51 protein-coding genes and 4 pseudogenes (1 of these 55 only partly in view) are annotated in these 57671 nt (G+C 43.2%); 29 read left to right on the plus strand and 26 right to left on the minus strand.

What is annotated here, in order from left to right; all coding sequences use genetic code 11:
* Window positions 1-139, minus strand: the start of a protein-coding gene (locus XPG1_RS08485) for a hypothetical protein (protein WP_045958702.1). Its footprint begins 1031 nt before the window's first position; 139 of the gene's 1170 nt are visible here — the first part of the coding sequence; it begins with the start codon at window positions 137-139; its stop codon lies beyond the left edge, outside the window.
* A 211-nt stretch (window positions 140-350) separates the two neighbouring features.
* Between XPG1_RS08485 and XPG1_RS18945 the strand changes: the two are divergent.
* A pseudogene (locus XPG1_RS18945) lies at window positions 351-530 on the plus strand (transposase); the annotation flags it as partial.
* Window positions 531-536: 6 nt separating this feature from the next.
* On the opposite strand, the gene XPG1_RS08490 reads toward XPG1_RS18945, so the two are convergent.
* Window positions 537-2264 (minus strand): ABC-F family ATP-binding cassette domain-containing protein, encoded by a 1728-nt coding sequence (locus XPG1_RS08490; protein ID WP_045958703.1) that lies wholly within the window; start codon window positions 2262-2264, stop codon window positions 537-539.
* Window positions 2265-3302: 1038 nt separating this feature from the next.
* Here XPG1_RS08490 and dauA point away from each other — a divergent pair.
* Window positions 3303-5009 (plus strand): C4-dicarboxylic acid transporter DauA, encoded by a 1707-nt coding sequence (dauA, locus tag XPG1_RS08495; protein ID WP_045958704.1) that lies wholly within the window; start codon window positions 3303-3305, stop codon window positions 5007-5009.
* A gap of 89 nt (window positions 5010-5098) precedes the next feature.
* On the opposite strand, the gene kdsA is transcribed toward dauA, so the two are convergent.
* From kdsA to hemA, 5 genes are all read right to left on the minus strand, one after another.
* The gene (kdsA, locus tag XPG1_RS08500; protein ID WP_045958705.1) at window positions 5099-5953 is read right to left on the minus strand and encodes a 3-deoxy-8-phosphooctulonate synthase; all 855 of its coding nucleotides are present in this window, start codon (window positions 5951-5953) and stop codon (window positions 5099-5101) included.
* Window positions 5954-6044: 91 nt separating this feature from the next.
* Complete coding sequence (sirB1, locus tag XPG1_RS08505) at window positions 6045-6854, minus strand: invasion regulator SirB1 (RefSeq protein ID WP_045958706.1); 810 nt, start codon at window positions 6852-6854, stop codon at window positions 6045-6047.
* On the minus strand, window positions 6838-7713 hold the full coding sequence (gene prmC / locus XPG1_RS08510; RefSeq protein ID WP_045958707.1) for a peptide chain release factor N(5)-glutamine methyltransferase: 876 nt from the start codon (window positions 7711-7713) through the stop codon (window positions 6838-6840). The genes sirB1 and prmC overlap by 17 nt, the downstream gene beginning before the upstream one ends.
* Window positions 7713-8795 (minus strand): peptide chain release factor 1, encoded by a 1083-nt coding sequence (prfA, locus tag XPG1_RS08515; protein ID WP_045958708.1) that lies wholly within the window; start codon window positions 8793-8795, stop codon window positions 7713-7715. Before prfA ends, prmC begins: the two co-directional genes overlap by 1 nt.
* A 35-nt stretch (window positions 8796-8830) precedes the next feature.
* Window positions 8831-10093, minus strand: coding sequence for a glutamyl-tRNA reductase (gene hemA, locus XPG1_RS08520; protein ID WP_045958709.1), 1263 nt, complete (start codon window positions 10091-10093; stop codon window positions 8831-8833).
* A gap of 307 nt (window positions 10094-10400) precedes the next feature.
* Here hemA and lolB point away from each other — a divergent pair, with 307 nt between their 5' ends.
* The 4 genes from lolB (at window position 10401) to XPG1_RS08540 (ending at window position 15624) form a co-directional block, all read left to right on the plus strand.
* Window positions 10401-11018 (plus strand): lipoprotein insertase outer membrane protein LolB, encoded by a 618-nt coding sequence (lolB, locus tag XPG1_RS08525; RefSeq protein WP_045958710.1) that lies wholly within the window; start codon window positions 10401-10403, stop codon window positions 11016-11018.
* Complete coding sequence (ispE, locus tag XPG1_RS08530; RefSeq protein WP_045958711.1) at window positions 11018-11947, plus strand: 4-(cytidine 5'-diphospho)-2-C-methyl-D-erythritol kinase; 930 nt, start codon at window positions 11018-11020, stop codon at window positions 11945-11947. The genes lolB and ispE overlap by 1 nt, the downstream gene beginning before the upstream one ends.
* Before the next feature lie 65 nt (window positions 11948-12012).
* The gene (gene prs / locus XPG1_RS08535; RefSeq protein WP_045958712.1) at window positions 12013-12960 is read left to right on the plus strand and encodes a ribose-phosphate diphosphokinase; all 948 of its coding nucleotides are present in this window, start codon (window positions 12013-12015) and stop codon (window positions 12958-12960) included.
* A 663-nt stretch (window positions 12961-13623) separates the two neighbouring features.
* Complete coding sequence (locus XPG1_RS08540; RefSeq protein ID WP_045958713.1) at window positions 13624-15624, plus strand: autotransporter domain-containing esterase; 2001 nt, start codon at window positions 13624-13626, stop codon at window positions 15622-15624.
* A 7-nt stretch (window positions 15625-15631) separates the two neighbouring features.
* Here the strand turns inward: XPG1_RS08540 and XPG1_RS18410 are convergent, their stop codons facing one another.
* The gene (locus tag XPG1_RS18410; protein WP_157879465.1) at window positions 15632-15805 is read right to left on the minus strand and encodes a hypothetical protein; all 174 of its coding nucleotides are present in this window, start codon (window positions 15803-15805) and stop codon (window positions 15632-15634) included.
* A 62-nt stretch (window positions 15806-15867) separates the two neighbouring features.
* On the opposite strand from XPG1_RS18410, the gene XPG1_RS08545 reads away from it, so the two are divergent.
* Window positions 15868-17850: an autotransporter domain-containing esterase gene (locus XPG1_RS08545; RefSeq protein WP_045958714.1), complete on the plus strand. Its 1983-nt coding sequence runs from the start codon at window positions 15868-15870 to the stop codon at window positions 17848-17850.
* A gap of 90 nt (window positions 17851-17940) precedes the next feature.
* Here the strand turns inward: XPG1_RS08545 and ychH are convergent, their stop codons facing one another.
* Window positions 17941-18216: a stress-induced protein YchH gene (gene ychH, locus XPG1_RS08550; protein WP_045958715.1), complete on the minus strand. Its 276-nt coding sequence runs from the start codon at window positions 18214-18216 to the stop codon at window positions 17941-17943.
* A 324-nt stretch (window positions 18217-18540) separates the two neighbouring features.
* Here ychH and pth point away from each other — a divergent pair, with 324 nt between their 5' ends.
* From pth to XPG1_RS18415, 5 genes are all read left to right on the plus strand, one after another.
* Window positions 18541-19131, plus strand: coding sequence for an aminoacyl-tRNA hydrolase (pth, locus tag XPG1_RS08555; protein WP_045958716.1), 591 nt, complete (start codon window positions 18541-18543; stop codon window positions 19129-19131).
* A gap of 114 nt (window positions 19132-19245) precedes the next feature.
* Window positions 19246-20337 carry a redox-regulated ATPase YchF gene (ychF, locus tag XPG1_RS08560; protein WP_045958717.1) on the plus strand — a complete coding sequence of 364 codons (1092 nt, stop codon included), beginning with the start codon at window positions 19246-19248 and terminating at the stop codon, window positions 20335-20337.
* A gap of 695 nt (window positions 20338-21032) precedes the next feature.
* Window positions 21033-21221 carry a hypothetical protein gene (locus tag XPG1_RS08565; protein WP_045958718.1) on the plus strand — a complete coding sequence of 63 codons (189 nt, stop codon included), beginning with the start codon at window positions 21033-21035 and terminating at the stop codon, window positions 21219-21221.
* Between the two features lie 561 nt (window positions 21222-21782).
* Window positions 21783-21971 (plus strand): hypothetical protein, encoded by a 189-nt coding sequence (locus XPG1_RS08570; RefSeq protein WP_045958719.1) that lies wholly within the window; start codon window positions 21783-21785, stop codon window positions 21969-21971.
* Between the two features lie 159 nt (window positions 21972-22130).
* Window positions 22131-22337 (plus strand): hypothetical protein, encoded by a 207-nt coding sequence (locus tag XPG1_RS18415; RefSeq protein ID WP_157879466.1) that lies wholly within the window; start codon window positions 22131-22133, stop codon window positions 22335-22337.
* An 80-nt stretch (window positions 22338-22417) separates the two neighbouring features.
* Here the strand turns inward: XPG1_RS18415 and XPG1_RS08575 are convergent, their stop codons facing one another.
* On the minus strand, window positions 22418-23185 hold the full coding sequence (locus tag XPG1_RS08575) for an alpha/beta fold hydrolase (protein WP_231852985.1): 768 nt from the start codon (window positions 23183-23185) through the stop codon (window positions 22418-22420).
* Between the two features lie 250 nt (window positions 23186-23435).
* Between XPG1_RS08575 and XPG1_RS08580 the strand changes: the two genes are divergently transcribed.
* The 3 genes from XPG1_RS08580 (at window position 23436) to lhgO (ending at window position 27786) form a co-directional block, all read left to right on the plus strand.
* The gene (locus XPG1_RS08580) at window positions 23436-24464 is read left to right on the plus strand and encodes a TAXI family TRAP transporter solute-binding subunit (RefSeq protein ID WP_157879550.1); all 1029 of its coding nucleotides are present in this window, start codon (window positions 23436-23438) and stop codon (window positions 24462-24464) included.
* A gap of 77 nt (window positions 24465-24541) precedes the next feature.
* A complete protein-coding gene (locus XPG1_RS08585; RefSeq protein WP_045958721.1) occupies window positions 24542-26497 on the plus strand; it encodes a TRAP transporter permease in 1956 nt (651 codons plus the stop codon).
* 98 nt (window positions 26498-26595) lie between these two features.
* Window positions 26596-27786 carry an L-2-hydroxyglutarate oxidase gene (lhgO, locus tag XPG1_RS08590; RefSeq protein ID WP_045958722.1) on the plus strand — a complete coding sequence of 397 codons (1191 nt, stop codon included), beginning with the start codon at window positions 26596-26598 and terminating at the stop codon, window positions 27784-27786.
* An 84-nt stretch (window positions 27787-27870) separates the two neighbouring features.
* Here the strand turns inward: lhgO and XPG1_RS08595 are convergent, their stop codons facing one another.
* Together XPG1_RS08595 and XPG1_RS08600 are read right to left on the minus strand one after the other, a co-directional pair.
* Window positions 27871-28440: a HutD/Ves family protein gene (locus XPG1_RS08595; protein WP_045958723.1), complete on the minus strand. Its 570-nt coding sequence runs from the start codon at window positions 28438-28440 to the stop codon at window positions 27871-27873.
* Between the two features lie 48 nt (window positions 28441-28488).
* Window positions 28489-29904 carry an aminotransferase-like domain-containing protein gene (locus tag XPG1_RS08600; protein ID WP_045958724.1) on the minus strand — a complete coding sequence of 472 codons (1416 nt, stop codon included), beginning with the start codon at window positions 29902-29904 and terminating at the stop codon, window positions 28489-28491.
* A gap of 208 nt (window positions 29905-30112) precedes the next feature.
* Between XPG1_RS08600 and XPG1_RS08605 the strand changes: the two genes are divergently transcribed.
* The 3 genes from XPG1_RS08605 to XPG1_RS17550 are packed head-to-tail and all read left to right on the plus strand — an operon-like array spanning window position 30113 to window position 32612.
* Window positions 30113-31465, plus strand: a complete 1353-nt coding sequence (locus XPG1_RS08605) for a cytochrome ubiquinol oxidase subunit I (RefSeq protein WP_045958725.1) — start codon at window positions 30113-30115, stop codon at window positions 31463-31465.
* The gene (gene cydB / locus XPG1_RS08610) at window positions 31466-32473 is read left to right on the plus strand and encodes a cytochrome d ubiquinol oxidase subunit II (RefSeq protein WP_045958726.1); all 1008 of its coding nucleotides are present in this window, start codon (window positions 31466-31468) and stop codon (window positions 32471-32473) included.
* Window positions 32454-32612, plus strand: a complete 159-nt coding sequence (locus XPG1_RS17550; protein ID WP_071825356.1) for a DUF2474 domain-containing protein — start codon at window positions 32454-32456, stop codon at window positions 32610-32612. Before cydB ends, XPG1_RS17550 begins: the two co-directional genes overlap by 20 nt.
* Window positions 32613-32736: 124 nt before the next feature.
* Here the strand turns inward: XPG1_RS17550 and XPG1_RS08615 are convergent, their stop codons facing one another.
* From XPG1_RS08615 to XPG1_RS08630, 4 genes are all read right to left on the minus strand, one after another.
* Window positions 32737-33735 (minus strand): endonuclease, encoded by a 999-nt coding sequence (locus XPG1_RS08615; protein ID WP_045960597.1) that lies wholly within the window; start codon window positions 33733-33735, stop codon window positions 32737-32739.
* 293 nt (window positions 33736-34028) lie between these two features.
* Window positions 34029-34466: a universal stress protein gene (locus tag XPG1_RS08620; protein ID WP_045958727.1), complete on the minus strand. Its 438-nt coding sequence runs from the start codon at window positions 34464-34466 to the stop codon at window positions 34029-34031.
* 101 nt (window positions 34467-34567) lie between these two features.
* Window positions 34568-34996, minus strand: coding sequence for a universal stress protein (locus tag XPG1_RS08625; RefSeq protein ID WP_045958728.1), 429 nt, complete (start codon window positions 34994-34996; stop codon window positions 34568-34570).
* A 393-nt stretch (window positions 34997-35389) separates the two neighbouring features.
* Window positions 35390-36244: a LysR family transcriptional regulator gene (locus XPG1_RS08630; RefSeq protein ID WP_045958729.1), complete on the minus strand. Its 855-nt coding sequence runs from the start codon at window positions 36242-36244 to the stop codon at window positions 35390-35392.
* A 173-nt stretch (window positions 36245-36417) separates the two neighbouring features.
* Between XPG1_RS08630 and XPG1_RS08635 the strand changes: the two genes are divergently transcribed.
* The gene (locus tag XPG1_RS08635; RefSeq protein ID WP_045958730.1) at window positions 36418-37029 is read left to right on the plus strand and encodes a cysteine hydrolase family protein; all 612 of its coding nucleotides are present in this window, start codon (window positions 36418-36420) and stop codon (window positions 37027-37029) included.
* A 189-nt stretch (window positions 37030-37218) separates the two neighbouring features.
* Here the strand turns inward: XPG1_RS08635 and XPG1_RS08640 are convergent, their stop codons facing one another.
* The 3 genes from XPG1_RS08640 to XPG1_RS08655 all read right to left on the minus strand — a co-directional run bounded on the left by XPG1_RS08640 (window position 37219) and on the right by XPG1_RS08655 (window position 40912).
* Window positions 37219-38694, minus strand: a complete 1476-nt coding sequence (locus tag XPG1_RS08640; RefSeq protein WP_045958731.1) for a PhoPQ-activated pathogenicity-related family protein — start codon at window positions 38692-38694, stop codon at window positions 37219-37221.
* Between the two features lie 354 nt (window positions 38695-39048).
* Window positions 39049-40170, minus strand: a complete 1122-nt coding sequence (locus tag XPG1_RS08650) for an MFS transporter (protein WP_197541095.1) — start codon at window positions 40168-40170, stop codon at window positions 39049-39051.
* 160 nt (window positions 40171-40330) lie between these two features.
* Window positions 40331-40912 (minus strand): TetR/AcrR family transcriptional regulator, encoded by a 582-nt coding sequence (locus tag XPG1_RS08655; RefSeq protein WP_045958734.1) that lies wholly within the window; start codon window positions 40910-40912, stop codon window positions 40331-40333.
* A gap of 114 nt (window positions 40913-41026) precedes the next feature.
* On the opposite strand from XPG1_RS08655, the pseudogene XPG1_RS18420 reads away from it, so the two are divergent.
* Window positions 41027-41137 (plus strand): annotated as a pseudogene (locus XPG1_RS18420) (IS6 family transposase); the annotation flags it as partial.
* 163 nt (window positions 41138-41300) lie between these two features.
* Here XPG1_RS18420 and adiC read toward each other — a convergent pair.
* Both adiC and adiA read right to left on the minus strand, forming a co-directional pair.
* Window positions 41301-42647 (minus strand): arginine/agmatine antiporter, encoded by a 1347-nt coding sequence (adiC, locus tag XPG1_RS08660; RefSeq protein ID WP_045958735.1) that lies wholly within the window; start codon window positions 42645-42647, stop codon window positions 41301-41303.
* A gap of 17 nt (window positions 42648-42664) precedes the next feature.
* Window positions 42665-44938, minus strand: a complete 2274-nt coding sequence (adiA, locus tag XPG1_RS08665; RefSeq protein WP_045958736.1) for an arginine decarboxylase — start codon at window positions 44936-44938, stop codon at window positions 42665-42667.
* A 381-nt stretch (window positions 44939-45319) separates the two neighbouring features.
* Here adiA and XPG1_RS08670 point away from each other — a divergent pair, with 381 nt between their 5' ends.
* The 3 genes from XPG1_RS08670 to panP all read left to right on the plus strand — a co-directional run bounded on the left by XPG1_RS08670 (window position 45320) and on the right by panP (window position 47996).
* On the plus strand, window positions 45320-45637 hold the full coding sequence (locus XPG1_RS08670) for a phage holin, lambda family (RefSeq protein WP_045958737.1): 318 nt from the start codon (window positions 45320-45322) through the stop codon (window positions 45635-45637).
* 2 nt (window positions 45638-45639) lie between these two features.
* A complete protein-coding gene (locus XPG1_RS08675) occupies window positions 45640-46035 on the plus strand; it encodes a structural protein (protein ID WP_045958738.1) in 396 nt (131 codons plus the stop codon).
* A gap of 296 nt (window positions 46036-46331) precedes the next feature.
* Entirely contained in the window at window positions 46332-47996 is a 1665-nt protein-coding gene (panP, locus tag XPG1_RS08680; protein WP_045958739.1) for a pyridoxal-dependent aspartate 1-decarboxylase PanP, read from the plus strand.
* Window positions 47997-48144: 148 nt separating this feature from the next.
* Here the strand turns inward: panP and cuyB are convergent, their stop codons facing one another.
* Entirely contained in the window at window positions 48145-48840 is a 696-nt protein-coding gene (gene cuyB, locus XPG1_RS08685; protein WP_045958740.1) for a cysteate racemase, read from the minus strand.
* Between the two features lie 129 nt (window positions 48841-48969).
* On the opposite strand from cuyB, the gene XPG1_RS08690 reads away from it, so the two are divergent.
* On the plus strand, window positions 48970-49851 hold the full coding sequence (locus XPG1_RS08690) for a LysR substrate-binding domain-containing protein (protein ID WP_045958741.1): 882 nt from the start codon (window positions 48970-48972) through the stop codon (window positions 49849-49851).
* A 73-nt stretch (window positions 49852-49924) separates the two neighbouring features.
* Here XPG1_RS08690 and XPG1_RS08695 read toward each other — a convergent pair whose 3' ends face one another.
* The gene (locus XPG1_RS08695; RefSeq protein WP_045958742.1) at window positions 49925-51208 is read right to left on the minus strand and encodes a dicarboxylate/amino acid:cation symporter; all 1284 of its coding nucleotides are present in this window, start codon (window positions 51206-51208) and stop codon (window positions 49925-49927) included.
* Window positions 51209-51589: 381 nt separating this feature from the next.
* On the opposite strand from XPG1_RS08695, the gene XPG1_RS08700 reads away from it, so the two are divergent.
* The gene (locus XPG1_RS08700) at window positions 51590-52114 is read left to right on the plus strand and encodes a GNAT family N-acetyltransferase (RefSeq protein WP_045958743.1); all 525 of its coding nucleotides are present in this window, start codon (window positions 51590-51592) and stop codon (window positions 52112-52114) included.
* 15 nt (window positions 52115-52129) lie between these two features.
* On the opposite strand, the gene alaE is transcribed toward XPG1_RS08700, so the two are convergent.
* Window positions 52130-52588, minus strand: a complete 459-nt coding sequence (gene alaE, locus XPG1_RS08705) for an L-alanine exporter AlaE (RefSeq protein ID WP_045958744.1) — start codon at window positions 52586-52588, stop codon at window positions 52130-52132.
* A 344-nt stretch (window positions 52589-52932) separates the two neighbouring features.
* On the opposite strand from alaE, the gene XPG1_RS08710 reads away from it, so the two are divergent.
* The 3 genes from XPG1_RS08710 (at window position 52933) to XPG1_RS08720 (ending at window position 55720) form a co-directional block, all read left to right on the plus strand.
* Window positions 52933-53514, plus strand: a complete 582-nt coding sequence (locus XPG1_RS08710; protein ID WP_045958745.1) for a TetR/AcrR family transcriptional regulator — start codon at window positions 52933-52935, stop codon at window positions 53512-53514.
* A gap of 86 nt (window positions 53515-53600) precedes the next feature.
* Complete coding sequence (locus XPG1_RS08715; protein WP_045958746.1) at window positions 53601-54464, plus strand: NAD(P)-dependent oxidoreductase; 864 nt, start codon at window positions 53601-53603, stop codon at window positions 54462-54464.
* A gap of 20 nt (window positions 54465-54484) precedes the next feature.
* Complete coding sequence (locus tag XPG1_RS08720) at window positions 54485-55720, plus strand: MFS transporter (RefSeq protein WP_045958747.1); 1236 nt, start codon at window positions 54485-54487, stop codon at window positions 55718-55720.
* Window positions 55721-56040: 320 nt separating this feature from the next.
* On the opposite strand, the pseudogene XPG1_RS19100 reads toward XPG1_RS08720, so the two are convergent.
* Window positions 56041-56373: pseudogene (locus XPG1_RS19100) on the minus strand (ISAs1 family transposase); the annotation flags it as partial.
* 18 nt (window positions 56374-56391) lie between these two features.
* Window positions 56392-56602: pseudogene (locus XPG1_RS17555) on the minus strand (DDE-type integrase/transposase/recombinase); the annotation flags it as partial.
* Window positions 56603-57032: 430 nt separating this feature from the next.
* Here XPG1_RS17555 and XPG1_RS08730 point away from each other — a divergent pair.
* Window positions 57033-57644, plus strand: a complete 612-nt coding sequence (locus XPG1_RS08730; RefSeq protein ID WP_045958748.1) for a cupin domain-containing protein — start codon at window positions 57033-57035, stop codon at window positions 57642-57644.
* The last annotated feature ends 27 nt before the right edge of the window (window positions 57645-57671 follow it).

Genomic DNA, 57671 nt, shown 5'->3' on the forward strand with positions numbered 1-57671 from the left:
AAAAAATCGGAATATAGGCATTTAATATCTCACCTCCTCCTTTCAGGGTGTTATCTATCCAAATAGTTAATCCTGACGAACCGGCTATATTAGCTAAACTTAACAATATACTCAGTACCACAGCTTTATTATTTATCATTGTTATGCTTTCCTATATTCGTCTACTCGGTAGGTGAGGTATTTCATTTGGTGTTCTGAGTATATACTCCCTATTTTTTATCCACCTATCACCAAGGCCAGGATTTCGCAGTCAACCATTCATCAAAACGTACGCGAGATGCTATCTGAGTTTGGAATGAACGTTTACTGTTTTCAAGTGAGAATACCAGAGAGTTTCGCTGGATCAATAATACGCACACAGCCGGGAATTTACCGCCGCCACGGGCTTAGTGCCGAGGCAATACAGTACAGGAGGGCGTAATACGCCCTTAGGTGTCATCAAACGAAGCAATAAGTCACTGAGAAAGTTGCTGGTTCAGCGTCCCAGAGTTGATATACAGAAATTGGCTTATCCGTCGGGAAAACTGGCTAAGCATTTAATCGATGTTGAGATGCTCTTTTATGGCATCAATTTCCTGACGCCAACGTGTTTGCATATCAGGTTTTTGATGCTTTGTTTTACGAGCCAGATCTTCGTGAAGTTTCTCTTCGAGCGAGAGTAATTTATTCAACAATTCCTCCTCATCATTGGCGTACAGAATACCAGTCGTGTCGCGATTTGATTTGTCTTGGGAGTGTGGGTTATCTTTTGCTTTGGCTAGATATTCATAAGCTGACGAAATATCATTCCATTCTTCCAGTCGGTTGTTACTGATCACCCAATACCGGTTACAACTTTTTTCAATCAACCTCCTGTCGTGAGTAACCATCAACAAGGCACCGGTAAACTGACTCAATGTCTCTTCTAGCTCTTCCTTCCCTTCCAGATCAAGGTGGTTAGTCGGCTCATCCAGTAACAAAAGGGAATATTTAGCCAATGTGAGTCCGACAAAAAGTAAACGAGCACGTTCACCCCAACTTAAAGTCAGAACCAATTGTTTATGCCTGGAATATGAGAAGCCGGCGTTAATTAAAGCTATTTTATTCAGTTCTTCCCCGTTTGAGGAAAATTTTGCCATTGCATCTATAATTGTGTCTTCATCCTGTAGCTGGTAGAGGTTTTGGTCGTAATACCCGACATGTACCTTTGGATGGAAAACAACCTGTGGACTAACCGGCTGTTGGTATTCATGCCACAAATATTTCAGTAATGTCGATTTACCAATACCATTGCTACCGATTATGGCTATACGATCCCCACTTTTAATTTGTTTTTGTTGCATACTGAATAATACCTTTGCATCTGGAGCCGGACGTACATCTATTTCTGATAATGCCAGCACTCTGTCAGCCTCCAGGGTATCCCCATGCAACCGGAGTCGCCATTGACTACCTTCAGTTAATATCGTTTGCTCTTCTTTAAGGCGGTTAACACGTTTTATCATTTCAAGGGATTTTCGAGCTAATCCTTCGTTATCATAAATTCGCCCCCAATCCGCCAAACGACGCGCACTCTTTTCTACTCTCTCAATTTCTTTCTGCTCGGCCTGATACCGCTCAACATCAGCCACATCCTTTTCCTGAAGCAGCTGACGAGCAGCGGTACAGGGTAAGCGAATGAGTTGCAATGTTTTATCCCGGAGTATTAGAGTACTCGTTGTCACTTTATCAAGAAGATAACTATCGTGAGAAACCAGTATAAAGGTCCCTCTCCAGCGAGTAAGAAACGTCTCAAGCCATAATAAAGTCGGTAAATCCAGATGGTTGCTAGGTTCATCAAGTAGCATCAAATCTGGCTGAAGAATTAAAGCACGGGCCAGCAGCAGGCGAGTATGCTGGCCACCACTGAGGTTTTCAACCTTCAAATTCCAGAATCCCGGTGAAAATCCCAGTTCCATCAAAAGGGTTTCACAACGCCAGCTTTCACTGTGACGACGGTCTTCTGGTAAACGAGCTAACAGGCTATCCAGCAACGTACTGGAAAGCAGTGTATCAGGTAAGTATTGTTCAACCCGGGCGAGAACACATTGGCGAGATACAATGACGCTACCCGTGTGTGCTTCGAGTTCACCACTCAGAATTTTCAACAGTGTGCTTTTACCACTACCGTTGTACCCAATTAATCCTATTCGATCCCCTTTTTTCACACTGAATGTAACTTCATGTAACAGTGAGCTATTTGAGTTGTCGTAACAGACTGATTGGGCAGACAATAATGTAGTCATTTGTTTACTCATGAGTTATAGGCATCAGCGTTACCTGCTGCCATACATTGTGTTGATGCAGAATCCGGTAAATTTGACGACAAATAAACAGATTGACCAGATTCTTCATGGTTGGTTTATCATGGCATTAAATCAATACCGCCTTATTTGCAAGGCGTTTTATTATCTACTACACGATTTTTACAAAAGTAATAGACCACAAGTGAAATGGCAAGTAGAGGTATGAAGAAAGAATATTGTATTACTGTACTGAACCCAAATTTGGTGGCTAATACGCTGTACAAATAGAATCCTGCTGGAAACAAAAACAGTCTGTATAAAACCGTCAAATGAGTTTGCAAAAGATCGGATACTGCTTTTATATAAAGTAGCCAGCTGCACAGACAAACTCAACAATGGAAAATATAAATGAAACATTTTCCACCGACAGTCCCATATCCATATCTTTGAAAGCTGACTGACTGAAAACCAAATAAGGCATATATATAAAATCGATTACTGCCATAAATAAGATGATTGGGAATAACTTCCTACCTTCTCCGCTCAGAAAATAACTGGAAGCATCTCGAATTATGGCGTTTTCTTCAACTTTCCACTAATACTTCCCATATAAAAGATACAGTAGAAATATCAAAGAACATAAACAAATAATAGTTTTTTCAAAAAACACCTTTAAAATAATAACTGTAAGTTATAATTAAACATTCAAAAATTAACAATAGAAAATATATCTTGAGTAGCAAACCTATTTTTTTAATGCACAGAGAAAAATGATATCAAAGGTTTTTTATCAATGACATAATCTGTTTCGGTTCCTTTATTGACTTCAATTCTGATTGTAGTCTCTGGAAAATACCCTCAATCGTCAGATTCGACAGCGATGTTTTCATTGTGATAGAACAGTTGGACACAATGTAAACCCAAAATAATCGTTAACTTTTTGACATATAACACCTTTCTTAACAGATAAACGCGATATGCTGACGCCTCTTTCTTCTCAGATCATCATCCGATATCTTATTTTTGGTTTTTAATTAAATGAATACTCGTAAAATGAAGGGGATACGTCCATTTAGTGCACTTATTGATGCCTGTTGGAGAGAACCTTACTCTTTTCCTCGTTTGATCAAAGACATGATTGCAGGGATCACCGTGGGGATCATTGCTATCCCGCTGGCAATGGCATTGGCAATCGGCAGCGGCGTTGCGCCACAATATGGCCTTTATACGGCGGCCATTGCCGGCATCGTGATTGCGATTAGCGGCGGATCACGTTACAGCGTTTCCGGCCCCACGGCCGCTTTTGTGGTGATACTCTACCCGGTGTCACAGCAATTCGGTTTAAGTGGTCTGTTGATCGCAACGCTTATGTCAGGTGTTATTTTGCTCATTATGGGGCTGGCGAGATTAGGCCGGCTCATTGAGTATATTCCCCTGTCAGTAACGTTGGGGTTTACTTCTGGTATTGCGATCACTATCGCAACCATGCAGGTACAAAATTTCTTTGGCCTGAAACCGGAATACGGCTCAGAGCATGATCTTAATAAGGTCATTGCCCTCGCCCAGGCATTTCCTTCATTACAATTTAGCGACACACTGATCGGCTTTACCACACTGTTGGTCTTGATTTTTTGGCCAAAATTGGGATTAAAGTTACCCGGTCACTTACCAGCTCTGCTTGCAGGTACTGGTATCATGGGTATCATGCATCTGTTAGGTCATGATGTGGCAACGATTGGTTCATCATTCAGCTATGTACTCAACGATGGCACTCAAGGTCAAGGTATTCCCCCCATCCTTCCTCAATTCCTGCTACCGTGGGATCTGCCTGATACTCACTCCCTTGATATTAGCTGGGACACCGTATCTGCACTGTTACCCGCTGCCTTTTCGATGGCAATGTTAGGAGCCATTGAGTCCTTATTATGTGCAGTTATTCTGGATGGCATGACGGGGAAAAAACACCATTCCAACAGTGAATTGATTGGTCAGGGGGTGGGCAACATTGTGACGCCTTTCTTTGGAGGGATCACGGCAACGGCTGCGATTGCCCGTTCAGCTGCTAATGTCCGAGCCGGTGCAACCTCACCGATTGCCGCTGTCGTTCACTCACTGCTGGTATTATTAACCCTGTTAGCCCTTGCTCCTGTGCTTTCTTACCTGCCACTTGCCGCGATGTCGGCGATTTTGCTGATTGTGGCCTGGAATATGAGTGAAGCCCGCAAAGTAGTGGATTTAATCCGTCACGCGCCGAAAGACGATATTATCGTCATGTTACTGTGCCTGTCATTGACGGTTCTGTTTGACATGATCGTCGCAATTACGATTGGTATTGTTCTCGCATCACTCCTGTTTATGCGCAAAATTGCCAATATGACCCGGATTAGTCTTTCTTCTGCAACAAATGATGAGAAGAGTCTGCTGGTGGTACGCATTAATGGTCCGCTGTTTTTCGCTGCCGCAGAGCGTATTTTTGCGGAGCTTAAAGAGAAAAGCGCTGATTATCAAACGATTATTATGCAGTGGGATGCTGTTCCCGTTTTGGATGCCGGCGGGCTGCACGCTTTCCAGGGATTTATCCGGGAAATGGGAAAAGAGAAGCATATCGTGGTGTGTGATATTCCCTTCCAACCGTTGAAAACGCTGGCTAGAGCCAAAGTCGAACCCATTCAGGGGCAATTAAGTTTTTACGCGACATTATCCAGGGCATTGGAAGAAAGCAATGAACTTAAAGATAATCGGTAGGGCAAGATTCAGGTCAGGATAAGCTTGCAACGGTTACAGAATTTAATCTCTGTAACCGTTTTATCAAGCAAATCGGACAGGTTCAGTGGTTATTTGCTGGTATCCAGCGCTGGAAAACTTTTTACCACATCATCAAGCGCTTTCATCTGCATCAGGAAGGGTTCCAGTTTTGCCAGCGGCAATGCCGATGGGCCATCACATTTTGCGCTTTCTGGTTCCGGATGCGCTTCAAGGAATAATCCGGCAATCCCCACCGCCATACCAGCACGAGCCAGTTCAGAAACCTGCGCACGACGACCGCCCGAAGCAGCACCAAAAGGATCACGGCACTGCAAGGCATGGGTCACGTCAAAAATCACGGGTGAGCCCTGCGTTGCCTGTTTCATAACACCAAAGCCCAGCATGTCAACCACCAGATTGTCGTAACCAAAATTACTGCCACGGTCACACAAGATAATCTGATCGTTGCCACCTTCCTTGAATTTCTCAACGATATTGCCCATTTGACCTGGGCTGACGAACTGAGGTTTTTTAACGTTAATCACTGCACCGGTTTTAGCCATTGCTTCGACCAGATCCGTCTGGCGCGCAAGAAAAGCAGGCAGCTGGATGACATCAACGACATCTGCAACCGGTTGGGCTTGCGCGACTTCATGGACATCAGTAATGATTTTTACACCGAAAGTCTGTTTCAGCTCCTGAAAAATTTTCATTCCCGCTTCCAAACCCGGTCCACGATAAGAACTGATTGAAGAACGGTTAGCCTTATCAAAAGAGGCTTTGAAAACATAAGGAATGCCCAGTTTTTGGGTTACAGTCACATAGTGCTCACAAATACGCATGGCCAAATCCCGTGATTCAAGGACGTTCATACCACCAAACAGGACAAAAGGCAGATCATTTGCGACCTTGATGTCACCAATATTAACCACTTTCTGTTGCATGCTTATACCTTCTCTTGTTAAGGGCAAATAAATTTGCGTATCCATAAAAAAATAAACGAAGAAGCAGAGAGATTCCGTCTTATCACAATCATTAATGGAGGGTGATCGCTCTCTGCTCAATGGCGTTAATCTGCATTTTTAACATTTCTGTGACCGGATCTTCAGGGCAGTGTTCTACGAAATAACTCAAATCTGAAATGGCAATGTGGCTACAGTCGAGCTGGGCATAAATCAGCCCCCGGTCACGAATTTCATACGGATCATCCGGGTCAAACATGAGTACGATTTCATTGGCTTTCAGAGCTAACTCCATCTTTTTCTCTTGCATCAAAGAAATTTTGATGGTGTCGGTCATTTTTCGCACCACACTGGCATTATCGGCTTCCTGTAAGTCTTTGCTTTCCAGGCATACCATTGGGCCAATATAACCTTTCAGCCAGACATCAAGTATATGTTCGCTGAGCGTATCGCCATTCATTGGATTAATAAACCAGGGGGATTCATTGGGTAAATCAATCCGCAAGATTAGCTGTGTCGGAAATATGACCGGCTGTACAGGTAATACCAACGATTGAGCGATATGCGAAAAAACCATTCCCAATGCGACCGGCGCACCCTGGCGTGAACGCAGGACATGATCCAACCACAGCGTATCAGATAAACAATACACGCCATCCGCGCCACGGAATTTCCACTCCCGATAAAAAAGCGTCAATAATAATTGCAATTTTGCTTTGGTATCAGTGACCGGGGAGAGCGTTTGCTGCGCCTCTTCCAGCAAGGCAGTTAGCTGCTCCATCACGAATGTGTGAGAAAAGTCAGGACGAATGGCTTGTGTCACTTGAATAATTCCATCTATCAGGGAAGCATTATTGAATTCATATTTAGCTATGGTTTTCATTTTTATTCCATCGACCTACCGTGATACGTTCATTACCACCATAATCCTGAAAGGTCGCTATCTGTTGATAACCTTTTTCCAAAAAGAGGTTTCTGACAACGATTCCCTGTTTCCAGCCATGTTCCAATAACAGCCATCCATTGGGTAACAAAAAATGGCGCGACTGCGCCACAATTGTCTGCAAGTCGGCCATGCCATTTTGCGCAGCAACTAATGCAGTGGCCGGTTCAAACCTGACATCTCCTTCACGCAGATGGGGATCAAGCGCATCAATATACGGAGGATTACTGACAATCATATCAAATTGTTGTTTTCCAACCGCGGAAAACCACTCACTTTGTAAAAAATTCACATTGTGAAAAGGCCGATTGCGGAAAGGCAGTTTTTCGGCATTTTTTTCAGCATTATGCTTTGCTAATGCGACAGCATCAGGGTTGATGTCTACCCCGGTGACATGGCAGTCATGCCGTTCAGTGGCTAACGCCAAGGCAATTGCTCCTGTTCCCGTGCCAAGATCCAGAATCTGTGCCGGTGAATCAGGCAACAATGCCAACGCTTTCTCAACCAGACACTCTGTATCTGGACGAGGAATCAAGGTTGCGGGTGAGACAGCCAGAGGCAGTGACCAAAATTCGCGCTCACCAACAAGATAAGCGATCGGCTCTCCCTGAATACGGCGAGACAGAAAAGACGCAAGCTGGCGGGCTTCCTCTGGAGTAATAAGCGTTTCACTGAACGCAATTAAATAGGTGCGGGAACGCCCTGTGACGTATTGCAGCAAGATTTCTGCATCACGCTTAGGACTGTCACTGTTTGTCAATTGCCTCGCCGCCTGCTGGAGCCATTGTTGATAGTTCATCAATCCTGCTCTGACAATGCGGATAACTGATCGGCCTGATACTCGGTAATAATAGGCTGGATAAGCATATCCAGTTTGCCTTCCATCACTTCTTCCAGGCGGTATAAGGTGAGGTTGATACGGTGGTCGGTCACCCGTCCTTGTGGGAAATTATAAGTACGGTTGCGATCAGAACGGTCGCCAGAACCAAGCAGATTGCGGCGTTCAGAAGCTTCGGCTTCCTGGCGTTTTTGCATCTCAGCGGCACGAATGCGCGCCGCCAGCACGGACATCGCTTTTGCTTTGTTTTTATGCTGTGAACGCTCATCCTGACACTCCACCACAATCCCCGTTGGAAGATGGGTAATTCGAATGGCTGAATCCGTGGTATTCACGTGCTGCCCGCCCGCACCAGAGGAGCGGAAAGTATCAATTTTCAGATCACCTGCGCTAATTTCGGGTAATTCCGCTTCCGGGATTTCTGGCAGGATCGCCACGGTACAGGCAGAGGTGTGAATACGTCCCTGAGATTCTGTTTCCGGGACGCGTTGAACGCGGTGACCACCGGATTCAAATTTCAGATGACCATACACGTGTTCACCAGAAACTTTGGCAATAACTTCCTTATATCCCCCATGTTCGCCCTCATTGGCGCTCATGATCTCGACTTTCCAACGACGAGATTCTGCGTAACGACTGTACATACGGAATAAATCGCCGGCAAATATTGCCGCTTCATCACCCCCTGTACCAGCACGAACCTCAAGAAAACAGTTGCGTTCATCATCCGGATCTTTGGGTAATAACAGCAATTGCAATTGCTGCTCCAGCGCTTCATTACGAATTTTGGCGTCCTTGAGTTCTTCCTGCGCCATTTCCCGCATTTCGGGATCATCAAGCATCATCTCGGCCGCGTCGATGTCATCCTGAGTACTTTTCCAGACTTTAAAACAGTGAGTCACATCGGTCAGTTGAGCATATTCTTTTGAGAGTGCGCGAAAACGATCTTGATCAGCAATCACGTCGGCATCACCGAGGTGAGCCAACACTTCTTCATGGCGTTCTTGTAATGCTTCCAATTTAGCGACAATAGAAGGCTTCATTCGTAATATCAGACCTTATTTAGAATAGGGTTAGGTTAGTTATGATCCAGCCCAAGGCTGTCCCGTAATAGATTCAGGCGTTCCAAATCGCCATCACTGGCAGCCTGTTGGAGTGATTTGGTCGGTGTGTGGATCAGACGATTTGTCAATTGGTGAGTCAATTGGTTAATGATCTGTTCAGCATCAGCCCCCTGTCTTATGGACATCAACGCTTTTGCCGTCATCTCAGCCCTGATCCGCTCCGCCTGTTCCCGATATTCACGAATTGTATTAACAGCGCCTTGAGAACGCAACCAATCCATGAAATGGCGGCTTTCTTGCTGCACAATGCCTTCTGCAACAACCGCCGCCGCTTGGCGTTGCGCAAGATTTTGCTGAATGATGGCCTGTAAATCATCGACGCTGTACAAATACACATCGCTTAATTTTTCAACGTCCGGCTCAATATCGCGGGGAACCGCAATGTCAATCAGTAACATCGGTTGGTTGCGGCGTCGCTTTAATGCCCTTTCAACCATGCCTTTACCAATGATCGGCAACGGACTGGCTGTGGAGCTAATCACAATGTCGGCTTCAGCTAATCGGGTATCGATCTCTGGCAGAGAAATCACTTCCGCATTGACTTCACTGGCAAGCCCTTGCGCACGCTCTTTCGTGCGATTGGCGATCATCATGTGATGCACACCATGCTCGTTGAGATGACGCGCCACCAGCTCAATCGTCTCCCCTGCGCCCACTAACAATATACTCAGTTCAGACAGGGATTCGAAAATTTGTCGTGCCAGCGTACACGCAGCAAATGCCACGGAAACCGCATTTGCGCCAATGTCCGTTTCTGTTCTGACCCGTTTGGCGACCGAGAACGATTTTTGAAACAGTCGCTCCAGTTCACCTGACAGAGACTGATAGTTTTGCGATTCTGCGAAGGCTTTTTTCACCTGCCCCAAAATCTGCGGCTCGCCTAAGACCAAAGAATCCAGACCACTGGCGACTCGCATTAAATGGCTCACGGCATCATTGCCCTCATGCCAGTAAAGGCTTTTAGTTAAATCATCCGGATTAAGCTGATGATATTGGCATAACCAATCAATTAACTGCGCTTTAACATGCCCCTGTGGTTCAACGCTAAGGTAAAGTTCGGTGCGGTTGCAGGTAGACAGCACAACGCCGCCTCGCACCAGGGGTTGCTGGAGCAAGTCATCAAGCGCTAGCCCGATCCTGTCGGGAGAAAAGGCGACCCGTTCACGTAAGGAAACAGGCGCTGTTTTATGGTTGATACCGAGTGCTAATAAAGTCATCTTAACTGCATTGAGTTATCACGGGGAATAAAGTCATCATGATGATATTAATAATTATTCTCATAAACCCACCCCCTTCATAAGGACTCTCATTGGTCGAGCATTCTACTTGATGCCTCCGCCCAATAAAAGCCAATCAGATCATTCCGCCATAATTTATTCGAGAATTCTCCGCAAATTTTCGTTAAATTACGCGCCTGATTATAAAATTAAATAACACAGTTCAGATTGTCATATTTAAATATAGTCATATTTTTTAACGCACAGAACTCACGTATTCATTTCTTCTGTCACCAAGGGTTACCGTATGAAAATATCTGCATTTTTTCGTTTACTTCCCCTCTCCGGTGTTATATTGACGGCCTGTACCATCACGCAGCCCCCCACCGGCACAGGATCGCCGAATACCCCACAATGGCATGCCCGTGAGCAACAATTGACAAAGCTGGAACATTACCAAACCCGAGGTTCTTTTGCGTATCTGACAAATGAAAAAAAGGTGTATGCCCGTTTTTTCTGGCAACAATATTCACCTGACAATTATAAATTGCAGCTACTCAACCCATTGGGTACGACAGAATTGGAACTCTTCGTCGAACCGAACTACATTCAGGTCACCGATAATAACGGGAAAAAATATCTCGGTGATGACCCTGAATCCTTCATCTACCAACTGACAAAGATGAATATTCCGCTAAATAATCTGCACAGCTGGATTATTGGCCTGCCCGGCAGCGCGAAAGATTTCCAGTTAGATGCCAATTATCGGCTTAAGTCCGTGAGTGACAAAAAAAACGGCGAAGTTTGGCACGTCAATTATCAGGGGTATGATACATCGCTCAGCCCGGCCTTACCCAATCGGCTGGAACTGACCCAGGGAAAAAACCGCATAAAATTAAAAATGGATAACTGGACGATTCAATAATGACTTTAACCTGGCCCTCTCCGGCAAAATTGAATTTATTTTTGTATATCACAGGACGAAGACCTGATGGTTACCATGAACTGCAAACACTCTTCCAATTTCTGGATCACGGCGATGACATCACTGTCTCACCGCGCCAGGATAATGAAATTCGCTTATTAACGCCGGTTGCCGGTGTCGCCCATGATGATAATTTGATCGTGCGAGCCGCCCGATTATTGCAGGATCATGTGTTAAAAAAACGCGCATTACAAAAACAAACTTTGCCGAACGGCCACAAACACCGTGAGAATCGCCAATTTGGTACTGAATACCTGGGCGCTGATATTCACATCGATAAACGCCTGCCAATGGGCGGCGGTTTGGGCGGCGGCTCTTCCAATGCGGCAACAATATTGATTGCCCTGAATTACCATTGGCAAGTCAATTTGCCTGATGATGAACTGGCGCAGCTTGGCGTCTGTCTTGGCGCTGATGTGCCCGTGTTTGTCAAAGGTCATGCGGCGTTTGCCGAAGGCATTGGGGAAAAACTTCAACCCGCCTCACCGGAAGAAAAATGGTTTCTGGTTGCCCATCCCGGCATTGAGATTTCAACGCCAGTCATTTTCAGCGATCCTGAATTAAAAAGAAATTCTCCGATTCGCTCGCTATCCGCATTATTACAGGCGCCATTCGAAAATGATTGTGAGCTAATCGCAAGAAAACGTTTTCGTAAGGTTGAACAGCTTCTTTTATGGCTGTTAGAATACGCACCGTCACGCCTGACCGGAACCGGTGCCTGTGTTTTCGGCGAATTTGAATCAGAAGCATCGGCCCGTAAGGTGTTAAATCAAGCCCCAGAGTGGATGCAGGGCTTTGTTGCGCGTGGTGTCAACATTTCTCCGTTGCATACATTCCGCTCTGGGATACCCATGTTATTGAACCAATAAGCAGCAATCCATGTTTGTTAATTGGTCAACAATATCTCTCTGGACGCAAGCCTGAGGTTTTTCTCGTGCCCGATATGAAGCTTTTTGCTGGTAATGCCACACCTGAACTAGCGCAACGTGTTGCCAACCGCCTGTACACTAGCCTGGGAGACGCCGCCGTTGGTCGTTTTAGCGACGGTGAAGTCAGTGTTCAAATCAATGAAAATGTACGCGGTGGGGATGTATTCATCATCCAGTCTACCTGTGCGCCAACCAATGATAACCTGATGGAATTAGTGGTTATGGTTGATGCACTACGTCGTGCTTCCGCCGGTCGTATTACCGCTGTTATTCCTTATTTCGGTTATGCTCGCCAGGATCGCCGTGTCCGTTCAGCACGTGTTCCTATCACCGCCAAAGTTGTCGCAGATTTTCTGTCCAGTGTGGGTGTAGACCGTGTTCTCACCGTTGACCTCCATGCCGAACAGATCCAGGGTTTCTTTGATGTACCGGTTGATAATGTATTTGGTAGCCCAATTCTGCTGGAAGATATGCTCCAGAAAGATCTGGAAAACCCGATTGTTGTCTCGCCAGACATTGGGGGGGTTGTTCGTGCTCGTGCAATCGCTAAGCTGCTGAACGATACTGATATGGCTATCATTGATAAACGTCGTCCACGTGCAAACGTTTCTCAAGTGATGCATATCATCGGTGACGTGGCTGGCCGTGATTGCGTTCTGGTTGACGACATGATCGATACCGGTGGCACCTTGTGCAAGGCGGCTGAGGCATTGAAAGAGCGCGGGGCGAAGCGGGTATTTGCTTATGCAACTCACCCTATCTTCTCCGGCAATGCAGTGGAAAACATCAAGAACTCAGTGATCGATGAATTTATTGTTTGTGACACCATTCCTCTGTCTGATGAGATTAAGGCATTGAATAAAGTTCGTACTTTAACCCTGTCTGGTATGCTGGCTGAAGCAATTCGCCGTATCAGCAATGAAGAGTCTATCTCTGCGATGTTCGAACACTAATATTGAAGCCTGAGCGCAAATATTAGGCACTAATTTATTCAAATGATTAAATAAATCATGACGTAAAAAAACCCCGTGACTGCATCCGCAGTGGCGGGGTTTTCTGTTTGTTTTGTATATATGGCTAATATTTTCACTAGCATTTAATAACAATTATAAATATTACCATTTAGTTAATAATTTTATTTATCAATAACTTGGATAAATTAACATAAATTTAATTCAATAAGATAATGTGATTTGTTTATCCACCCGCTGAAATTAACCTTCCGTAAACCGCACAATCTATCTGGTACGTCCAGTCACTAAACCCCATCAAGACACTGGTGTCATTGAATCGTTGCTGCTAACCTTCTGAATCTTCAGTGGTAGTAAGCTTTTTCTTACACCATATCGTTGTATCAAGAGACAGGTATTATCCTCCAATTTAAATGATAAATTTTACTAATAAATTAATCACCAACATTAAGGCCAACTCATCATTTTCTCAGTTTGAATCTTACTGAGAGATGTTCGTTGCCTGACATACATCGATTTGAATCACAAAACACATCAGCATCCTTAACTTCATCAGGGAAGAAATCGCCGAATACTTTTTTATTCGGATTGCTTCAAAGGCAGCCTGCTGATTAATAATAAAACGACTTTTTAAGGAGAATGCCAATGAAAAAGGCATTTTTATTTACACCAGCACTGTTAGCACTTTCAATCAATGCCATTTCTCATGCCCATGCGCATTCTTATGACACTGTTTATGTCTTCGGTGATAGCCTGAGTGATAATGGCAATGTGCATAAAGGGAAAAAATACACTACCGATAACGATACACTCTATGACGAATATTTTACTCAGCAGCTCACGGGGAGGAATTTAATCCCATCCAATGAAAAAGGTGGAACTAATTACGCACAAGGGGGTGCCACAGCGCTAAAAATATCACGCCAAGATCCTACCTTGAATGCGTTTAATCCCAATACAAAAGAACAAATTGAACGTTATCTCAATACCCATAAACGTGCCGATTCCAACGGGATCTATATTCATTGGGTGGGTGGCAATGATCTTGCTGAGGCTTTAATAGTGGGGCAAAAAGATCCTGTAAAGGCGGGGGCAATTGTCTATACCAGTGCTCACGAAGCCGCCAGACAAATCAATGAATTAGTTGAAAAAGGCGCTGGGCTGATTATTGCGCCGACGGTGCCTGATGTGGGCACGACACCAAAATTGCTGGAAACCGTCATTGATAGTGCTTTACAAAAAGCCAAAATGTCAGAAGCAGATATTAAAGATACCTTACAAACAATCCATACAGAGATTAACCAAGCGATTATTCCAAATGGCACTTACCGTGATCTGGGCATTAAACAGGTTTTTCATGCGCTAGCCCAAAAAGCAAAAGAAAAAAATCCTGACGCCTCAGCGGAACAAATTGAGGACATGCTCAACAGCGAATACGCGAAAGTCAGTCAGAGTGCTTCCGCCCTCACGGATAAATATAACACCCTGCTTGATGAAGCCATCAGCCAAAAAAACGGCAATATCCTGCGGGCTGATATCAACAGTCTGCTGAGTGAAGTGATTGCTAATCCGCTGATTTATGGCATTCAAAATACATTAGGGTATGCCTGCGGGCAAGGTGAAGGCGCAGAAAACTGTTCCAAAAATGACGCCAATTTTACCAAAGACAAAGAATTTTTATTCTCTGATAATTTCCACCCAACGCCGTTGGGGCACAAAATAATGGGTCAATACATAACCTCTATCTATCGTGCTCCATCACAGGTCATGGCCCTGAACCAGGTTAACCGTGCATCAGTTAACAGTGCCCTCTCCTCCCTGGACGGCCATCTCCAACAACTGCGCAATGGGGGCAATGCTCAGGGCAAAATGGGTATCTTTGGTGGCTACGCGGGCAGCCAGAATAAAACGCTGACACTGGGTAGCGATTACCAGTTACTGGATAATCTGCTGTTGGGAGCCCTGTATTCTCACTATAAAGATGAGCGCACCCCGGCGGCGAATTTCACTTATGAAGGGCGCGGTCATGTTCTGACGGCATACACATTGTGGAACTATTATCACAACGGCTGGCTAAACGGTGACATTCATTATTCACGTACTCATTATGACAGCCTGACCCGTTCCATCCAGCTCGGTAACGCTAACCGCAGAGAAACCGGTTCGACCACCGGCCATCAGTGGGGAGCTCGGCTGACCGCCGGTTGGGATATCCCGCTCACTGACTATCTGACAACCAGCCCAATCGTCCAGTATGCCTGGAGCAAAGGTAAAATCGATGGTTACCGTGAAGCCGGCGACAATAACACTGCCATGCATTTTAGTCATCAAGACTATACCTCTAAAATTGGTACACTGGGCTGGCGCGTCGATACCAACCTGGGTCGCTTCAATCCTTATGCCTCTGTTCAGGTTAACCACCAATTTGGCGACACACACTATAAACTGCACAGTGCCATTAATTCGGCCAAAGCCTCTTTTGTAACAGAAAGTGGCAAACAGAGCACCAACTGGCGTCAATATACCGTCGGGGTGAACGCGAACCTGTTCAATAACCTGTGTGGATTTGCCGCCGTCACCCGCAATGAAGGTCAGACTCAAAGTCCTAACTACAATTTTAATGTTGGTCTCAATGCAACGTTCTAATTCTGTATCAATAAGCCGATATCGATAAACGCTCGAACGAGCAAAGAGAATCACTCCAGAAACGCAAGGCAATCAAAATGACTGCCTTGCGTTTTTTTAATGCGTTATCCGATGAATGATGAATCAGGATGATCAACAAAATAGCAACCGAAAAGATGGCCGATAGGCATTCATCGTGCATTGAACTTTCGTATATAAAAATGGCGGTAGTATTGGGCGGAAAGATCCGAATTGGAGGAGTTTATGAAGAAAGTTCTCTTTTTAGTGTCAGCGACTACTGCTCTATTAATGAACGCCATTCCCAATACTTACGCCTATGATACCGTCTATGTTTTTGGTGATAGTTTGAGCGATGGTGGGAATAAAGGCAGATTCACAACCGACGGAAAAGACGCTGAATTATACGATGAATATATAACGCGAAAACTCACGAACAAAAAACTCATTCCTTCTAAAAATGGCGGAACGAATTACGCCGAAGGGGGCGCGACCGCGAATGGCGCCTATGATCCCTCTTGGGATACCTTTGTGCGTTCGACACAACAACAGCTTGATGACTATTTAAAAACACACGATGAAAAGGCCGATCCTAATGGTGTCTACCTCTATTGGATCGGTGGGAATAATATTTCCAGGGCGCTGGAAGAATCCGCGAAAGACAATACAGAAACTGTCCAACGTTTAATTAATGGCGGTTCGGCCTCCGCAGCATCACAAATCAATCGGCTGCTTAAAGATGGCGCTGGGTTGGTCATTGTGCCTGACGTGCCGGATGTTAGCATAACCCCTAAAGTTTTCGAATCGGTGATTAACGCGGCGTTACAGCAAGGTCAAATCTCTCAGGAACAAATTTCGCTCATTCTGCAAAAAGTGCATGCAGCCATTAACTATTATCCGACCCCCAATAACGCAATTCGCAATCAAATTATCGACGGTGTTTTAAAAGGCATTGCTAACAAAGCATCGCCTGAGGATCAACAAAAGGCGAAAGAAATTTACACCCAATTGCATGATGCCTACGATAAGACCCGCAAAACGGCGACTCAATTTTCTGACCAATATAATCAATTAGAAGAAAGTCAACTTGATGATGGCAATATTCTTCGTGCCAACACCTCGCTGCTATTACAGGAAATAATTGAAAATCCGACTATTTATGGTATCACCAATACGCTAGGTTATGCCTGCCCGCAAGATAAATCGGTTATTGCTTGCTCTTCTTCCGATCCCAACTTTGATAAAAGCCAGACGTTTTTGTTTTCCGATTACTTGCATCCAACACCTTATGCACATCATGTGATCGGCCAGTACATTATGTCGATCTATAACGCGCCATTACAGGTGATGGCATTAAACCCTATCAATCGCATTCCGGTTAAAATGGCACTATCCTCCCTTTATGGCCACTTGCAACAATCGCGTACTAGTCATCACGAGCCAGGCAAAGTTAACCTATTTGGAGGTTACAGCGGCAGCCACAATACCACTCTAACCTTGGGCAGTGATTATCAATTGACGGATAATTGGTTATTAGGCACAACGATTTCACGTTACAGGAATGAACAAAATGCAACACCCAATTTCAATTATGCCGCGACAGGTCATGTCATCACCGCTTATACACAATGGGACTACGGGAATAACGGCTGGCTGAGCGGTGATCTCCATTATTCACTGACGCATTACGACAATCTCTCACGCACCATTCAGCTCGGTCAGGCAACACGTCGGGAGGAAGGTTCAACAACCGGTAAACAATGGGGCTGGCGTGTGGTGGCCGGCTGGAATATCCCTGTCACCCATTATCTGACGACCAGCCCGATCATCCAGTACAGCTGGGACAAAGGAAACGTTGATGGCTATCATGAAGCCGGTTTCAGCAGTACCGCGATGCATTTTAGCGACCAACACTATCGTTCCAGCGTTGGTTCAGTCGGCTGGCGGGTAGATACACAATTGGGAAGCATCAATCCTTATGCTTCTGTCTTGTTTAAGCATCAATTCAATAATGGACACGATGTGCTTAACAGCGCCATCAACACCACCACCACACATTTTGTTCAACAAAAAGACGAACACGATAAGGATCACCTTCAATATACCGTCGGCGTTAATGCCAATCTGACCAGTAATCTTCATGCATTTGCCGCTGTATCACATGAAAAAAATAATAATACCCCCAATCACGATTATTACTTCAATTTGGGGCTGAGTGCCAGATTTTGATAGACCCCATCATTATCTTTTACCCACTAAAATAAGGCGGTCGTTTATGACCGCCTTATCTCCATTGACTGTTTACGGATGTATAAAACATCACAGATGCTGGTGTTTTTTACGACGATAACGTTCATCATAATTTTTCAGCCACCAATATTTATCTGTCACCCGTTCCCGGCCACCGATACTGGCGCCAACCAACCAAATAAATGCGCCCATGAACAACCCGATTAATGCGCTGCCGGCGAGAAATTCAGAGTCACCATAACCAAAAATATGACTAAATAATACATAACTCAGGCTAATCAGCATTGCCGCCATGCCCATTCCCATGAGAATATTACCGAGAATAAACGCTTTTTTACGCGTCATCACCAACCTCCCATACTTTTTGTGAGTGCTTATTTGCAAACACAACGAACCTAAAAGCACGAAAGCAGATATCTCCTTTTATCCTGATTATAACCCTATTATATAAAAGGTTATTGCGGCGGCGATCACAAGCTGTATAAATTTAAGCCTAATCTTTTACATTCCGACAAAATAATCTTTATTCAAAAGGCATGCTTATTAAAAAGAAGTCGGTGTGATGTCAATCAAGTGAAAAGAGAAAGTGATAATGGGTTTTGTACTCATGCGCTGAGATCGGTAAACTAATCTCCTTTTTGTTTTATTGCCAATAAGCGAACCAAAACTGTGAGTAACATAAAATTAATCGTTGGCCTGGCAAATCCTGGCGCCGAATATGCACAGACCAGGCATAATGCTGGCGCATGGTTTGTCGATTTGTTAGCACAACGCTACCACCAGCCCCTGAAAGAAGAGAGTAAATTTTTTGGCTATACCGCCCGTATCAATGTGAATGGGCAGGATATCCGTTTACTGGTGCCAACCACTTTTATGAATCTCAGCGGCAAAGCTGTTCTTGCCCTGGCTGGATTTTATCGCATTCAACCGGATGAAATTTTGGTTGTTCATGATGAGCTGGATTTGCCACCCGGTGTGGCAAAAATGAAACTGGGCGGCAGTCATGGCGGCCATAATGGCCTGAAAGACATTCAAAATAAATTCGGCAATAACCCTAATTTCCATCGTCTGCGTATCGGCATCGGCCATCCGGGCGACAAAAACAAAGTGGTGGGTTTCGTCCTGGGTAAACCCCCCGCCAGCGAACAAAAGCTCATTGATGATGCTATCGATGAAGCATTGCGCTGTACAGACATTCTGATTAATGAAGGAATGAGTAAGGCCATTAACCGTCTGCATGCCTTTAAAGCCAGTACCTGACCGGGAGCGCGTGGCGCAACGAGCGATTGCATGTATAATAGCGCCAATGTGATATAACCCACCAACAAGCCTATCGCGCGTTGGTTTTTTTAAGTGATTTAAGGTGATAAATATATGGGATTCAAATGCGGTATCGTTGGCCTGCCTAACGTTGGGAAATCTACCTTATTCAATGCGCTGACCAAAGCAGGTATCGAAGCAGCAAACTTCCCGTTCTGCACCATCGAGCCAAACACCGGTGTTGTGCCGATGCCAGACCCCCGTCTCGACAAATTAGCTGAGATTGTAAAACCACAACGCATACTCCCAACCACAATGGAATTCGTGGATATTGCGGGTCTGGTTAAAGGCGCGTCAAAAGGGGAAGGTTTGGGTAATCAGTTCCTGACTAACATCCGTGAAACCGAAGCCATTGGCCATGTGGTACGCTGTTTTGAGAATGACAACATCATCCATGTTGCAGGCCAGGTTGACCCTGCTGCGGATATTGACACCATCAACACTGAGCTGGCACTGTCTGATTTGGATACCTGTGAACGCGCTATCCATCGTGTACAGAAAAAAGCCAAAGGTGGCGATAAAGAAGCGAAAGCAGAACTTGAAGTCCTGGAAAAATGCCTTCCTCATCTTGAACAAGCCGGCATGCTGCGCGCGTTAAATCTCAGCGCGGAAGAAAAAGCCGTGATTCGCTATCTGAGCTTCCTGACGTTAAAACCAACCATGTACATTGCCAACGTCAATGAAGAGGGTTTCGAAAATAACCCACACCTTGATATTGTGCGTGCCATTGCTGAAAAAGAAGGCTCTGTTGTTGTTCCGGTCTGTGCTGCCATCGAAGCCGATATCGCCGAACTGGACGATGCGGATCGCGCAGAGTTCATGGCAGAACTGGGGCTGGAAGAGCCGGGGTTAAACCGCGTTATTCGTGCCGGCTATCAACTGCTGAACCTGCAAACTTACTTCACGGCGGGGGTCAAAGAAGTGCGTGCCTGGACCATTCCGGTCGGCGCAACGGCGCCACAAGCGGCAGGTAAAATCCACACTGACTTTGAAAAAGGTTTTATTCGCGCTCAGACCATCGCATTTGATGATTTTATCACTTACAAAGGCGAGCAAGGTGCGAAAGAAGCCGGTAAAATGCGGGCCGAAGGCAAAGACTATATTGTTAAAGATGGCGATGTCCTGAATTTCCTATTCAACGTCTAACCCCTTTTCCTGTCTTAAGCGATTTCAATATGAACCACTTCGGAAATTCAGTGTTTAGAATTTCCGAAGTGGTTCACTTAATTCAATTCCATATACAAATATCATCCTGCATTCTTTTAAAAAATCTTGTGTATAACCTCGTCTTATAAAAAACAAGAATTTTCTTTTATTAAAGAATATCCTTTTCATCACGTCAAACATTAAATAAACAAGTCAAATAAAGTCTATCCCATAAGCATCCCCTGCAATAGCTTAAATATCGCTAACACTTCCATGATTTTATTCATTAACTTTTTTCAGATAAGAAAATAAAAAAACACGATTACCATTCAGTAAACACATGATAAATCCAATGGAAAAACCAATAGCCAAAAGTATTGCTTAGTTGTAAAAATAAGCATGTTGATATCAACGCTATCAACAACCAGAGTTAATATTTAAATTTCAATTATTAACCATATAAAGATAAGACACTAATATCATGAAAAAAAGTGAGCTTTTATTGCCATTATTAATCAATAATTGCGATCGCAAGAAGTCATTAAAAAGACATGACACGGTAAAAAGCGTCATCATGGCCGGAGCGATTTTTTAAAAGCAAACACTATTTTCTTATTCAGCACCTCAGGTGGAATTCATGCCAATATGAATTCTTTTCAAGTAAATCTCTCTCAATCTAAATTAAGGTATTTATTATGAATAGAAGAAAAATCGCAGCATGTTTACTTACATTAATCGTAGGCACCGGCGTCACCACATACGTACATGCATATACCGCCGAACATTTCTTCGCTGGTAAAGCTAAAGAGCTTACCTTAATCGCATGTAATGCAATACCTGATACAAATATCTTCCTAAAAGCCACTAAAGCAGCTTGCTTATAATCTAGCTTTATAAAAAAACAAGGATATTCTTTTATCAAAGAATATCCTTTTCATCACGTCAAACATTAAATAAACAAGCCAAATAAAGTCTATCCCATAAGCATCCCCTGCAATAGCTTAAATATCGCTAACAATTCCATGATTTTATTCATTAACTTTTTTTCAGATAAGAAAATAAAAAAACACGATTACCATTCAGTAAACACATGATAAATCCAATGGAAAAACCAATAGCCAAAGGTATTGCTTAGTTGTAAAAATAAGCATGTTGATATCAACGCTATCAACAACCAGAGTTAATATTTAAATTTTAATTATTAACCATATAAAGGTAAGGTACTAATATCATGAGAAAAAGTGAGCTTTTATTGCCATTATTAATCAATAATTGCGATCGCAAGAAGTCATTAAAAAGACATGACACGGTAAAAAGTGTCATCATGGCCGGAGCGATTTTTTAAAAGCAAACACTATTTTCTTATTCAGCACCTCAGGTGGAATTCATGCCAACATGAATTCTTTTCAAGTAAATCTCTATCAATCTAAATTAAGGTATTTATTATGAATAGAAGAAAAATCGCAGCATGTTTACTTACATTAATCGTAGGCACCGGCGTCACCACATACGTACATGCACAGGCCGCCAACAGTTTATTAGCTGGTCCAGCCAAAGACCTTGCCTTATTAGCATGTGATCAAATAGAGGGTACAGGTTTCGTTGCGCGTCTCGGTAAAGCACTTTGTATATAATCTAGCTCTATAAAAAAACAAGGATATTCTTTTATCAAAGAATATCCTTGTCATAAGTCAAATCATTAAATAAACAGTCTTATTTAATGCTAAAAAAACAGATACATCAGATATCACTTCAGATGTATTAATTCACGCTAAAATAAGAGGTATTTGACAATGAAAACGTTAATTGCAGTCTGTCTTGCAGCAACAATGATAAGTGGATTCGCGGTGAGTGCAGCATCGGCACAAACATCAGCTATCGTCATCGCTGGACAACATCATCCTTATGGTCCTGGTGGCTGTGTACTTCCATTCCCTCCATTCCCTCCATTCCCTCCAATCCCGCCATATCCAGGTTGCCCACACCCACCTGCACCCTGATGCTCAATAACCAATAAGTATAATAAGTCTATATCCCACATTTCGGCTTGCATTGAGTGGACATTCAATGCAAGATTTTTTTATTGCACCTGCTTCAGAAAATCAAATAAAAATGGATTAAATCTTTCAGGCAACTGCCAAAAAGGGGCATGGCCAATACCGGGCAAATTAAATACTTTTCTTTTCCAAAGATTCCGATAATTCAGTCCGGCAATATAATCAAAATGAATAAAGGGATCATCTGCGCCATTAACAATGGCTAAAGGGATGTTGCTGGTTTCAACCAATAACTTTTGATCACTTGCCTGAGGAGACAGGAAGGCTTCAAACATATATTGCCGGGCTAATCCGTCTGTTTTTATCACCGCATCCACAATAAAAGGCTCATGAAGCGCATGAGCGGCATAGGTATCCGTGACAAACTGCTTAACATCTTCCTGAGTAAATTCCGCTTTACCCGCCAGCCCTACACCAGGACGAAAACCCAAAGCGACATTATCTGCTCCGATGGATACAGGGGGCGTACCACATATCATTAAGCCCATCATCTGAGGGAATAACGCCAGCATCTCCAGCCCGATATGACCACCTAACGACCAACCAAAAACCACGACTTTATCAATGCCTATTTTTCCCAGCACCTCAATGATGGTGTGCGCATAACTGGGCATTGAATATGCCTGACGTGGTTCGCTGGCACGAGATGATTCACCATGCCCCGGTAAATCTAACGCTAAAACCCGATATTGCCCTTGTAACTGATGAATTTGATGATGAAAGACTTCTTTACAACTTGAATTACCATGGATAAAAAGAACCGGTAATTTATCCCCGCCAGAATCTATCACTGAAATAGATTAATAATGGGTTTGAATATCATATTTATTTATATCAGCGTGTATAGTCACCATTATTCTCTCTCCTCAAATATCAATAATCGATAGGGGCAAAAAAGCGATTGAGTTAGCTGTATCACAAAATATTAATATTAAACACCGAACTGGTGACGTCATGTTGTATACAAGTTAATACCAATATTTAACATCCATGACATATTACATAACATCATCGGGTTACCACATTATGAAAATAAAGCAGATAACGTCCAAAAAACGAAAGATCTTCTTATCCGCGATGATCGCCCTTGTTCTGATTATCATGGCGATAACCGGTAAAATAGGCAATGCGCATAAGCGTTTTCTCTCCGTCGCCACCGCATCCACAGGCGGAACTTATTATCCTATGGGGGTGGGTTTAGCAAATATTTGGAGTCATCACCTGAAACACGAAAATATTCAAGTAACGGGGCAATCTTCCGCCGGTTCGATTGAAAATATTGATCTACTCCAAAAAAATGAAGCTCAACTCGCTATTTTACAAAGTTTAATCGCGGTCGAAGCCTATCAGGGAACCGGGAATTTCGAAAACCATCCTTATCAGGATCTGCGCTCTATCTCGATGCTTTGGCCTAATGTTGAACATTTTGTGTTATTAGACGATAAAATCCACGAGGAAACACTCAGTGATATTGCCGGACAGCGTTTTTCTGTCGGGCCACAAGCCAGCGGAACGGAACAATCTACCCTGATTATTCTACAGGGTGTCAATCTCAGCAAACAAAATATTCATCCGGAATACCTTGGCTATGGTGATACCATTTCGGCTATGCGGGATGGTCGTCTTGACGGAGGGTCTTTACCGGCCGGCGTACCGGCATCAGCCATCACCGATATGTATGCCAGTGGCGTGCCGGCTCGCGTACTGAATGTCACAAATGAACAACTGGAAAAAATTAACGCTATCGCCAATTCATGGTTTCGCTTTGTCATTGAGCCAGAAACTTATCCACGGCAAAAACAGCCCATTCACACGATCGCGCAACCCAATATTCTGATGACCTCCGGTAAGATCGATAAAAAAACAATCTACGAATTGACGAAAGTGATGTTTGAACATCAGAAAGAAGTGCGCCAAATCCACAGCGCGGCAAAATATATTCAGCTTGAGAATGCCTTGAAAGGTGTTTCCGTTCCATTACATCCGGGGGCTTATCAATATTATCGTGAGATCGGTCTGAAGATCCCGCCATACCTTATACCGCCAGAGATGACGGCCAGAATCCGCTAATAACTGTTTTTCATACTGAAACAGTGAGTTCGGGTTTATTTTCCTATCATGTTATTGACCAATATTATGGAGTCACGATGAACACTGATAATATAACGTCATCCACGGTTGATCTGGATAAAGAAACGGGTTCCGGCAACCGACATTTAATAGGCCCCTATTTGAAGTTAACAACGCTACTTGCTATCGCAATTTCCCTTTATGCTATTTATTCCAATGCGTTATCTAATACGCAGGAGTTTTATCGCAATACGACCTTTCTCGGCGGTATTCTGGTTTTAGGCTTTATTCTGTTTCCGATTTCCAAACGTTATTCGACATCCCGATTTAATTATTGGGATTACCTGTTTATTCTGCTGACATTGATCAGCTACGGCTATTTTTATTTGACTTACACTGACTTACATGTGGTGCGCAAAAGTCTTCCCAATACGACAGATTATGTCATGGCGGTGGTGGGTATCGGTGTTTTATTTGAAGCAGCAAGACGCACAACCGGTTATTTCATCCCCGGTTTATCCCTGTTTGCGATTATCTATGCGCTGTTCGGTCAATACTTTATGGGGATTTTCGGCCATGCCGGATTTTCCGTTGAGCGCCTATTATTCCGGCTCTTTATGACCAGTGAAGGAATTTTTGGTATTACGCTCTCGACGGCATCAACCGCAATTATTGTTTTTATTCTTTTTGGTGCGTTCCTCAGTATTAGTGGTGCGACGGCATTATTCAATGATCTTGCGCTATCTATCGCCGGACAGCGACGCGGCGGCCCCGCACAAGTTGCGGTCATTTCCTCCGCCTTAACCGGCTCACTGAGTGGTAGTGCCGTGGCCAATGTCGCGACAACCGGCACGTTCACTATCCCTTTGATGAAAAATATTGGGCTTTCGCCCCGCTTCGCTGGTGCTGTAGAAGCGGCGGCATCAACGGGCGGTATGATCATGCCACCGATCATGGGCGCTGCCGCCTTTATCATGGCCGGCTTTTTAGGCCTCTCCTATCTTACGATTGTGATTGCCGCCATTATCCCGGCGCTGCTCTATTACTTAGCCTTAATTATTGCTATTGATCTGGAAGCCAAAAAACAGGGGTTACAAGGCATTAGCAAAGAAAACCTACCAAAAATCAAAGCGATTCTAAAAGCCCGTGGCCTATTATTGCTGCCGCTATTTATCGTGATTGGGACATTGTTGACGGGAAAAACACCGATTTATGCCGGTTTTCTCGGCATTATCTCAATTATTGTTGCAAGCTGGATCACGCCGGATACATCCGTCCGCATGACCCCAAAGAAAATCGCCGCGGCACTGCATGAAGCCGCTCGTGGCGCGATTCAAGTGACCATCGCTTGCGCTGCCATCGGGGTGATCATCTGTGTTGTCACCATGACGGGCATTGGCTCAACGCTGGCTTTCAACATTGTCTCCCTCACCAACAATACGCTATGGCTGATCCTGTTGGTCGTGATGATGGTTTGCATCGTGCTCAGCATGGGGCTTCCTTCAACCGCCTTATACATTGTCGTTGCGGTGACAGTGTCACCAATATTAATCAAAGCCGGTGTTTTGCCATTAGCCGCTCATTTCTTTGTTTTCTGGTTTGGTGCACTTTCCAATATTACCCCCCCTGTCGCACTTGCCAGCTACACGGCTGCCAGCATTGCCCGTGCTGATCCCATGGAAACATCATGGTATGCGCTACGTCTGGCGCTACCGGGTTTTATCATTCCCTTTATTTTGGTGTACAACCCGGCGTTATTGATACAAGGTGATGATGTAAACGCCATATCCATTAGCTATATGATCCTGACAGCCCTGATTGGCATCTATTCACTTTCCATTGCCAGCGCGAATTTCTGGCTGCAAAAAACCCATTGGTTAGAAAGGTTTTTCTTTGCTATTGCAGCCATTCTCTTAATCAAACCGGGCGTGCTGACGGATTTGGCCGGCGTAATCTTGATTATCGTGGCAGGTGTTATGCATCTCTGGCGCAATAAATCAACACGCCAATGGGAACATAAAGGACAGCCGTAGATGGCAACAACATAGTGCAACAGCAACATAGTGCAACGAAAATAACACAGTGAAACAAAAAATAGCGCAATAAAAAAATGATAAGGAACACACCGAACATGTATGACGTGATAATCATTGGGGCAGGATTAGTCGGGCTTGGCACCGCCAATGCCCTGCAAGAACAACATCCACACCTGCGTTTACTGATATTAGATAAAGAAAATGGCGTGGCAGCACATCAAAGCGGTCATAACAGTAATGTGGTTCATTCCGGTATTTATTACACACCAGGAAGTTTAAAAGCACAGTTGGCGAAACAAGGCAATCGCACAATATACCAGTTTTGTCAGCAACATGGTTTGTATTACGACCGTTGCGGTAAAGTGATTGTTGCCACACAGCTCAAAGAGCTGCCTTTACTGGAAAATATCTACCAGCGAGGATTGAAAAACGGCCTTGAAGTCACCTCCCTTTCGCAAGACCAACTCAACGCGCGCGAACCGTATGTTAATGGGCTTGAAGCCATCCTGGTGCCCGATGCGGGGATTGTCAATTACCCAGAAATTGCGGCAAAACTGGCGGAAATCATTCAGACCAGAGGCGGAGATATTCATTATCAGCAGCAGGTTCAGCGGATTCGTGAACATCATGATCACGTTGAAATCATCACTCAACATACCCGTTATCAGGCTAAATGGCTGGTAAATTGTGCCGGATTACACAGTGACAGGATCGCCAAACTGGCGGGTTATGAAACCGGCATGAAGATCGTGCCCTTCCGGGGGGAATATTATGTCCTGGACAGCAGTAAAAACTATCTGGTTAATCATCTGATTTACCCCGTCCCCAATCCCGATTTTCCCTTCCTCGGCGTTCATTTTACACGGATGCATAATGGCAAGCGGGATGTCGGTCCCAATGCGGTACTGGCCTTTAAACGCGAGGGCTATCGCAAAACTGATTTTAATCCGCGGGATCTTGCTGAGGTACTGACTTATAAAGGTTTTTGGAAGATTGCTACACGCTATTTTTGTGAAGGCATGGCCGAAATGCGTCGCTCCTTTTCACGCCAACTGTTTACAGAAAATGCCCGCCAGCTTATTCCTGATTTACAACCGGAAGACATTACACCAGGGCCAGCCGGGGTACGCGCCCAGGCGCTCACAAACGAGGGTAAATTGGTAGATGATTTTCATTTTGTCAAAGGTCGTCGCTCACTGCATGTCTGCAATGCGCCTTCCCCCGCAGCGACGGCTTCCATAGAGATTGGCAGGGAGATTATACGGCGCTATTTCGCTGAGCTTTAACGATTAACTGGCTGAACTGTGAATTTACGCGATCAACGCCTGCCGCTTTCTTCGTCAACCATCACGCGACAGGCGCTGTCATCTTCACCCGACAGGACGTAAATCAACCCACAACAATTGACTATCCGCAATCAGTGGCTTAATAACCCCTTCCCGAATATCCGGCAACCACCATGCCCCCTGACCAAAAGCCAACTGGACACAACTCGCCCCAGTCATTTCCCATCGACCTTTTAACACATAAAGTACACCACTGTGCGCTGTCGGCAGTAAACGTTCATCGGAAACCAGCGAGACTTCGGAAGCCCAACAAGAACGGCGGGTCATGATATTGAAACACTGAACGGAATCATGCAGTAACTCTGCATGGCTCTGAATATCCCCCGAAAAATGAAATGGGGTCATTTTTTTCACCAATTCGTGCTCCAAAAAACCTGGACTGGTCAGACGGACGCCCTTTCCTTTTAATAACACGATTGAGCGTTCAATATCTGGAAATTGCCTCAATAGCCCATTTTGATGGATAGTGGTAAAACAGGCTCGCCAGGCAAAATCATCAGACACAGGCCAGCAAACAATATCTCTTGTTTCACCTTGACCTTCAGGCCACTGCACTCTTGGTAATGTCGCATAATCGAAACATTTCATTTTCATGCCGCTCCCTCATCGTTTTTATATTTGGTTTACCCTGTTCTAACATAATCAATATTCAAGAAGCGTGCGACAAATATTCCCCAGTTCCTGCATTGCCGCAGCCTGAATATCATTCCAGGCAAATGACGTATTCAAACGAAAAGCATGATCAAATTGAGCACTGGTGGAAAACATACTGCCCGGCGCAATGCTGATATTCTTTGCCAGTGCCCGTTGGTAGAGCTCGTTAGCATTAAAAGGCGGTTCAAATTCCAGCCAGAGAAAATAGCCACCCCGCGCACTGTTAACTTTCACCGATGGGGGAAAGTATTCGCTGATTGCCCATAACATCCGGTTTTGCCGCTGTTCCAACTGCCGTCTTAACCGACGCAGGTGATTATCATAGCCGCCTTGAGCCAAATAATCTGCAATCGCCAACTGCGTTGGTATACTGGCAGACACTGTGCTCATCATCTGTAACTGCTGAATTTTCCGCGCATGTTTGCCGGCGGCAACCCACCCGACCCGATAACCGGGCGCAAGGCATTTTGAAAATGATGAACAGTGCATGAAATTATTTTCGCTATCCCAGGCTTTTATTGGGGGCGGCGGTGTCTGTTCGAAATACAATTCGCCATAGACATCATCTTCAATCAAGGCAACCTGGTTCTGATTCAGGATCGCGACTAATTGCTGCTTCTTTTCAGATGGCATTGTGCTGCACAGCGGATTTTGAAAACGTGACATCAACCAACAGGCTTTGATTGGATATTTCTGCACAATCTTTGCTAACGTATCCAAATCAATACCGGTATGCGGATCAGTTTTAATGGCAATGGCTTTCAAACGTAACCGTTCTATTGCCTGTAGTGCGCCATAAAAAGCTGGCGATTCAATCACAACCCAATCCCCCGGCGACGTCACGGATTGCAAGCTAAAACTTAATGATTCCATTGCACCGGCCGTAATCACGATTTCATCAGGGGAGACATGGATACCGTGAGAAGCGTAGCGTCGGGAGATGTTACGCCGTAACTTTTCGTTGCCCGGCGGTAAATTCGCTAAAGAACTGTGGGGCACAAAGCGACGAGCAACGGAGGCCAGTATTTTTGATAACTTAGGTTCAACCAGTAAAGACGGATCAAGAAATGCTGAACCAAAAGGGACCATTTGTGGGTCTTTACAGGCTTGCAACACATCAAAAATAGACGCACTGATCGCCACATTTTCGCTTAAATTAAGCTCTTTCCCTCCCTTTGCCGCGGCAAAAGGTTTTAATCGGGTAGCCACATAATAGCCCGATTGTGGGCGCGCCACGATCCATCCCTGACTTTCAAGCAACTGGTAGGCTTGCAGCACGGTCATTAAACTTAGACCTGACGACTTAACTGATTCCCGCAATGAGGGTAATCTATCCCCCACAAGCCAAATATCGTCTTCTATTTGTTGGCGGATCATGCCGGCCAATTGCTCGTAACGTGTCATCTGTCTGACCTTTTTTTCATCTGTTATTGGTCACCAATGAGAAATCGCCAATCTGGTACTTTGTCTCTGTCACTGGCTTTTATGCAAACTGTTATAGTCGATAAACAAAAAATTGTCACTATTATACCTCAAATCTCTGTGTTCTACTTATCTGCACTTTCCTATGTGGTTTACCCCTATACCCCATCGATTTCAATAAGAGGTCACTATGTCAGGGTTAAGTGCCCTTGAACTGGCAAGAATACAATTTGCGTTCACGGTTTCTTTTCACATTATTTTTCCGGCCATTACGATAGGTTTGGCGAGCTTTCTGGCTGTATTGGAAGGCTTATGGCTGAAGACACGTAATACGGATTACAAAACGTTATATCACTTCTGGTCAAAAATTTTTGCGGTCAATTTCGGGATGGGCGTCGTTTCCGGTTTAGTAATGGCTTATCAATTCGGTACTAACTGGAGTTTCTTTTCGGATTTTGCCGGTACGATCACCGGTCCTTTGTTGGTTTATGAAGTGCTGACCGCCTTTTTCCTGGAAGCAGGATTCCTTGGTGTGATGCTGTTTGGCTGGTATCGGGTTGGGGAAAAGTTACACTTTTTCGCAACGTGCATGGTGGCACTCGGCACGATTATTTCCACATTCTGGATCCTGGCCTCCAATAGTTGGATGCAGACACCACAAGGCTATGAAATTGTTAATCATCAGGTTGTTCCCGTTGACTGGTTCGCCGTGGTGTTTAACCCCTCCTTTCCTTATCGTCTGCTGCATATGGGAACGGCGGCATTTCTTGCCTCCGCGTTTTTCATTGCGGCTTCGGCGGCCTGGCATTTGCAAAAAGGCCATGATTCATCTGCTATGCGAAAAATGTTGTCAATGGCAATGTGGATGATCCTGATTATTGCGCCATTACAAGCCATGATTGGTGATATACACGGCCTGAATACATTAAAACACCAGCCGGCTAAAGTTGCAGCGATGGAAGGTCATTGGGAAAATCAACCGAGTGAAGCCACTCCGTTGATTTTATTTGGTATTCCTAATCAAACAGCGGAAGAAACTCAATATGCGATCAAGATCCCCTATCTCGCCAGCCTGATCCTGACACACAGTCTGGATAAACAAGTTCCGGCACTGAAAGAATTTGCCCCGGAAGATCGCCCAAATGTCTTTATGGTGTTTTGGTCATTCCGCGTCATGGTAGGATTGGGTATTTTGATGATTTTCGCCGGAGTTTGGGGATTATGGCTACGTTATCATCAGCGTTTGTATAATAATCCGGTATTTCTCCGTTTTATGACTTTCATGGCGCCTTCCGGTCTGATAGCGATCCTGGCGGGCTGGTTCACCACAGAAATTGGCCGTCAACCATGGGTTGTCTATGGTTTGATGCGTACCAAAGATGCAGCTTCAGCGCATGGTGAACTCCATATGAGCATTAGCCTGCTGATTTTCTTTGTCGTCTACTCAGCCGTTTTTGGTATCGGTTATGCCTATATGATGAAACTGATCCGGAAAGGTCTGCCACAAATCCCAAACGTCAATCCCGCATTAAGGAGTCAGTAAATGGGTATTGATCTTCCTTTCATTTGGTTCATTATCATTATCTTCAGTATCATGATGTATATCGTCATGGATGGCTTTGATCTTGGTATTGGTATTTTGTATCCCACCATTCAGGGGCAATCTGATCGTGACTTAATGATGAATTCGGTTGCTCCCGTCTGGGATGGCAATGAAACCTGGTTAGTCCTGGGCGGTGCCGGATTATTTGGCGCATTTCCATTGGCTTATGCCGTGGTTCTGGATGCATTGGCTATCCCATTAACCGTGATGTTATTCGGCCTGATCTTTCGTGGCGTTGCTTTTGAATTTCGTTTCAAAGCCACACCAAAACATCAACACCTCTGGGATAAGGCGTTTATTGCCGGTTCAATCCTGGCTACCTTTATGCAAGGTACGGTTGTTGGCGCCGTTATTGAGGGTTTCCCTGTCGAAAACCGTGCTTATACTGGTAGTTATTTCGCCTGGCTGATGCCTTTTCCGCTGTTTTGTGGTGGCGGCCTGGTCATCGCTTATGCCTTATTGGGATGTGGCTGGCTAATCATGAAAACCGAAGGGCGGTTGCAACAACAGATGTATCGTATTCTGCGTCCCCTGACTTTGCTGATGTTAACGATAATTGCCATTATCAGTATCTGGACACCCCTTGCCCATTCAACCATAACTGAGCGCTGGTTTAGCTTGCCGAACCTGTTTTTCTTCGTACCCGTCCCCTTACTGGTCGTGTGGTCAGGTTGGCAATTATGGAAAGCGAATCAGAACTCAAGCCATTACACTCCGTTTCTGACGGCACTATTACTGATTTTTATGGGGTTCACTGGATTGGGGATCAGCCTCTGGCCAATGATTATCCCGCCTTTCATTAGCTTTGAAGATGCAGCTTCACCTCCCCAATCATTAGGTTTTATGCTGGTTGGCGCGCTGTTCATTATCCCGATCATTCTGACTTATACCTTTTGGAGTTATTATGTCTTCCGAGGAAAAATCACACATGAACAAGGCTACCATTAAAATAACACCACAACCGCCTTCACTGTGGCAACGCCTGGGTTGGTTAGTCGCAATTTGGCTTTGCAGTGTACTGGCTTTATACGCAGTATCAACATTGTTTCGTGCTTTAATGACACTGGCGGGCATGAAAGTGAGGTGATAGCGCACCTTTTTTAATTCATTCAGCTGAGGTTTTGATCAGGGTAACAGGAGAATTATTTAACTGATGAAAACCTTAGCTGATAATCCAGTCGATGGCATTATCGATGACAATGCCACAATCGCTATTTTTTACAATTACCTGCTAGCTGATAGCCTGCTTTTTTAGCCTCTGTTTCTGATTGGAAATAAATAGCGTTTTTATCTGCGACTGTCTTATAACCCGCACAGTGAATAAGATGATAGATATGACTGTTTTTATTTCCTTTAATCTCGCCATCTTGCGCTGTTTTTGCTGTGGCGCTGAGAGCTGATCGCTGATGGTGACCACCCTGAAAATGATTTTGCTTCAGTGCATTACCCTGCAAACCCAGTCCTGAATTTTTATGTCCCAGTTCCCATTTTTGGCTGCCGGTCACAAAGGGGTTATGATGCCCCATAATTTTGGCAATGCGGTTATCTCTTTCACGTTCCCAGGCATCTACCGGATACTGGCGATCCCATGCCATCATTAATTGCTGTTGTTGGCGTGACATCGATAAATTATAGCGATCATGCATATAGAAATAGACTCTGGCGACCATGCCTTTCACTCTATTGCGCGGTTCAAATAAACGTGATTGCGAATCGACCTTACTGCTACAGGCGCCATACATATTGGGTTTATTTTTCGCGATCATGCCATAACTAAAGTTACTACGATCAGCATTAACTTCACCGATTGCCGGTGCCAGATTATGCATGTCCGACTCTATCATGCGAAAGACGGGATCAGTATCAACACAGTTTTTTCGTCCCCCTTCTTGCCAGCACTGGCGCTGGTGCCCAAATACCCAAGCCGGAACCATATGCTCCCATTCAATCCGCTCGGCTCTTGTTTGCTGTGCTCTGATATGATAATCACAAGAGGCTAAATTAACACGTCCACCGCTTTTGCCAACCCACTGCCAATCACATCCACAATATAATGTGCCTATTTTTGATTTGACTTTTCCATCATAAACATTTTTTCTGGATTCAATTTTAGCTTGCTCAAAACTGGTTGGCGCACTCCATGCATGAAAAGATAAGGTTAATCCAAAAGCCAAAAGATAACGTGCCCACTGACCAATTTTATTTTTCAAAATAATTCCTATTGACTTATTAATAACCGCATCTATTGTAAACGACGTTGATGATATATCACGTCGGTTGCGCATAATATCCACCTATTATCCTGCCTGACAAGGCCATGAAATGATAAAATCGATGCTCCCTTTTTCTGTGCATGATTAGGAAGTCACCAATTCATTATTTATATTAATTAATATTAATATGACTTAATGTATTAATTATCCTAATTCCACTTAAAAAATAACCGTACCAGAAAAAGGTACGGTTATATGAATAAGAATTCACTGAGTTTCAGATTAAAGCGTTATCTGACAACCAGAACAGAGATATTAGCATAACCTACAATCCCTGACGCATTTGAACCCAGTAAGTGAGTCGAAATATCAGGACGACGCGATCCGACAATAATCAAATCAGCATGGATCTCACGCGCAGTAGACAGGACCTTATCTCGTGGAGAACCAAACGCAACAGAGAAAGAGACACGATCTTTAGGTAAATCAATATGTTCTATGACTTTTTTAAGATCTTCTTCAGAATTTGCGATGGCTTTTTTGGCAAAAGCACTCAATAAATCATAATGGTAGCTATAATTTACGGAAAATCTGGAAATATCAGGGACTGAGTGAAAAAGATGAACCTTTGCACCCGATATTTTTGCCAAATATTCAGCATGCTTAATGGCATTATCCGTTAAAATGTCTTCTGCAATATCAATCGGAACTAAAATCGTGTTATACATACATACTCCTCTGTCATCGGATATAACCGCCTGCTTGTGAGCATCAGTTTGAAAGCAAAAAATAACTAAAGTTAATGAATGATCATTCTCTTGACCAAACGTTATCGCACGACTAATACGGATGTTTTTGCATACCTGACCACCCCGGCAGAGCTGGAGCCTAACAAATGGGTCGTAATATTCGGTCGCCTTGAGCCAATCACAATCAAATCAGCGCCAATCTCATCCGCAGTAGCCGTAATTTCATCTCTTGGAGAACCAAATGCAATCGAGTAGGCGATCTGCGTTATGGGTAAATCAATAGAATCAATCAGCTTTTTCAATTCTTGTTCTGCTTTGAGCGTCGCTTTGTCCTTAATTTCCATATATCCCAATGCATAAGCATTAATAATCGCTGATGAAATAGGCAATACATGCAAAAAATGTAACTTTGCTCCGGTTTCTTTGGCGATCTTAAGTGCGCTTTCAACTGCTTTGTTGGTAAGATCTTCTTCTGAAATATCGACTGGTACTAAAATCATTTTGTACATATGCCCGTCCCCCACTGACTGAAATGCCAATTTACTCTGATTTCTTTAGTATATTGAAATACCGGAAACTTACTGTGAGTGATATAACACCAAAAACATGTTAGCGCCTATTCAGACGGATAGATAGGGGTTAACAAGGTTCTATCAGATTAAAAGGGACATGGATAACCTGACGTGGTCACTTTGGATAAAAGCGATGCCAATACAGCAGCTCTCTATCAACTCACTGTGTAAAAATCACTCAAAATGATTTCGCTCGCGATCCCTCTGTTAATGCGATAGAACCTCTGCAAATGATCAATTTGACCTTTTTTCCATATTATTGGAAAGACACTGAACAGGCTCTTATAGAAGTGATTCTGATTTAAAACAAAAAAAGAATAAACAAACCCGTTATTTCATTCCATCAAATATTCTTTTCAATTCATCAGCCACTAAGCGACTCGCTGTCATTTGCATTGTGTACTTAGATGTCAACATCCATATTGAACGTATTATAGGCTCATCTAATTCTATAGAAACTAATGGACTATTTTTAATAGCCAATGATGGAAGCAGGGCTACACCATACCCATTTTCAGCAGCAATACGTTGAATAGTAACCGAATTTGATTGAAAACGAATGGATTTATTGCCAAACCGTCTAATGAGATATTGAGACTCGGGTAAATGACTAAAGTCACTATTAAAGGTAATGATACTCACATTTTCTTCTTTTTTTATTTTTTCTATCATTTCTGGAATAGCGCAGAGTTTATAAGTAATCTCACCTACTTTTTTGCTTAAGTACTCTCCTTTTTCTGGAAGTTCTAAACGTAATGCTATATCAGCTTCTTTTCTTGGAATACTGACATTACGATTTGACACATCGATTTCCAGCCGAATTTCTGGATACTTTTTGACAAAGTCACTTAGTTTAGGGATCAGGCAATATTCTGCCATTGATGAAACCATCGAAATAACTACACTTTTTTTAAACTTCCCACCTAAACTAAAGTACTCCTCTAAGCTCTCAACATTTTCTCTTACCAGCGATGTTTTTTTATATAAGATTAAACCTTCAACCGTTGGCACATAACCTTCCTGCGTTCTATCAAAAAGACGTTGTCTCAACGTATGTTCCAAACGTTCTATTCGTCTGGATACTGTTACATAGTTCACATTTAATCTTTTTGAGGCAGCAGAAACAGTACAACATTCCACTAAAGCTGTAAAAAACCTCAGATCATCCCAATTTACACTATCCATAGTGTGCCCCTTGCGTAATCAATAAGACATAAATTGTAACAGTGATTGTATGTTGATGACGAACCAATGAATAACAACTTTTTTGCACATACTATATGCAATATTTCACAATTACTTTTTATATGGCATTTCGTAACCTAGATACGTTTAATTAACAAATAAAAGGTAAGGTAATGAACTCACCAAAAACGTTACTAGAAATTTCTGGAGTACCAAAAAAACGTCTTGATTGGAATAAAGCAGCGCTCATATTGATTGATTTTCAAAGAGAATATTCCGATGGTATCTTGCAATTAGGTGAATATGGGCAAGCAGCCATTATCAACGCAACTAAGCTATTAGCATATGCCAGAAAAAAGAATATACCTGTCTTTCATGTTGTACATCATGCCAAACCGGGCTCCGCAATATTTGATCCCGACACTGATAATACAAATTTGATTAAGGATGTCGAAGCAAATGGCGAGGAGAAAGTTGTCACCAAATCATTACCTAACTCATTTTACAATACAGAATTGAGTGCTCTATTGTCACTAACCAACCGTAAGCAGCTCGTATTAGCTGGTTTTATGAGCCATATGTGTGTCACTGCTACTGCCATCAAAGCGTTTGAGTTAGGATACGAAAACTTTGTCTGTGCTGATGCTTGCGCTAGCCGTGACTTGAAATATATTGATGGCTCACGGGTTAAGGCCGAGTCAGTACATAAAGCGGCAATGGCTGCGTTGAACGATAGATATGCGACCTTGATCAATTGCTCCGATGTGATTCACTCACTATTCTAATAAGTCAAAAGAGCTACCTCATATTTTGTATAAGGATTCGATACCCATATATCAAAGTCGGTCACCCTCAACCTTTCAAGTGGCCGGGGCAATTGAGAAGTAGCCTCAGTGGGAACGAAGCTGCAAAATACAACATTTGACTAACGATGCCAAACCCACCGTTTGACCCGTTAGTCATAAAGAACTGACTTAATTCCCTAATCCACGGCCTGGTAGGGTTTGGCAAGCTTTCCCCTCCGAAGGCGGTGCTGTTTGTGCATATTTTTCATCCGGGGTAATATAGACTTGCGTTGTTCCCACATACCCATCATTAAAGGTTGCTTCTATATATGTAGCCTCCCAGCCAGGGCGGGTATAACTCAATGAAACATCCACTTTATTATCTGATGGAATATCAATTGGTGATGGGATATATCTTATGCCACATGCATAGCGAAAATCTCTTGCCTTAGTATTTATTGCCGTCCAGCGTATTATCTTTACAGGCTTTTCGGAAAAACGCACTGAGAGTGTTTTATTGTGAACGAGACCGTCTATCTGCGGCAGGGCTTTTTTACTTTGATATCGGTTAACAAAAGAAACTAGCGATTGCTCAGTAAACTTTGAAATTCCGTAATGGTCAGTGTTTGGTGCAACACGCAATGATTTATCCCCTGGAAGTTTGTCATAATAAAACCTTGTGTTGTCTGGAACATAGAAATTATCACCACTTGCGTTGACGATATATTTTGGTATGGCAAGACGTGACTGGTAAATTGAGTTCATATATTTCAATGGGTCCTCTATTTCCAGTAATTTTGAAAAACCAGACGTTTTTACTAACTTGTCGATACCTTGCTGATAATAGGGATAAAATGCCACTGGCCAGTTTCCCCCATAAGAACGATACATATGCTCCAGCGCCAAATCTATGTTCAGCAAATCAATGGCAAAGGGAACAATGGCTTCAACGTCAGGATCGGATATCGCGGTTAGCCAGGTGGTCCACCCACGCTTGGAAACACCGGTGACGATAAATTTATTGATACTCCATTGAGTGAGTTCTTCTTTTGCTACCCTCATTGCCTGAGATACCGAGGTGGACATAGGAATATGTAATGGCATCAACTTTCTTTGTTCTGGATTATCCAGAAAAAGTTCCCAGCTACGAGCAACGCTGTCGTCTTCTTTGAGAAGTTTACCATCATTCTGGTATGTCAAATATTGATTAGGAATGTTACTTACAGAAATAACAATAGTCTGTGTCGCGCGTGCAATATCAGCCAGCATCGCCTCACTAAAATCAGTTGGTTTGTTGCTATTTTCTGAGCTATTACCATAGTTTATCCCATTATTCACCACGACAAGTGCTCGTTGTGTTTTTGGTGTCTCAGGAATATAGATATCAACGTCGTGTTGCCATTTTTCCGGGGTTACTCTTTTATCCGGCGACCATGACTGTGACACCATTTTATACCGGTTTACTTCCACCTGAGGTAATGTTTCTTTTTCTGTGAATGTGTAATCGACATCTCTTTTTGAAAGTTCCTCGCGATAATCCGGCAAAACATGAGAAAAATTACAGGTATTTTTATTCTGACAGATAATTTTATTATCTTTAACAAGAGCAAAAGAGACGGTAGAAGAAAATAACATTAATGAAACAGCAATATTTCTTACTTTCATGTCTAATCCTTTATTTAAAAGTATATTGAAAGTGAAATGTTTTTTTAAATACTTTCTTTCTCAAAAAATAAATTTACTTCAGCTTGCTTTGAGCTATGTTTTAGTTCGTAAAATTGCAATCATTTCACAGGTGAGTGATTTTTACTCAGATCCAGTTCAAAAAAGTCAGATGTCACATTTTGCAGCGTCTTTATTCCGCCCGTCGTGGATGCCAATATAACTGACACTCTCCTTAACCAAAGATTTGACAATAGCCAGCCCGATCCCTTTTGAGCCGTCAGTTCCCAACGCTATTTTACCGGTAAGTTGACGAGTGTCATATCCTCAATTATTAATTATTACTGATTGCCTTGGTTAATTGGCACGGGAAAAACGAGGTTTTTTGGGAACTCGAATGGTTTGAAACGCAAGAACGATAAGAACCAGGACTACGAGGGCAGATCCTGTCCAAGTCGCGATTATGGGGTTTTGACCAAAAAGATTCATAGAAAATGCGCTGAACATGGTTCCCAATGTGACGCCCATAGTAATGACAGCGGTGTGTACCGTGGTTACCAGGTAACCCGTTCCACCCGCTTCAGCGACGCGTTTGATAAGCGCTGGATTCATAGAAATACCGATTAAGCCGACCAAAAGCACCATGACTAACGTAACGCTTTTCACATCACTAAATAATGAAAGTGTTACTAAGGCTATAAGCAATGCGCTGTGTCCTACACGCAGTACCCCGACGGGATGTGCGTCAACAAAACGCCCCACAATGAGGTTACCAATCACGGTACAGATACCGTAACCAAGTAAGATCAGGGTGGTAGCATCTGAGCTAAACCCAGCATTATCCTGAAGCAATGGTGTGAAGAAAGAGAATGAACCGTATGCTGCGCCTATCGTTAAGGCACTGACAAGATAGCGTGACCATAGCTTAGTTGATTTTAATTTTTTAAGATCCTCAACTGACTCATCTTCAGTCGCTTTCGCCAGATCTGGCAACCCCTTGTTCACTATAATACTGATTAATAACGCAGCTACCCCTAACAGGTAAAAGCAGCTTTGCCAGTCCCATCGAGTAGCAATGAAGTGGCTTAGAGGCAGGCCAATAACCGTTCCGATCATTAACCCACTGAGCACGACTGAGACTGATCGCCCAATCTGATCCGGCGATGGAGCCAATCGAGCCGCAAACGTCAATACGAGCCCGAATGTGGCACCAGACAAGCAACCTGTTAATACGCGCGCCAGAGCGAGCCACCAATAATCGTGAATCACCGGTGCAAGTACCTCAATAATCGCATAGACTGCGATAATGCCGGTCAGAACTCTGCGTGGCGATTTGCGCCTTAAAATATAAGCAATGGCAGGTCCGCCGAGTGCCATGCCCAGCGCATACACCGAGACCAACAAACCTATCCGTCCCGTAGATTCATTGAGATCAGCAGCGATATTCGGTAGCATTCCCGCAGTTTGTAGCTCACTCATGATGACTACCAATAGGGTAGTCATTAATATGGATAAATGTCGTTTCAACTTTTCACCTCTAGGTATGATCCGTATTGAGCACCGATTAAACGGGCTGTATCTTGATTAATTGTTTATCGTTCAGTACAAAATTGAGTGAAAGAAAATACTTTCGATATTGTTAAATTTTGGAAACTATTCCCTCAGCCGCTAATTGCAAAAAGCCTCTATCAGCCACCGTGACCCCCATGATCCGTAGACCGTAGTAACTGGCTAAAAATGCCTTGCCACTGGCGTTGATTTTAGTTTTAGAAGAAAGTTCGCCCGCTGCAACCCCTTGGCGGATAACATCTTTAATCAAAGATTCCAGGCGTTGCAGATAGTGACGATTAATGGAAAGAATTGCCGGGTCTTTCTGGCTACGCTCCAGCACTGAATGCAAAGCCAGACAACCCCGAGGGTTATCCACATTGATATCAGTTTCTATGCCCCACTGAAGCAATTTCATCAACCGCTCCTTGGCCGTGCCTGAGCTGGTCAATATGTCCTTTTGACACTTGATTCCGATATCTTGGTAATGGCGAAGAGCCTTTTCATACAAGCCTTGCTTATTGCCGAAAGCATGGTAGAGACTACCTCTTCCAAGACCTGTCTCTTGACAGAGTAATTGAGTGCTGCTGGCTTCGTAACCATTATTCCAAAATACATTCATCGCCGACTCAATCACTTTTTGGTCGTCATATTCTTTTGGTCTTCCACTCATTGAAATCTACCTCTTTATTCTTTTGAAATGAGTTAACCAGTTCTTTACCAATTAGTCAACAATGATATTTGACAAGCCGTTACACAATTAAGACACCAGCACTATCCTGCTGATATCATCGCTCAGTGTGTCCGCTGATATCCGACCTACGCGCTGAACCTGCGTAATTTGGAAGATATGATGGCTGAACGTGGAATTGCTATTGATCATTCCACACTCTTTCGTGGTTGAATTTTTACTGGCAGTTCATCGGGATAAAAAAGCGGCGTTAGACGAAAAATTTCCCCCGCCGCTTTTTTCTATTAGCTCACTGCATAAAAACCACTCAAGATGGTTTCACTCACGATCTTTCTGTTAATGTGACAGAACGACTCAAGTAGGTGACACCCTACTCTTTTTTATCTAACGGAAATTTTTTATCTAACGGAAACGGCACAGGATGTTTCGTGTTGTAATTAAAGGTATACATTGCCGTTATGACCATCATCACAGCCAGTGTCCACACCACTTCTTTGGCACCTGTTCCGAAAATCGCCCAAATACAATATATGAAAGCAATAAAAGTAATGACGATATAGCGTGTTTTTTCCTGCCCAAGATGACCATGGCCAATGAGCAGTAAAGCCGCACAGGTATACAAGTAAGGGATCAACGTAAAAATCACCGAGACGGAAGAAACCAACCCAAACTCTTTCGCTGCATTTGGAGAGACACTGCTGAGTTGGAAAATCGTCATTAAGACCCCCAGAATCAACAAACCCGCAACAGGGGTGCCAGCTTTGTTCACTTTGGCAAAGATGGCAGGAAACAATCCATCATCTGCGGCAGCTTTCGCAGTCTGTCCCGCGAGCAAAGTCCAGCCTCCCAGTGACCCCAGACACCCTGCTGCCGCACAAAAGGCCACGACGGCTCCCGCAGTCTCTCCCAATGCCAGGCGGGCAGCATCTCCAAAAGGTGACGATGAGATTTTCAATGCGGCATTGGGGATCATCCCCATAATCACGCTACTGGACAAAACATAACAGACTGCGGCAATCAGCACCCCGCCAATCGTCGCAATCGGCACGTTGCGCTTAGGATTTTTCACAACACCGGCAGCAACGGAAGCACTTTCAACACCAATAAAAGACCATAATGTTACATTTAAAATACTCTGGATAGCGCCAAAGGTATTGAGTCCACTCACGTTCCACGCGTCCATATACGTTTTGCCATTGAACCAGAACCAACCAAACACCGCAGTTGCCACAATCGGGATCAAGGCCAGTATTGTCGCCACCGCCTGCACTTTAGTAATCACATGTGGCCCAATAATGTTCAAAATGACAAATATCCACAGTATTACTGTACAGGTGATGGTTAAAACAATCGGATCTTTCAGGATCGGGAAAAAATAACTCAAATAGCCAACGCCAATGACCACCATCGCAATATTGCCAATCCAACACGCCAGCCAGTATAAAAGGTTAGTCTGATATCCCAAAAAAGGGCCGAAGGCGCGTCGGGCATAAGCGTAAGATCCTCCCGGGCTGTCATCCAGCGAGGCGATTTTGGCATAGACAATCGATAATCCCACCGCGCCAATGATGGTCACCAGCCAGCCGAAAATGGCAATGCCTCCGGTTGCAGACAAGCTGGCCGGCAGAAGAAAAACGCCCGATCCCATGATATTACCTGCAACCATCAGGGTCACGGGGATCAACCCGACTTTTTTCGCTTCTGAAACTGTAGCCATAATTTAGCTTCCCATTTTCACTTTTTAATACACATAACGTGATAAATACCGTTGATAATCTCTGTGCCTTCCGTTTCATGTTCAAAACCCGGAAATTCATGATCCCACTTTTGCAAGGCGTGCAAATAACGAATCTGGGGACTGGTTTTATCACCAAAATTTTCGCCTGAAAGTAGCATTGGAATACCGGGTGGATAAGGAATGATCGCGTTCGCCGCAATGCGATGAGGCAGATCGTCCAATGCCACCATCTCCACATGATTAGTGACGATCGCCTGATAAGCAGCGCGCGGGAGCATGTCCATTTGAGGTAAACCCGCGTAAGCCTGATTCAGTTTTTCGCCCGGATTGTTCTGGCGTAAATAATCGAACATTTTATCGCCCAGATCTTTCAATCCCAAATGGCAATACACGTCCGAATGCTGGTTCACCAAATCCGGCAAAACCTGGTTCAAGGGGGTATTCTCATCGTAGTGGCGTTTGAAAGACAACAAGGTGTTCAGTAATGTTCCCCATTTTCCTTTGGTGATCCCCATTGAAAACAGAAACATAATTTGAAAATCGGTCGTACGGGTCGGTACGATACCATGCTGGCCTAACCATGCGGTGACTAATGCGGCCGGCACGCCTTGTTTTTCCAATTTTCCCTGATCGCCCATGCCCGGCGTCAAGATACTCACTTTAATCGGATCAAGCATACTCCAGTCATCAGGCAAATCGTCAAACCCGTGCCAACTGTCTCCCGGACGCATCACCCAACAATCTTGTTCTTTCGTCAGTAACTCTCTCGGAGCGTCTTCAAAAGCCATTTTCTTACCAGTAGCAGGATCGGTCACTTTTTCCTGATTCCAGGGTTTAAAGAACCAGCTCCCCTCCTTCCTGAAATCCCGGTATAAACGGGCTAATGCTTGACGAAAATCAACGGCTTCTTCAATCACTTCCTGAGTCAGAGAATAACCACTATTTCCATCCATCATGGAAACCGCAACGTCATTGGAAGCACAGATTGCATACAACGGTGAGGTTGTTGCATGCATCATATAGGCCTGATTAAACCGTGAGAAATCCACAGGGCTGCGGCCGTCCCGGACATGGATAAACGAAGCCTGCGACAGCGCATTCAACAATTTGTGGGAAGAATGGGTCGCAAAGACAGTCGGCCCGGCATGATGTTTCGGTGACCCCCGCATGGCGTAATGATCATGATAAATCGGGTTAAACCGCGCATAGCCATACCATGCTTCATCAAAATGTATTCTATCGACGCTTTTATCCAGTAATTCCTGTACACGTTTGGCGTTATAACAGACGCCATCATAAGTACAGTTTGTCACCACACTATAGACTGGCTTTTGCTTGGCAACCCCCTGAGTCAGTGGATTCTGTTTCAGCTTTTTCTGTAGTGTCTTAGTTTGCATTTCCTGTGGGTAGATAGGCCCGATAATGCCGTAACGGTTACGACTCGGCAGCATATAGACCGGTTTTGCCCCCGTCAGAATTAACCCTTGTTCAATGGATTTATGACAATTTCGGTCAATGATCACGACGTCATCTTCAGTCATACAGGCCTGCATAATCGTTCGGTTAGAGCCTGACGTTCCGACCACAACAGAATAAGAATGGTCTGCGCCAAAGACCCTGGCTGCATACCTTTCACTTTCGCCAAATGCACCAGAATGATCTAACAGTGAACCTAATGAGGATCGTTCAATGCCCATATCGGTACGAAAAAGATTTTCCCCATAATAATCATGATAAAAGCGACCAACCGGGGTTTTATTAAACCCGACGCCGCCTTGATGTCCGGGCGCAGCCCAGGAATATTCATAGATTTTGCTGTATTTCAGCAAGGCTGACAATAAAGGTGGAAATAATTGTTGGCGATAACGCTGCATGGCTGCAATGGCACGACCCGCAATAAAATCGGCGGAATCCTCCAATATCCAGGCAAATTCAGTGAGCTTTTCCAAAAATTTATTATCGAGTAAAAATACCATTTTTTCCCGATCGCTTAACAAAAAGACCGGAATATTCTCCTGCCGTTCAAATAATTTATTCAATATTTTCTGTATATGAAGATATAAATCATTATCCATGAATGCACAGCTTATCATGACACAATCAAACGGTTTATTGGATGAAATGATTGTATAGCTATCATCAAAAGAATCAGCGATAACAACATCAATGTCTTTCTCGATTAATTTACCTGCCAGCCTATGTATTGCATTATCAACATAGTGACTATGATATCGTGTACCCACTTCATTTTTTGCTATCAATACTTTCATACATTGTTCCTTACGCTATCTCTATTTGAATTGGAGAATAAGTCATGGTAAGAAATGAGTTATGTTATTTAACTATTTGTTAAAATATAATTTTTATATTTAAAATTACATTAGTAAATATAGTGTCTATTTAAATTTGTGCAATTCAGACAACGCAGAAGAAATAGAGGTGAGGAGATTTAGTAAGAGCCAGAACACAATGACCTGACCATGTGGATTTCTTTTACTGACGTTACTATATAAAAGTCCAGGACGTCATTAAGTCAGTGCTAAAACTAACTCTGATTGAGCTGATTTACAGGCCACGCCTTATATCTTCAACATTGTACTAGTTGAAAATGCTGCTTTCATGATGTCCATCATTAAATAATGGAACAAACAATGAAAGAACATCCTGACTTATGGGCTGATTTATTAAGCGGTCTGAAAAACGCCTGGCCTCAGATTTCTGGTTCTATTTTGGCCATCATGATCTGTTATGGACGGCTTATTTATGACGGCGTGGAGCGAAAAAATCGCTGGGTTGAACCACTACTGTGTGGTGCGCTGTCATGGGGATTTTCCAGTGGACTGGAACTATTTGGTATTCCGGGCAGTGTTTCACCGGCACTTGGTGGCACCATTGGTTTTATTGGCGTAGAAAAAATACGCGAGTTTGCCTTCCGGGCCATTAATAAGCGTTTAGGAGATAAAAAATAACCATGACAAGAGGGATACGTAATCACAATCCGGGCAACATTCGCCACGGTGATAAATGGCAGGGGTTGAGTGATACCCAAACAGATAAATCATTTTGTCAGTTTGTATCACCAGAATATGGCATACGGGCCATGCTGAAAATTCTGCGTAATTATGAACGCAAATATGGCGATAATACGATCCGTCAGTTCATTTCCCGCTGGGCACCCCCCAATGAAAATAATACTGAGAACTATATTGCGTATGTGAGTAACGCGGTTGGTGTGACCAGCAGCACGGTGATAGATGTAGAAAATACAGCCACCATGCGCCGACTGGTTAAGGCTATAATTCAAATGGAAAATGGTCAGCAGCCTTATTCCGATACCGTTATTACACGGGCATTTGAGCTATTATAAGATTCAATCTGCACCTATTTTCCATCAAAAATCCCGCCCAATATCTTGGGGGGGATTTTTTTCACCAGCCAACTCGACCGTCAGGCATTGCCTGCTCCCTATCCACCCGCTTTCCTATCGACAAAACAAAAAACCCACGGGCTAAATTTAGCCCAGTTTACCGACACGAGCACCGTTTGGTGACCCTGACCACTTTTTTACACTTGGCGGTAACTCGCGACACGCTGTACAGTTATTGAATCGTATCCGCGAACAAAATATGATCGACATGATGAGTCACTCTAAAGAGGCAAACTATGCAGCATTTTCCTGACAGTCTGAATGAGCAAGAATGGCAAACACTGCTCAGCCAGTTTATTCCCCGTCCTAGTGAGGAAGCGCTGCTCGAATTAGAAACGGACATGACAGGTGACACAACCGACGATTGTCGCCCTCCGTTAAACCACCCCATGCATGAACTGACAGAACTGGAAAGCAAGTTCTCTTCCGTGATTATCCCGGAATCGCCAGTCGATACCGGCACATATTCTCAGTATTTAAGCGCGGAGATCCTCAGTCAAGTTGTCCCCGTATCCTCCCCTGCCTTTGTGGGTCACATGACATCAGCGCTCCCCAATCATTTACCTGCGCTCGGCAAGTTATTGACCGCGTTGAATCAAAATTTGGTCAAGCTGGAAACATCACATGTTTTAACCGCACTGGAACGCCAGATATTGGGCATGATGCACAAATTGGTCTACAACCGGGACGACACGTTTTATCAGCAATGGCTTCACCGTGGTGATCACGCGCTGGCGACCTTCTGTTCGGGGGGAACGCTGGCTAATCTGACCGCCATGTGGGCATGTCGAAACCTGCTCATGCCCGCCGACGGGGATTTTGCCGGTCTTGCGCGCGAGGGGTTAGCCAGAGGCTTGTTACATTATGGCTACAGCGGCTTAGCGATTCTGGTCTCAGAGCTCGGACACTATTCACTGAAAAAAACCGTTGATGTACTCGGATTGGGGCAAGATGCGCTGATAAAAGTGGACACCGATCGGAATGGGCGGATCTGCATTCATGACCTGCAAATCCAATTACAGAAATTACATCAACGTAATATTAAACCGATGGCTATTGTCGGGATTGCTGGCTCCACAGAAACGGGCTCTATCGATCCATTGAATGTTCTGGCGGATATTGCAGAGCAGGAACAGTGTCATTTCCATGTTGACGCCGCCTGGGGCGGTGCCAGCCTGCTATCTGAGCGTTATCGGCATCTGTTTAAGGGGATCGAACGGGCCGATACCGTCACTATCGATGCCCATAAACAAATGTATGTGCCGATGGGGTTAGGTATGGTGTTATTCCGCCAGCCGACGCTGACCCATGCTATTGCTCAGCACGCGAATTACATTGTGCGTAAAGGATCTAAAGATCTGGGACGCCACACGCTGGAAGGTTCACGTAGCGCGATGTCGCTGATGCTCCACAGTAATTTCCATCTGCTTGGCCGACAAGGACTAGCTCGCCTGATCGATACAAGCATCGAAAAAGCACAGCAATTTGCCGATCTCATCCGCCAGCAAGCGGATTTTGAGTTAATCAGTGAACCACAACTTTGTCTGTTGACCTACCGATATGCCCCCCCGCTGGTATTACAGGCGCTACGCGAAGGCCCGAACTCCGTGAAACCGCGGCTATATGAATTGCTTAATGCACTTAACCAAAATATTCAGGCGGTGCAGTGGTCTGCGGGGACATTTTTTGTCTCCCGTACCTGCCTCACCCCCCTGCAATGGGCCAGACAACCCACAACAGTTTTACGTGTCGTTTTGTCAAATCCACTGACGACGTTAGCACTGCTTGAAAACATGCTTACCGAACAACGCCGATTGGCACAACAAAACCCACTCTGGCAGAATTTGCAGGATTTGGCGAAAGATACCGTCAATCCTCAACCCGCAAGATCGGGATCATAAGACAAATAACAATTTTACTGACACGATGGTGTTTTCAAAAAAATACCGCTATCCACATTTGAGTATGTTGAACACCATCTGTCCTTCCCGATTTCATCATGATATCTTTCCCATAAAACGCAAAAATTCCTTTATCAATCATGACCCTTCAATAAAATTGATCAGAACAATACCAGTCTACAGCCGCTTTAACCAACGCCTCCGTCGTATCAATATAATTTTCTTTATCCTTTTTACGGCTAAGAATAATCGGTATCTCAGTGCATCCCATAATAAATTTCTTCACACCGGCACGTTTAAGCTGAAAAATAACAGATTCCATTAACTGATAAGCTCTGTCATCATTCCCGCCTTTATAAGCCAGAATACTTTCCATAATCTGATATTGTTGCAGCTCATCAGGGATCACATATTTCACATTTTCTTTTTCCAATCTATTCTGATAAAGTCTCGCTTTTACCGTTCCCGTGGTTGCGAGAATTGCGATATTATTAACCCCTTCCTTCACGATTTTATTACAGACAATCTCAATCATATTCGGAAAGTAAACGTTAGTTGAAGCGCTTAATTCATCATACCAATAATGTGCCGTATTACATGGCATAATAATACATTGCACACTTTCCGCCTCTAATACGTGTAATGCAGACAACATTTTCTTTAATGGTGATTCACCATCAGAAATTATGTTAGCTGTTCTGTCAGGAATATCAGGAAATGAAACCGCAATCACTGGAATATGCTCCTGATCACAGCGTGCAGGTGTATTTTTAATGATTTTATCCATTGCATCAATTGTTGCAGCCGGTCCCATTCCACCAAGAATGCCAATTATTTTTTTCATCTTCCACCTCATAAAATAATCGCTATGATGGCATAATCATCATGGTTAGCAATTGCAATCTTTCTATATATCATGCTTTATTTGCATACGATGGTTTTATGCAAATCAATAAACAATCAGGTTAAATTTATGCTGAATAATATTGAATTGAAATGGTTATATGATGTTGTCATGTTGGAGGAGCTGCGAAGCTTTACGCTTGCAGCAGAACGGCGAAATATATCACAGTCTTCTTTTAGCCGAAGAATTCGGGCTCTTGAAAATGCAGTCGGTTTTGAAATAGTGAATCGTAACTCGAATCCATTACAGCTTTCATTACAAGGGAGGCACTTTATTATTTATGCCAGGAATCTGATTGGTGATATAGAGCACCAAATCGATAAAATAAAAGGCGGAAAAGCACTCAGGCATCGCATTAATATCGCCACCGCACATTCACTCTCTATTTCTCTATTGCCAGATTTTATTTCTGGTTTTATGGAAAATGCAGATAAGGTTTTTAATATTGAATCGATTAATGTCGATGAAGCCGTTAACAATCTAAAAAATGGCAAAAGTGATTTTATTCTGTCTTTTTTTAATGATGATTTAATGACTTCTCCATTTCTTCATCATAAGGTGTTAAATGCGCAATTATATCTTGTTTCTGGCTGTGATCCGGATGGTAATCCGTTATATCGCTTAGAAGACGAGCCGTTACCCTTGATGAAGTATACCGACGAAAGTTATATGGGGCGTCAGGTTAACCAGTTACTGGAAAACAATTTCAGAAATAAATTCACCTACTTTTGTCTTTCATCCATGAGTGATTTGTTGAAACGTATGGTGTTGAACGGCCACGGCGTTGGCTGGCTACCCGATTATTCAATTTGCGAGGAATTGAAGCAACAAAAACTCCATTTACTGGCACCAGAGCAGGCTTCGATAAAAATGGACATTTTTATTTATCGTACTTATTCCCGCCTTAACCCTTCTTCAGAACGATTTTGGCAATATATGAAAAACAGGTGAACAGCATCATCCGACCACCTGTCTGCCACGAGATTAACTTGCTGTAACCATCGGCGGCATACAGCAAGTTCAATCAAACGTCTTCGCGGGCAATTTCACCGTGTCTTGTATCTTGCTGAGTATCGCCTTGCCTTTCTTCCAGTTTAGCGATCACAGCCGTGGAGATACTGTTACCAATCACGTTAGTCGCTGTACGCCCCATATCAAAAAATTGGTCAATCGCGAGAATAAGTAAGATCCCCGCTTCAGGCAAACTGAACATCGGCAATGTCGCCGCAACAACAACGACCGAAGCACGTGCAACGCCAGCCATGCCTTTGCTGGTAATCATCAATGTCAACATAATCAATATTTGCTCGGCAATACTCAGATCGATATTGTAAGCCTGCGCGATAAACAATACAGCGAAAGACTGATACATCATCGAGCCATCCAGGTTAAAAGAGTAACCCAGTGGTAATACGAAACTGGAGATTTTTTTCGGCACGCCAAAGCGATCCAGTGCATTCATGGTTTTGGGATAAGCGGATTCACTACTGGCTGTCGCAAAAGCCAGTGTCGCAGGTTCCCGAATTAACTTCATCAGAGAAAACAGACGATGACCGAGGAAGAAGAACCCGATAGCAGCCAAAATTGCCCAAAGTAACAATAACCCAAGATAAAATAGCCCGATAAGTTTACCGTAATCATAAAGTAAACTCAGCCCTTGTACAGTAACGGCGGAGGCTATCGCGGCAAATACCGCAATCGGCGCAAACGACATCACGTAATCAGTGATGCGGAACATAATACGCCCCAAATCTTCAATCAGGATCACGATGGGGCTTATTTTCTGACTTTTATGATTGATGTAAGAAAGTGCTGTCCCAAAAAAGAGGGAAAAAACCAGGATCTGTAAAATTTCATTATTCGCCATCGCTTGAACAAAACTACTTGGAAAGATGTGGCTGATAAAGTTTTTTAGCGAAAACCCACTGGTATTCAGGCCGGTATTGACGTCTTCTTGCTGTACAAGAACCAGATTAAGCCCGACACCGGGTTGAAATAGATTCACCATTAACATACCGATACCAAGTGAGACTAATCCTGCGATAACAAACCATACCATCGCTTTCACCGTAATACGCCCTACGGAAGAGGAACCTCCGATTGAGATTAACCCCATCACAATGGTGGCAAAAACAAGTGGTGCGATGATCATTTTAATCAAACGCAGAAAAACATCGGTGATGATATTAATATAGGAAGCAACGTCTTTTGTCTGGTTGGCATCAAGATAATGATGAAATCCCCAACCTGTTATAATACCAAGCAAGATGGCGATGATGATTTGCTGCATGAGCCTTTGTTTGTTCATTATAACCTCTTATTTTTTGTCGATATTAAAGGCGATCCAAATAAATATTTACATTTTTTTAACCTTTAATAAAATGCAAATTAAAAATGTGACATGCAGAAAATGCATGAATAGGTAATATCACAGTGTTGAATTCATTCAATCATCAATTTCACCATTTCTTTTTTAAAATGATCGGTAAGTTTCCATCGTTATTTTCGTTTCATAAAGACACCTGTGTTAAGGTTTTCTCAAAGTGCCCGAATTTATCCGCTTAAATCCTTTTTTGAATACAGCGTTGAGTAAAGTGCAATAATCGTTATTGTTTTATATAACCATTGGAATATTAAAAACGTCTAATAAAACCGTATTAAATTAATAGGTACATAAGAGAAGAAAAACATGCATGATATTGAAATTAAAGAAATTAAAGCGTGCGGAAATTATAATGATGGGCTGATTGCGCTATTAATTGATTGTGTTGATGGCGGCGCCTCTATTGGCTTTATTGCTCCGCTGAAAAGAGAGCGGGCAACTGAATATTGGAATGATGTGGATGCCCGGCTTAAAATCGGGGATTGCCGCCGCCTGATTGCGCTGAAAGATGCAGAGATTATTGGCAGTATTCAGATTGGGCTAACCAAAAAAGATAACGGTAAACATCGGGGTGAAATAGAGAAACTCATGGTGAAAAGCATGTGTCGCTCAGCGGGAATTGGAACACAGCTTATGTCAAAAACCGAGGCGTTATCGACAAATCTCGGTCTAAGATTATTAGTGCTAGATACCAGAGAGGGAGATGTATCAGAAAAGCTATATGCAAAACGCGGTTTCACGCGCGTAGGGGTTATTCCTGGTTTTGCATTGAGCTCAAATGGCAACTATGTGGGTACGGTGATTTATTATAAAGAAATCGATTTACATTAAGGGACACCGCCTACTTTAGGCTGTAGTGCCAATCTTGAATATGTTTTTCCGAATAAAATGCCTATAGATACCATAGGGGCGCCCAACGAGGCCTGCAATGCAAGAGAAAAAGAGAATACTTTTGAGCACTTGCTCTAATGATGCACCACTCATTGTAAGGTTCGCAATATACAATGGCATTTCAAAAGACAAGTAGGCCAAAGTATCTACAAGATAAGGTTTTAGACCTTTATCCGAATTCGTCAAATTGAATTTCTTAAATATCCAATCTCGCCAGATACCAAATGGCCTTGCCGTGGTAGTGATAATGAATAAGCCAATAAAACGCGCGTGCAGATGAGTTGCGAAACTCATTTGTGCAAAACCCAGTTCAATTGGAATTGAGATAAAATAACAAAAAGTATTTAATGCAATAATATCAGCAAAGAAATTGATTTTTCTTTTGCTTGATTGTGGACTGGCTTCGACTTCCATAACAGTACATCTCCATTATCAATAATTCCTTTACAATTCCAAACTAACACTAAAACAAAAAATTCACAAGCCATTAAATTGGATTTTAAATCCCATCATGCCTCTATGTTCAATGCAATACTTTGACTAACACCATTAAGATGGAATTTTATATTATTTAGCTATCCTACAGGGAAGGTATTTTTTTGACACATGGTAATAAAATCCAAAAAAGCGCATCAATTTTAACTCTTGATAGGGCGTGTAAGCCGGACCCTATTTTTAAGTATGCAACATAAATGTTGATATTTTTTTAACTTTGAATTAACTTACTTGGAACGATCATTCCAAAAGGTATATAAAATATGCGAATAAAGGAATTTGACACCGATAAGATTGTAGAAGCTGCCATGCAGGTTTTTTGGCTACGGGGTTATGCAGGAACATCTATACAGGATTTAGTTGAAGGGACTGGCTTATCGAGAAGCAGTCTATACAACACGTTCGAAAATAAGTATGGGCTTTATCAGAAAGCACTGGAACATTATTCTACAATCACAGCCGCTAACATAGAACTTATTGCGGGAGAAGGAACCGCTAAGGAATCAATTCGCAAACTACTTTTAAGTATTGCGGAGGATGAGCTATCCGACTCTCTCATGCGAGGCTGCATGGTTGCAAATGCATCATTAGAATTAGCCGGACATGATACAACTATCGCAGACTTGGTGCTATACAATTTGAAACGGCTACAAAAGGCACTTGAAAAGCGTATTCAGGCAGGACAACTTGCCGGAGAGATTTCAAAAGAAAAGAATGCTTCTGCTTTAGCGTATTTTTTTGTAAACACAATACAGGGCTTAAGAATAATGGGCAAAGGTTGCTCTGTTCAAGAGCGTCAGCGCTGTCTACATGATGTCATTAACATTGCATTGGAAACATTGTAACTCGTCTACCGCAGTATGTAAGACCCGGTTTTTATTTACTTCATTTTGGAACGATCATTCCAAATTAATATTGAAAGGAAATTTTTATGACGACGCAAAAACAACTCAAAATTGCAGTACTAGGAACGGGCTTAATGGGATCACCAATAGCCAGAAATCTACAGAAAAAAGGATTTTTAGTTCATGCATGGAATCGAACGATAACAAAAGCACTACCGCTTCAAACAGAAGGAATTCAGGTTTTTAATACGCCTGCGGATACTGTTCGAGATGCAGACATCATCATCACCGTTCTCAAAGATGGAATGAACGTACAGCAGGTGTTAGAAGGGGCTGCATCGACTATTCGTAAAGGCACTATTTTGCTACAGCTAAGTACTATTGGAGTCGAAGCGGCAACTTCTCTAGGTGCTTTAGCTGAAAAAATAGGTTTGATTTACTACGATGCCCCTATTCAAGGTACCAAGCAACCCGCTGAATTAGCTCAATTGGTCATTCTTGCCTCTGGCCCGATAGATAAACGTACTGAAGTTCAACCTGTTTTTGATGCTATCGGTAAAAAGACTATCTGGGTATCAGAGCAAGAGGGAGCAAGCAGTTGCCTCAAACTTGCCTTAAATAGCTGGGTATTTTCATTGACACATGGGATTGCTGAAAGCCTGACCTTAGCCAAAGGATTAGGAATCGACCCACAGTTAGTTGTTGATGTAATTAAAGGTGGCCCAATGGATAGCGTATTTTTCCAAAGCAAAGCCGCCGCCATGTTATCAGATGATTACACCGTAAGCTTTAGCATTGAAAATGCGGTAAAAGATGCTCAATTAGTCGTTGATGCGGCTAAACAATTTAATCTACAAATTGACGGTGCAAATGTCAGCCTTACCCGATTTGAACATGCTCTTAAAGCAGGTCATGGCGACAAAGATATGGCCGCAACCTATATAATTTAATTGTTTGAGAGCGTTAATGCATGAGTAATCTAAATCAAGTAAATACAGCATTTGAATATGATGTAAACTCGAATAAGCTGCCTGTTTGGAAATTATTGGCTTTTACAATAGCTGGATTTTTAACTATCTTAACGGAGACGATACCTGCTGGATTATTACCGCAGATTAGTGAAGGGTTAAATGTATCCGAAATTCAGGCTGGTCAGCTTGTTACTTTTTATGCTCTTGGTTCGGTCTTAGCGGCAATCCCTATTGTTGCTGTAACACGTAATTTAAATCGTCGGCTTTTGTTCTTATGTGCGATTGGTGGATTATTAGTATTCAATTCAATTACTGCAATATCTACAGATTACGTTCTTACTTTAGTGGCTCGTTTTATCGCGGGTATGGCGGCGGGTGTTATATGGGGATTATTTGCAGGTTACGCTCGTCGTTTAGTTCCTCATCACTTACAAGGGCGTGCGTTGGCAATTGCAGGCGTTGGTCAGCCTATTGCGCTATGCATTGGCGTACCGCTGGGAACAATGTTAGGTACTCTATTCGATTGGCGCGGAGTCTTCTGGATTATGTCAGTAATCGCTCTGCTATTATTGATTTGGATCCGACTTGCAATCCCTGATTTTGCAGGACAATCAAGTCAACAAAGATTATCCATTCGTCGAGTTATTCTTTTGCCGGGAGTTCGTTCAGTATCAGTCACCCTTTTCGCCTGGATTTTAGCACATAATATTTTGTACACCTATATTGCTCCTTATTTAACCGCATTTGGATTGAGTTCTCGTATTGATGTTGTGTTACTCGTGTTTGGGATCGCCTGCATTGTAGGAATTTGGTTAACGGGATTATTTGTTGACCGTGGCGTAAGGGTGTTGACTTTACTGAGTCTTATCTTGTCTGTTATAGCATCACTGTTACTTATTTTATCGAGTTATAATAGCCTGTTTGTGTGGTTCGGATTAATTGTCTGGGGAATGTCTTTTGGTGGTGCGCCGACATTATTGCAAACAGCGCTTGCTGATGTAGCGGAAGAAAATGCAGATATCGCCCAATCGATGTTGGTTACTATTTTTAATCTAGCAGTCGCAGGGGGAGGTATTATCGGGGGAGGTTTACTCAATAATTATGGTATGACTTCATTTCCGATTACCATGATTGCCCTTTCATTATTTGCATTATGTTTAGTCTGGCGAGCCAAGAAAAATGGTTTCAGATCCGGCCAAAGAAGACAGAAATCTGTTATATCAGAAATTGCTTAACGTGAGTTTTCGTTACACTGAGCGTCATATCCTCTAAACATAGATGGCTGAAAAACGAAACTTAACTAACCTGAGATTTGCTTAAGAGGGGAACTAAAATGCCTGAGGCACGATCAACGTTTTTGCTAAAAAACAAGATCGAGCCTCAGGCATGGTTAATTTAGAAGAATTTTATTGCTGCGTCGACAGAGCAAATGGGGTTAAATGATACTGACGTAAACCCCAGCGTTAGGACTTTCAGCATATAGCCATTATCCCATCCTGCTTTCTAACGTTTGCTTTTCAGCCCCATCTTAATTGTTTTCTCATTTTTCAGCAGGTTAAAAACTCCACAACTGTGATACTGCCCAGCGTGGGTCACTGAGGTGCCGTTCCAGCAACCAATGAATATCGTTAACCAGCCACAACTGCCGCTGTTCGATACAACTATAGTCGCCCTCCATGTCCTGGGTTTTGACGTAAGAAATCCCCGTAAGATCTTTCGTCAAATGGGTATCTAAAAAGAATATAATATCGTCATGAAACTCGCCCTGATTGCCTTTTAACGCCAGCATATAATCTGCCTTGTTCCTGACAATCTGGTTAGCTATTTTGTACTGGTAACCCATCACGTCAACCGTGATAATAGAACCTTCAATATCCAGCAAAGCCAGCTATTTTGGGATCGCGGTAATACAGACCCATTCAATCCCGGCCAACACGATTTTAAGCCAGCCTGAAGTTTTTGCCTTCCAGCATAGGATGTACCCGCCGTTTGACGTTGCAGTGATCCTGTTCAATCAGATTATTAAGATTCTTATTCTGTCGAATAATGCTGTCGTTATCCTTTGTTTTTTCCTTGTTTAACGTGTCCAATGCGGCTTTGCTGGAGCCACTTTTATCCCAATGGGGTAATCACGATAAAAAATTATTTAACCTCATCCCTAAATTAAAACCAGACCCATTATTATACCCATCCAAAAAACAACCCCAATAAAAAACACATACTCTTATAGTTATTAATTCAATACAACACAATATTTCCACACCATACATCCCATAAAAACCAATATAAATAAATGCTCTCAAAGAGCACAAAAATAAACACCCTGATTTAATTAAATAAGTTTTGTAAAATATTTACACTTAACGTAAACATTTTAAAACAATCATAAAAATAACAAATCATCTACGGCGTATTTATTTTTCATGCAATTAAAAATATATTATCCATCGAAATTTAATGTTTATTTTGTTAGAGCGATACTTAATCGACATAATAAAAACTAACACAAAGAAATTATATCAAAAAGAAATAACAAGGAAGATTAACATGAAATATAAAAAAAATAGTCCCTATCTAAATCCAAAAATGGTAGCCACAGCTCTTACACTAATTATGGGAGCTTATTGCACAACTAGTTATGCGAAAGAACCAACACCTACAATTATATCAGCAGAGGATGGAGAACAACTAACCAGACGTTGGGGATATCCATTAACAATTAAAGTTGATCCTGTTACTACTGGAGCAAAAAATTTTTCTGTTGGTACTGAAGATATCCCTCCAGGAAAAGCCATTCCGCGTCATCGGCATACACATTCAGAAGAGCTAATCATTGTACAATCAGGTTCCGTCATTGCTCATATAGGAAATGAAAGACGCCCCTTGGGTACAGGAGGAATGGCCTATGCTCCAGAAAATACATGGATGGGATTCGAGAATAGGGGGAACACAACTGCAACTGTGATATGGATTTTCCCCACTCCCGGTTTTGAGGAGTATGTCAGAGCAACATCGGTTCCCGCTGGCAGTCAAATAACGCCATTTTCGGCTAGTGAATTAAATGAAATCCGTCAAAAATATAAGTCATATATAGAATTAGAGGGAGAAGCTCTGAATAACTACCCTACCGATGTCAAAAATGACATACAAAAAAAATAATTTTTAAAAAATGGAATTTAAAAGAAT

The sequence above is a fragment of the Xenorhabdus poinarii G6 genome (assembly GCF_000968175.1).
GTDB classification, from domain to species: Bacteria; Pseudomonadota; Gammaproteobacteria; order Enterobacterales; family Enterobacteriaceae; genus Xenorhabdus; species Xenorhabdus poinarii.

What these genes read in the sequence shown, in the direction of transcription:
- XPG1_RS08490 (WP_045958703.1), bottom strand. Translation starts at nt 2,264, where the DNA reads ATGACTACATTATTGTCTGCCCAATCAGTCTGTTACGACAACTCAAAT.
- dauA (WP_045958704.1), top strand. Translation starts at nt 3,303, where the DNA reads ATGAATACTCGTAAAATGAAGGGGATACGTCCATTTAGTGCACTTATT.
- kdsA (WP_045958705.1), bottom strand. Translation starts at nt 5,953, where the DNA reads ATGCAACAGAAAGTGGTTAATATTGGTGACATCAAGGTCGCAAATGAT.
- sirB1 (WP_045958706.1), bottom strand. Translation starts at nt 6,854, where the DNA reads ATGAAAACCATAGCTAAATATGAATTCAATAATGCTTCCCTGATAGAT.
- prmC (WP_045958707.1), bottom strand. Translation starts at nt 7,713, where the DNA reads ATGAACTATCAACAATGGCTCCAGCAGGCGGCGAGGCAATTGACAAAC.
- prfA (WP_045958708.1), bottom strand. Translation starts at nt 8,795, where the DNA reads ATGAAGCCTTCTATTGTCGCTAAATTGGAAGCATTACAAGAACGCCAT.
- hemA (WP_045958709.1), bottom strand. Translation starts at nt 10,093, where the DNA reads ATGACTTTATTAGCACTCGGTATCAACCATAAAACAGCGCCTGTTTCC.
- lolB (WP_045958710.1), top strand. Translation starts at nt 10,401, where the DNA reads ATGAAAATATCTGCATTTTTTCGTTTACTTCCCCTCTCCGGTGTTATA.
- ispE (WP_045958711.1), top strand. Translation starts at nt 11,018, where the DNA reads ATGACTTTAACCTGGCCCTCTCCGGCAAAATTGAATTTATTTTTGTAT.
- XPG1_RS08540 (WP_045958713.1), top strand. Translation starts at nt 13,624, where the DNA reads ATGAAAAAGGCATTTTTATTTACACCAGCACTGTTAGCACTTTCAATC.
- XPG1_RS18410 (WP_157879465.1), bottom strand. Translation starts at nt 15,805, where the DNA reads ATGCACGATGAATGCCTATCGGCCATCTTTTCGGTTGCTATTTTGTTG.
- XPG1_RS08545 (WP_045958714.1), top strand. Translation starts at nt 15,868, where the DNA reads ATGAAGAAAGTTCTCTTTTTAGTGTCAGCGACTACTGCTCTATTAATG.
- ychH (WP_045958715.1), bottom strand. Translation starts at nt 18,216, where the DNA reads ATGACGCGTAAAAAAGCGTTTATTCTCGGTAATATTCTCATGGGAATG.
- ychF (WP_045958717.1), top strand. Translation starts at nt 19,246, where the DNA reads ATGGGATTCAAATGCGGTATCGTTGGCCTGCCTAACGTTGGGAAATCT.
- XPG1_RS08565 (WP_045958718.1), top strand. Translation starts at nt 21,033, where the DNA reads ATGAATAGAAGAAAAATCGCAGCATGTTTACTTACATTAATCGTAGGC.
- XPG1_RS08570 (WP_045958719.1), top strand. Translation starts at nt 21,783, where the DNA reads ATGAATAGAAGAAAAATCGCAGCATGTTTACTTACATTAATCGTAGGC.
- XPG1_RS18415 (WP_157879466.1), top strand. Translation starts at nt 22,131, where the DNA reads ATGAAAACGTTAATTGCAGTCTGTCTTGCAGCAACAATGATAAGTGGA.
- XPG1_RS08585 (WP_045958721.1), top strand. Translation starts at nt 24,542, where the DNA reads ATGAACACTGATAATATAACGTCATCCACGGTTGATCTGGATAAAGAA.
- lhgO (WP_045958722.1), top strand. Translation starts at nt 26,596, where the DNA reads ATGTATGACGTGATAATCATTGGGGCAGGATTAGTCGGGCTTGGCACC.
- XPG1_RS08595 (WP_045958723.1), bottom strand. Translation starts at nt 28,440, where the DNA reads ATGAAAATGAAATGTTTCGATTATGCGACATTACCAAGAGTGCAGTGG.
- XPG1_RS08600 (WP_045958724.1), bottom strand. Translation starts at nt 29,904, where the DNA reads ATGACACGTTACGAGCAATTGGCCGGCATGATCCGCCAACAAATAGAA.
- XPG1_RS08605 (WP_045958725.1), top strand. Translation starts at nt 30,113, where the DNA reads ATGTCAGGGTTAAGTGCCCTTGAACTGGCAAGAATACAATTTGCGTTC.
- cydB (WP_045958726.1), top strand. Translation starts at nt 31,466, where the DNA reads ATGGGTATTGATCTTCCTTTCATTTGGTTCATTATCATTATCTTCAGT.
- XPG1_RS17550 (WP_071825356.1), top strand. Translation starts at nt 32,454, where the DNA reads ATGAACAAGGCTACCATTAAAATAACACCACAACCGCCTTCACTGTGG.
- XPG1_RS08620 (WP_045958727.1), bottom strand. Translation starts at nt 34,466, where the DNA reads ATGTATAACACGATTTTAGTTCCGATTGATATTGCAGAAGACATTTTA.
- XPG1_RS08625 (WP_045958728.1), bottom strand. Translation starts at nt 34,996, where the DNA reads ATGTACAAAATGATTTTAGTACCAGTCGATATTTCAGAAGAAGATCTT.
- XPG1_RS08630 (WP_045958729.1), bottom strand. Translation starts at nt 36,244, where the DNA reads ATGGATAGTGTAAATTGGGATGATCTGAGGTTTTTTACAGCTTTAGTG.
- XPG1_RS08635 (WP_045958730.1), top strand. Translation starts at nt 36,418, where the DNA reads ATGAACTCACCAAAAACGTTACTAGAAATTTCTGGAGTACCAAAAAAA.
- XPG1_RS08640 (WP_045958731.1), bottom strand. Translation starts at nt 38,694, where the DNA reads ATGAAAGTAAGAAATATTGCTGTTTCATTAATGTTATTTTCTTCTACC.
- XPG1_RS08650 (WP_197541095.1), bottom strand. Translation starts at nt 40,170, where the DNA reads ATGAGTGAGCTACAAACTGCGGGAATGCTACCGAATATCGCTGCTGAT.
- XPG1_RS08655 (WP_045958734.1), bottom strand. Translation starts at nt 40,912, where the DNA reads ATGAGTGGAAGACCAAAAGAATATGACGACCAAAAAGTGATTGAGTCG.
- adiC (WP_045958735.1), bottom strand. Translation starts at nt 42,647, where the DNA reads ATGGCTACAGTTTCAGAAGCGAAAAAAGTCGGGTTGATCCCCGTGACC.
- adiA (WP_045958736.1), bottom strand. Translation starts at nt 44,938, where the DNA reads ATGAAAGTATTGATAGCAAAAAATGAAGTGGGTACACGATATCATAGT.
- XPG1_RS08670 (WP_045958737.1), top strand. Translation starts at nt 45,320, where the DNA reads ATGAAAGAACATCCTGACTTATGGGCTGATTTATTAAGCGGTCTGAAA.
- XPG1_RS08675 (WP_045958738.1), top strand. Translation starts at nt 45,640, where the DNA reads ATGACAAGAGGGATACGTAATCACAATCCGGGCAACATTCGCCACGGT.
- panP (WP_045958739.1), top strand. Translation starts at nt 46,332, where the DNA reads ATGCAGCATTTTCCTGACAGTCTGAATGAGCAAGAATGGCAAACACTG.
- cuyB (WP_045958740.1), bottom strand. Translation starts at nt 48,840, where the DNA reads ATGAAAAAAATAATTGGCATTCTTGGTGGAATGGGACCGGCTGCAACA.
- XPG1_RS08690 (WP_045958741.1), top strand. Translation starts at nt 48,970, where the DNA reads ATGCTGAATAATATTGAATTGAAATGGTTATATGATGTTGTCATGTTG.
- XPG1_RS08695 (WP_045958742.1), bottom strand. Translation starts at nt 51,208, where the DNA reads ATGAACAAACAAAGGCTCATGCAGCAAATCATCATCGCCATCTTGCTT.
- XPG1_RS08700 (WP_045958743.1), top strand. Translation starts at nt 51,590, where the DNA reads ATGCATGATATTGAAATTAAAGAAATTAAAGCGTGCGGAAATTATAAT.
- alaE (WP_045958744.1), bottom strand. Translation starts at nt 52,588, where the DNA reads ATGGAAGTCGAAGCCAGTCCACAATCAAGCAAAAGAAAAATCAATTTC.
- XPG1_RS08710 (WP_045958745.1), top strand. Translation starts at nt 52,933, where the DNA reads ATGCGAATAAAGGAATTTGACACCGATAAGATTGTAGAAGCTGCCATG.
- XPG1_RS08715 (WP_045958746.1), top strand. Translation starts at nt 53,601, where the DNA reads ATGACGACGCAAAAACAACTCAAAATTGCAGTACTAGGAACGGGCTTA.
- XPG1_RS08720 (WP_045958747.1), top strand. Translation starts at nt 54,485, where the DNA reads ATGAGTAATCTAAATCAAGTAAATACAGCATTTGAATATGATGTAAAC.
- XPG1_RS08730 (WP_045958748.1), top strand. Translation starts at nt 57,033, where the DNA reads ATGAAATATAAAAAAAATAGTCCCTATCTAAATCCAAAAATGGTAGCC.